At 64.5% G+C, this 49,985-nt stretch carries 37 protein-coding genes and 1 pseudogene; 19 read left to right on the forward strand and 19 right to left on the reverse strand.

Annotated features, from left to right (window positions below; all coding sequences use genetic code 11):
• From solA to QMX82_RS14665, 9 genes are all read right to left on the reverse strand, one after another.
• Window positions 1–1,105, reverse strand: a 1,105-nt coding sequence (solA, locus tag QMX82_RS14625; RefSeq protein ID WP_282284808.1) for an N-methyl-L-tryptophan oxidase, incomplete at its 3' end; no start/stop codon positions are given.
• A gap of 299 nt (window positions 1,106–1,404) precedes the next feature.
• On the reverse strand, window positions 1,405–2,688 hold the full coding sequence (gene dctM / locus QMX82_RS14630) for a C4-dicarboxylate TRAP transporter large permease protein DctM (protein ID WP_282284810.1): 1,284 nt from the start codon (window positions 2,686–2,688) through the stop codon (window positions 1,405–1,407).
• Window positions 2,685–3,326: a TRAP transporter small permease gene (locus tag QMX82_RS14635; RefSeq protein WP_208691134.1), complete on the reverse strand. Its 642-nt coding sequence runs from the start codon at window positions 3,324–3,326 to the stop codon at window positions 2,685–2,687. Before QMX82_RS14635 ends, dctM begins: the two co-directional genes overlap by 4 nt.
• Before the next feature lie 56 nt (window positions 3,327–3,382).
• Window positions 3,383–4,384: a TRAP transporter substrate-binding protein gene (locus QMX82_RS14640; protein WP_282284813.1), complete on the reverse strand. Its 1,002-nt coding sequence runs from the start codon at window positions 4,382–4,384 to the stop codon at window positions 3,383–3,385.
• 72 nt (window positions 4,385–4,456) lie between these two features.
• Window positions 4,457–5,338: an HpcH/HpaI aldolase/citrate lyase family protein gene (locus tag QMX82_RS14645; RefSeq protein WP_282284815.1), complete on the reverse strand. Its 882-nt coding sequence runs from the start codon at window positions 5,336–5,338 to the stop codon at window positions 4,457–4,459.
• The gene (locus QMX82_RS14650) at window positions 5,335–6,534 is read right to left on the reverse strand and encodes a CaiB/BaiF CoA transferase family protein (RefSeq protein ID WP_208691132.1); all 1,200 of its coding nucleotides are present in this window, start codon (window positions 6,532–6,534) and stop codon (window positions 5,335–5,337) included. The genes QMX82_RS14645 and QMX82_RS14650 overlap by 4 nt, the downstream gene beginning before the upstream one ends.
• A 16-nt stretch (window positions 6,535–6,550) precedes the next feature.
• Window positions 6,551–7,900, reverse strand: a complete 1,350-nt coding sequence (locus QMX82_RS14655) for an MmgE/PrpD family protein (RefSeq protein ID WP_282284817.1) — start codon at window positions 7,898–7,900, stop codon at window positions 6,551–6,553.
• 10 nt (window positions 7,901–7,910) lie between these two features.
• Complete coding sequence (locus tag QMX82_RS14660; protein ID WP_410003684.1) at window positions 7,911–9,074, reverse strand: acyl-CoA dehydrogenase family protein; 1,164 nt, start codon at window positions 9,072–9,074, stop codon at window positions 7,911–7,913.
• 36 nt (window positions 9,075–9,110) lie between these two features.
• Complete coding sequence (locus tag QMX82_RS14665) at window positions 9,111–9,938, reverse strand: FAS1-like dehydratase domain-containing protein (protein ID WP_282284819.1); 828 nt, start codon at window positions 9,936–9,938, stop codon at window positions 9,111–9,113.
• Window positions 9,939–10,065: 127 nt separating this feature from the next.
• Between QMX82_RS14665 and QMX82_RS14670 the strand changes: the two genes are divergently transcribed.
• Entirely contained in the window at window positions 10,066–10,980 is a 915-nt protein-coding gene (locus QMX82_RS14670; RefSeq protein ID WP_282284821.1) for a LysR substrate-binding domain-containing protein, read from the forward strand.
• 213 nt (window positions 10,981–11,193) lie between these two features.
• On the opposite strand, the gene QMX82_RS14675 is transcribed toward QMX82_RS14670, so the two are convergent.
• Window positions 11,194–12,189 carry a fatty acid desaturase gene (locus QMX82_RS14675; RefSeq protein WP_282284823.1) on the reverse strand — a complete coding sequence of 332 codons (996 nt, stop codon included), beginning with the start codon at window positions 12,187–12,189 and terminating at the stop codon, window positions 11,194–11,196.
• 676 nt (window positions 12,190–12,865) lie between these two features.
• On the opposite strand from QMX82_RS14675, the gene QMX82_RS14680 reads away from it, so the two are divergent.
• Both QMX82_RS14680 and QMX82_RS14685 read left to right on the forward strand, forming a co-directional pair.
• On the forward strand, window positions 12,866–14,089 hold the full coding sequence (locus tag QMX82_RS14680) for an acyl-CoA dehydrogenase family protein (RefSeq protein ID WP_282284825.1): 1,224 nt from the start codon (window positions 12,866–12,868) through the stop codon (window positions 14,087–14,089).
• Window positions 14,090–14,191: 102 nt separating this feature from the next.
• Window positions 14,192–14,326, forward strand: a complete 135-nt coding sequence (locus QMX82_RS14685) for a hypothetical protein (RefSeq protein ID WP_256664572.1) — start codon at window positions 14,192–14,194, stop codon at window positions 14,324–14,326.
• A gap of 200 nt (window positions 14,327–14,526) precedes the next feature.
• On the opposite strand, the gene QMX82_RS14690 is transcribed toward QMX82_RS14685, so the two are convergent.
• Window positions 14,527–14,898 (reverse strand): response regulator, encoded by a 372-nt coding sequence (locus tag QMX82_RS14690; protein ID WP_108581805.1) that lies wholly within the window; start codon window positions 14,896–14,898, stop codon window positions 14,527–14,529.
• Between the two features lie 334 nt (window positions 14,899–15,232).
• Between QMX82_RS14690 and QMX82_RS14695 the strand changes: the two genes are divergently transcribed.
• The 10 genes from QMX82_RS14695 (at window position 15,233) to QMX82_RS14740 (ending at window position 31,086) form a co-directional block, all read left to right on the forward strand.
• Window positions 15,233–16,354: a mechanosensitive ion channel family protein gene (locus tag QMX82_RS14695; RefSeq protein WP_282284831.1), complete on the forward strand. Its 1,122-nt coding sequence runs from the start codon at window positions 15,233–15,235 to the stop codon at window positions 16,352–16,354.
• 346 nt (window positions 16,355–16,700) lie between these two features.
• Window positions 16,701–18,284 (forward strand): glycogen synthase GlgA, encoded by a 1,584-nt coding sequence (gene glgA / locus QMX82_RS14700; protein WP_261793836.1) that lies wholly within the window; start codon window positions 16,701–16,703, stop codon window positions 18,282–18,284.
• Window positions 18,285–18,443: 159 nt separating this feature from the next.
• Window positions 18,444–20,249, forward strand: coding sequence for a malto-oligosyltrehalose trehalohydrolase (gene treZ / locus QMX82_RS14705; protein ID WP_282284834.1), 1,806 nt, complete (start codon window positions 18,444–18,446; stop codon window positions 20,247–20,249).
• The gene (malQ, locus tag QMX82_RS14710) at window positions 20,246–22,312 is read left to right on the forward strand and encodes a 4-alpha-glucanotransferase (protein ID WP_282284835.1); all 2,067 of its coding nucleotides are present in this window, start codon (window positions 20,246–20,248) and stop codon (window positions 22,310–22,312) included. Before treZ ends, malQ begins: the two co-directional genes overlap by 4 nt.
• Window positions 22,309–25,116, forward strand: coding sequence for a malto-oligosyltrehalose synthase (treY, locus tag QMX82_RS14715; RefSeq protein ID WP_282284836.1), 2,808 nt, complete (start codon window positions 22,309–22,311; stop codon window positions 25,114–25,116). The genes malQ and treY overlap by 4 nt, the downstream gene beginning before the upstream one ends.
• Window positions 25,113–25,601 carry a DUF2934 domain-containing protein gene (locus QMX82_RS14720; protein WP_282284837.1) on the forward strand — a complete coding sequence of 163 codons (489 nt, stop codon included), beginning with the start codon at window positions 25,113–25,115 and terminating at the stop codon, window positions 25,599–25,601. Before treY ends, QMX82_RS14720 begins: the two co-directional genes overlap by 4 nt.
• Before the next feature lie 250 nt (window positions 25,602–25,851).
• Complete coding sequence (glgX, locus tag QMX82_RS14725) at window positions 25,852–28,041, forward strand: glycogen debranching protein GlgX (protein WP_261793835.1); 2,190 nt, start codon at window positions 25,852–25,854, stop codon at window positions 28,039–28,041.
• Window positions 28,038–28,799, forward strand: coding sequence for an endonuclease/exonuclease/phosphatase family protein (locus QMX82_RS14730; RefSeq protein WP_208691122.1), 762 nt, complete (start codon window positions 28,038–28,040; stop codon window positions 28,797–28,799). Before glgX ends, QMX82_RS14730 begins: the two co-directional genes overlap by 4 nt.
• Window positions 28,796–30,043: a cardiolipin synthase ClsB gene (gene clsB / locus QMX82_RS14735; protein ID WP_282284839.1), complete on the forward strand. Its 1,248-nt coding sequence runs from the start codon at window positions 28,796–28,798 to the stop codon at window positions 30,041–30,043. The genes QMX82_RS14730 and clsB overlap by 4 nt, the downstream gene beginning before the upstream one ends.
• Window positions 30,040–31,086 (forward strand): lysylphosphatidylglycerol synthase transmembrane domain-containing protein, encoded by a 1,047-nt coding sequence (locus QMX82_RS14740; RefSeq protein ID WP_282284840.1) that lies wholly within the window; start codon window positions 30,040–30,042, stop codon window positions 31,084–31,086. The genes clsB and QMX82_RS14740 overlap by 4 nt, the downstream gene beginning before the upstream one ends.
• Window positions 31,087–31,093: 7 nt before the next feature.
• Here the strand turns inward: QMX82_RS14740 and QMX82_RS14745 are convergent, their stop codons facing one another.
• The 8 genes and pseudogenes from QMX82_RS14745 to QMX82_RS14780 form a co-directional block, all read right to left on the reverse strand.
• On the reverse strand, window positions 31,094–31,819 hold the full coding sequence (locus QMX82_RS14745; RefSeq protein ID WP_282284841.1) for a polysaccharide lyase family 7 protein: 726 nt from the start codon (window positions 31,817–31,819) through the stop codon (window positions 31,094–31,096).
• 89 nt (window positions 31,820–31,908) lie between these two features.
• Window positions 31,909–34,128 (reverse strand): 1,4-alpha-glucan branching protein GlgB, encoded by a 2,220-nt coding sequence (gene glgB, locus QMX82_RS14750; RefSeq protein WP_282284842.1) that lies wholly within the window; start codon window positions 34,126–34,128, stop codon window positions 31,909–31,911.
• Entirely contained in the window at window positions 34,125–37,454 is a 3,330-nt protein-coding gene (gene treS / locus QMX82_RS14755) for a maltose alpha-D-glucosyltransferase (RefSeq protein ID WP_282284843.1), read from the reverse strand. Before treS ends, glgB begins: the two co-directional genes overlap by 4 nt.
• A 137-nt stretch (window positions 37,455–37,591) precedes the next feature.
• On the reverse strand, window positions 37,592–39,595 hold the full coding sequence (locus QMX82_RS14760) for an alpha-1,4-glucan--maltose-1-phosphate maltosyltransferase (protein ID WP_282284844.1): 2,004 nt from the start codon (window positions 39,593–39,595) through the stop codon (window positions 37,592–37,594).
• A gap of 459 nt (window positions 39,596–40,054) precedes the next feature.
• Window positions 40,055–40,885 carry an ammonia-dependent NAD(+) synthetase gene (gene nadE, locus QMX82_RS14765; RefSeq protein WP_282284845.1) on the reverse strand — a complete coding sequence of 277 codons (831 nt, stop codon included), beginning with the start codon at window positions 40,883–40,885 and terminating at the stop codon, window positions 40,055–40,057.
• Window positions 40,882–41,391 (reverse strand): CinA family protein, encoded by a 510-nt coding sequence (locus QMX82_RS14770; protein WP_282284861.1) that lies wholly within the window; start codon window positions 41,389–41,391, stop codon window positions 40,882–40,884. Before QMX82_RS14770 ends, nadE begins: the two co-directional genes overlap by 4 nt.
• Before the next feature lie 165 nt (window positions 41,392–41,556).
• Window positions 41,557–42,039, reverse strand: a pseudogene (locus QMX82_RS14775) (nucleotidyltransferase family protein); the annotation flags it as partial.
• Between the two features lie 2 nt (window positions 42,040–42,041).
• Window positions 42,042–43,031: an XdhC family protein gene (locus QMX82_RS14780; protein ID WP_282284847.1), complete on the reverse strand. Its 990-nt coding sequence runs from the start codon at window positions 43,029–43,031 to the stop codon at window positions 42,042–42,044.
• Between the two features lie 142 nt (window positions 43,032–43,173).
• On the opposite strand from QMX82_RS14780, the gene ku reads away from it, so the two are divergent.
• The 6 genes from ku to QMX82_RS14810 all read left to right on the forward strand — a co-directional run bounded on the left by ku (window position 43,174) and on the right by QMX82_RS14810 (window position 49,751).
• Window positions 43,174–44,049 carry a non-homologous end joining protein Ku gene (gene ku / locus QMX82_RS14785; protein WP_282284848.1) on the forward strand — a complete coding sequence of 292 codons (876 nt, stop codon included), beginning with the start codon at window positions 43,174–43,176 and terminating at the stop codon, window positions 44,047–44,049.
• A gap of 11 nt (window positions 44,050–44,060) precedes the next feature.
• Entirely contained in the window at window positions 44,061–46,625 is a 2,565-nt protein-coding gene (gene ligD, locus QMX82_RS14790) for a DNA ligase D (protein ID WP_282284850.1), read from the forward strand.
• 117 nt (window positions 46,626–46,742) lie between these two features.
• Entirely contained in the window at window positions 46,743–47,753 is a 1,011-nt protein-coding gene (locus QMX82_RS14795) for an acyl-CoA dehydrogenase (protein ID WP_442969393.1), read from the forward strand.
• Complete coding sequence (locus QMX82_RS14800; protein ID WP_282284855.1) at window positions 47,741–48,502, forward strand: PIG-L deacetylase family protein; 762 nt, start codon at window positions 47,741–47,743, stop codon at window positions 48,500–48,502. Before QMX82_RS14795 ends, QMX82_RS14800 begins: the two co-directional genes overlap by 13 nt.
• An 8-nt stretch (window positions 48,503–48,510) precedes the next feature.
• Window positions 48,511–49,098: a class I SAM-dependent methyltransferase gene (locus tag QMX82_RS14805; protein WP_282284856.1), complete on the forward strand. Its 588-nt coding sequence runs from the start codon at window positions 48,511–48,513 to the stop codon at window positions 49,096–49,098.
• Window positions 49,095–49,751, forward strand: coding sequence for a glycosyltransferase (locus QMX82_RS14810; protein ID WP_282284858.1), 657 nt, complete (start codon window positions 49,095–49,097; stop codon window positions 49,749–49,751). Before QMX82_RS14805 ends, QMX82_RS14810 begins: the two co-directional genes overlap by 4 nt.
• The last annotated feature ends 234 nt before the right edge of the window (window positions 49,752–49,985 follow it).

The following is a 49,985-nucleotide window of genomic DNA, read 5'->3' on the forward strand; positions in this document are numbered from 1 at the left end:
GGGCGAGCGCCTCGCCCAGCGCGGCCGAATGCTTGAAGCCATGTCCCGAACAGGCACTCACCACGGTCACACCCGGCAGCGTCGGATGCTCGTCAACGATAAAGCCGAAGTCCGGTGTCACGGTGTAAGCGCAGACCGCGCTATGCACCGCCCGGCCTGAAAGACCGTCAATCCACCTCCCCACTTGATGACTGAACAGTCTGCTCGATTCTTCAGGGAGAATGGATTTCTCAATTCCTATAGGGGTGGTATTATTCTGGTATTGCTCCGTGGCGACCTTTACCGCATTTTCCCCAGGCAGAGGTGGAAAGCCGTAGAAGAGATCGCTGTCGCCACGGCCATGGGCGAGGATGAAGCTCGGTGAATCCGCCGGAAACAATTCGGGCCTGGCGACTTCGAACCAGTGCAGGCTCTGACGGCAGACGCGCAGCAGCCGGTCGAAAGGTGTGCCCAGCAGTTCAGCGCTCCACATGCCGGCGGCGACGATGACCCGCTTCGCCCGCCAGCGGCCTTGTGCCGAATGCAGCAGTACGCCCTGCTCGTCAGTCTCCAGGCGTTCGATGGCGGTATCGGTATGGATCTGGGCACCCCGCTCGCGTGCCACGTCCAGTTGCGCCTGGATACAGGCTTCCGGATAGAGGTAACCCCCACCTGGTTCGAAATAGCCCAGCGCGTCTTCCGCTACCTGGAATTGCGGAAACCGCTGGCGAATGGCGGCGCCATCCCAGGCCTCATGAGGGATCCCGTACTGGCGCGCCAGCTCCAGGGTGGCCTGGGTGAAATCCGGGCGACCGTGATGAGAGGTTGCCGTCGCGGTGGCAGTCATGATCAGCACGCCGCACTGTTCGAACAGGCTGACACCCTGCTCCGCCTCCAGCTCGCGCCAGAGTTGCTGCGAGCGGATCGCCAAGGGCACGTAGGCTGCGCCCTCGCCCACCGCCTGGCGAGTAATGCGCGTCGCGCCGTGGCTGGAGCCCAGCTCATGGGGCGGTGCATAGCGATCGATGCCTGCGACCTTCACGCCACGCCTGGCCAATTGGTAAAGCGTGGCCGCGCCCATGGCGCCCAGGCCCAGGACAATGACGTCATGAGTTGCGTTGGTCATCTTATCTCCCTGCCTTCTTCGCTTATTGAGCAGCGAACGCTAGCAAGACGAGCGGCCCAGGACCAAGCGCGGAGTCAGAGATGGGCGGTCATCGTCTCCATGACATGTTCGTGCAAGAGGAATCGAAGGGTGGCAGCTCGGTTTTTACAGGGGTGGTATTAAACGGGGTTCAATTCAGGGGCCACATAGCGACAACGACGGTCTTGGCCGATCGCTCCGTACATGGCGCCGCCTCAACCACTGGGTGAAGAGTCCGATCGCAAGTCGTCGGACGCTTCGCCCAGTCACCCTCCTCTGCCTCAGGTCATGCCCAACCAATTCGGCAAGGCCAGGGACAGATAAGGCACGTAGGTCACCAGGATGAGGAAGGCCAGCATCACCAGCAGCCAGGGGGCGACGGCCTTGATGGTGGTGGTCAGCGGCATCCCGGTCACCGCTGAAGTGACGAACAGATTGAGTCCTGTCGGCGGTGTGATCAGTCCGATCTCCATGTTGACCACCATGATGATCCCCAGGTGGATAGGATCGATCCCGAGTTCGACCGCAATGGGGAACAGGATGGGCGCCAGGATCAGGATGATCGCCGAAGGCTCCATGAAGGTGCCCGCGATCAGCAGCACGATGTTCACCACGATCAGGAACTCCACCGGCGAGAAGCCCTGGGCCACGACCCACCCCGTGATCGATTGGGGGATCTGTTCGGTGGTCAGCACATGAGCGAACAGCATGGCGTTGGCGATGATGAACATCAGCACCACGGTCAACTTGCCCGCATCGATCAGCACCCGGTGGCACTCTCTCAGCTTCATGTCCTTGTGCACGAAGACCGCGACGATGGCTGCATAGATCGCCGATACCGCCGCCGCTTCCGTGGGGGTGAACATGCCCGAGTAGATGCCGCCGAGGATGATCACGATGAGCATGAGGCCCCAGATGGCACGACGACCAGTGCGCAACACCTCCTTGAAGGACGCGCGTGGCAGTGCCGGGATATTCTTGATCCGGGCGATGACGTAGATCGTCACCATCAACACCAGCCCCAGCAGCAGCCCCGGCACCACCCCCGCCATGAACAGCTTGCCCACCGAGGATTCGGTGGCCGTGGCATAGACCACCATGACGATGGAGGGCGGAATCAGGATGCCCAGGGTGCCGGCATTGCAGACGATGCCGGCGGCGAATTCGCGCTTGTAGCCCGAACGCACCATGCCGGCGATGACGATGGAGCCCACCGCGGCAACGGTGGCTGGCGACGATCCGCAGAGGGCGGCGAACAGCATGCAGGCGAGGATCGCGGCGATGGCCAGCCCGCCCCTGATGTGGCCGACGCAGGCGTTGGCGAATTCGATCAGGCGATGGGCCACGCCCCCGGTGGTCATGAAGGCTCCGGCCAGCACAAAGAACGGAATGGCCATCAGGGTGTAGTGCTCGCTGGTTTCGAACAGCTTGATGGCCAGCGAGCGGACCGAGTCGTTGCTGAACAGCAGGATGGTGAGCGCGCCGGAAAGCCCCAGGGAAATGGCTACCGGAATGCCGATGAACATCAGGACGAAAAGCGCCAGGAACAGAAAGGTGATAGTCATGGCTGGCGCTCCGTGCCCTGGTGTCCGTCGACGAGTTTGAGAGCGTCCTCGGCTTCGCTGTGTCCGCCGAACCCGCTTTGCTCGTTACGGAGAATGCGCAGGAACACCTCGACGAAGCGGATCAACATGAGCGCGAAGCCGATCGGCACGATCATGACGATGTTCCACTGGCGCACACCGAAGCGGTCGAGATCTTCGGCACCGATGTTGGCGGTCATCAGGGCCGATACCCACTGCTGACTGGAATAGGTCATCAACCCGCAGTAGAGGATGCAGATGCCTACCGCCAGCAAGGCGACCGACCTGCGTAGCGCGGGCGGAAAGGCCTTGACCAGCAGATCGACCCCGAGGTGGGCGCCGATGCGCACGCCCCAGGCCAGTCCGATGAAGATCAGCCAACCGAACACGGCCTTGGCCAGGGCAACGCTCCAGGTCATTTCCTGGGAGACGAAGAGAATGCCATCGCCGATGGCGAAGAGGGGTTTTTCCAGAAAGGGAAGGTGATCGGCGAAATAATAGAAAACGGCGTAAACGTTGTTGACCACCACGTAGAAGAAGGTGATCAGGGTCATGACCGCCAGCAGGAAGGCGACGAGCGCCTCCTCTAACCGGCCCCAAAGACGTGTCACGGCGGACATAAGAACCTCCGACAACAGCTGACAGGGGGCGAAAGAAAGGAGCGCTCGTGGCTTTTTTAGCTAGCCTTGTTGGCGTCAACGGCCGCCTTGATCACCTCGCTGCCAATCTCTCCCTCGAACTGTTTCCACACCGGCTGCATGGCCTTGCGCCAGTCTTCGCGTTGCGCGGGAGTCAGTTCGATGATTTCGCTGGTACCGGCCTTGGCGATGGCGCCACGCGCCTCGTCGTTGAGGGCCTGAGCCTGGCGGTTCACCTCGACAGAGACATCGGCCATTACCTTGCTCAACTCGCTGCGGACATCCTCGGGCAGGCCCTGCCAGAACTTGGTATTGGTGATCACCATGTAGTCGATCAGGCCGTGGTTGGTCTCGGTGAAGTAAGGCTGAACCTCATAGACCTTCTGGCTGTAGTAGTTGGACCAGGTGTTCTCGGTACCGTTGACGACCCCGGTCTGCAAGCCCTGATACACCTCGGCGAAGCTCATCTTGCGCGGCACGGCACGCAGTGCCTTGAATTGCTCATCGAGGACCGCCGAGGCCTGGACGCGGAATTTCAAGCCGCGGGCATCCTTGGGTTCACGCAGCGGCTTGTTCGCCGACAGCACCTTGAGCCCGTTGTGCCAGTAGGCCAGCCCGGTGATGCCCTTGCCTTCCATGCTGGTCAGCAACGCCTTGCCCTGGGGGCCGGCTTGGAAGCGATCGACCGCGGCCATGTTGTCGAACAGGAAGGGCAGATCGAAGACCTGCACGGCCTTGGCGTAGTGCTCGAACTTGGCCAGCGAGGGCGCCAGCATCTGGACATCGCCCAGCAGCAGGGCCTCCATCTCCTTGCCGTCGCCAAACAACGAGGAGTTGGGATAGACCTCGACCTTCACCCGGCCGGGCAGGCGTTCCTCTGCCAGCTTCTTGAATAGCACCGCGCCCTGCCCCTTGGGTGTGTGCTCGGCGACCACATGGGCGAATTTGATGGTAATCGGGGCGTCATCTGCAGCATGCAGCGAACCGGCGAAGGAAAACACGGTGGCACAGAACAGCGTCTTGATAGTCAACGTGGGCATGGCGACACCTCATCTTGTTTTTGTAATCAGGTCGGGTTTATTAAACGCGCCCCCTCCGTGGGGTGGAATTCATCATTGCCCAACACCGCCTTCAGCTCTGCCTAACACCGGAGCACCTGTTTGCAGACGCCTCAGCAGTCGTTGAGCCCGCCCGATGACGGGTGCATCGATCATTTTCCCGTCGACGACGAAGACCCCGACGTCGCCTTGACTCGCCGCGATCACCTGCCGCGCCCAGTCGATTTCCGCTGGCGTCGGCCGCAGGCTGTCATGTACCACGGCGACCTGGCGGGGATGGATGCACAACAGGCCGCCGAAGCCCTGGTCACGCGCACTGGCGGTGGCTGTCGCCAGACCGGCCAGGTCATCGATGGCGGGAAAGACGCTGTCCAGCGGTGCGGGCAGCCCGGCCAGTCGGCCTTCCAGCAAGAGTAGAAAGCGCGCCTGATCCAGCAGCCGTTCGGCTGCCGCCGTACCGCTTTCCAGACCGAGATCCAGGCCCATATCCAGACCACCGAGCACCAGGCGCTCCACTCCGGCAGCCCCGGCGATCTCCTTGAGTCGATCCAGCCCCCGGGCGCTCTCGATGATCGGCCAGACGGGCTTGCTCGTCTCGGCATGGACGCGCTGGACCTGGGCGGCGCTTTCCGCCTTGGGCAGGACGATCCCGAGCACCTGTCCCAGACGTTGGCACAGCGCCAGGTCGTCGCCGTGCGCCGAGTGAGCGGCGGCGTTGATCCGTATCCAGACCCGCAAGGCAGGCGCGGCGAGCAACGCCTGTTCGAGGGCGCCGCGTGCCGACGTCTTGGCGGCTTCAGCGACCGCATCCTCCAGGTCCACGATCACTACATCGGCACCGCTGGCCACGGCCTTGGCGATTCGCTCCGGACGAGTCGCCGGGACGAACAGGGCCGAGCGAGGATCAGCAGCCATGCGGCTGGCGGTAGGGGTCATAGCGCACCTCGCTGGCGCAGCGCGTCCAGCGCGACGGGGTCATAGCCCAGCTCCCGCAACACTGCTTCGGTGTGCTCGCCCAGCGCCGGGACCGGATCCATCCGCGGCTCGAAGGCACTGTTGCTCGCCGGCGGCAACAAGGCGGGCAAGGGACCGGCCGGACTGTCGACTTCACGCCAGCGATCGCGCTCACGCAACTGGGGATGCGCCCAGACGGCGGCCATGTCATTCACCTGGGCATTGGCGATCTGCGCCCGCTCCAGGCGGGCGATGACCTCTTCGGTCTTGAGCCGGGCGAACGCCTCGACGATCAGGTCGCGCAGCACGCCGCGGTTCGCCGAGCGTTTGAAGTTGGCGGAAAATCGCGGATCGGTAACCAGTTCCGGTTGCACCAGCACCTGCTCACAGAAGAGCTGCCACTCCCGCTCATTCTGCAGGCCCAGCATCACCGTGCCGCCATCGCCTGCGGGAAAGGGCCCGTAGGGATAGATGGTGGAGTGGGCGGCGCCGGCACGCGCGGGGGCCGGCATGCCGGCGTAGGCGTAATACAGCGGATAGCCCATCCACTCCACCAGGCTCTCCAGCATGCTGACCTCGACGCGACTGCCCTCCCCCGTCCGCTCACGCAACAGCAGCGCCGACAGGATGCCACTGTAGGCATACATGCCGGCTGCGATATCGGCGATCGAGCAGCCGGCTTTGGCCAGCTGGTCATCGTCTGGCCCCCCTGTCACCGAGAGAAAACCTGCCTCGCTCTGAATCAGCAGGTCGTAGGCTTTCTTGCGTTCATAGCTGCCACCGCCGCCATAGCCGGACACGTCGCAGACGATCAGCCGGGGAAAGCGTTCGTGCAGCGCCTCGAAGCCCAGCCCCAGCCGATTCGCCGCGCCCGGCGCCAGGTTCTGCAACAGGACATCCGCCCCGGCGAGCAGCTTGTCCAGTACGGCCAGGGCGTCATCCTGCTTGAGATCCAGGGCCACGCTCTCCTTGGAACGATTGGTCCAGACGAAGTGGGAGGCGAGTCCGGCGACACGTTCGTCGTAGCCCCGAGCGAAATCGCCACTGCCTGGCCGCTCGATCTTGATCACCCGGGCGCCCAGGTCGGCCAGCTGCCGGGAGCAGAACGGGGCCGCGATCGCGTGTTCGAGACTCACGACCGTGATGCCATCCAGAGGACGGGGTTTTTCGACAGCCATCTTGGTTCACTCCGGGTCAGGTGAAGCAATAGAGATCCACGCACTCGTGCAGCCGCCAGGCCTGGGCGATCAGGGCCTCGGCCTCGGCGGGTGGGCGTTTGCCGGCGAAGGCGACCAGCCGGCGGAACTTGTCTTCCAATTCGGCCCTGTCGAGGGTATTGCCGGGATCACCCTTGGGTTCGTCGATACGTCCTTGCAGAACGGCGCCCTGGCGGGTTGTCACCTCGACTCTTCCCAGCCAACGCTGGGGATAGGCGGCGTCGACCTCGGGGTCCAGCCGCATGCCGACTCGCGCGCGGAAGGCCGCGACCGCGGGATCGTTCAGCGCGGAATTCGCGAATTCGCCCAGTTGCGCCTTGCCATGGACGGCGATCAGGCCCAGCACCGTGCCCATGGAAAATTTCGCCTGATGCACGGTCCGCGGCACGTCCACGCGCCCGAGCACGTCCAGGGCGCCCTGGTGAACTCGTGCTGTCACCCGGGCAATGTCGTCTGGCGCCAGGCGCTCGCGCCGCATCAGATCCAACAGGGCATCGGCAGCAGGATGGGTATGCCGACAGGACGCGTGGAACTTGAAGGAGGTTTCCAGCAAGGCCCAGCGCTGCCCCAGGCAATCGCTCAGGCGGCGGGCGTCGGCGTCACTGGAAAGGCCGGCGGCCATTCCCTGCTCGCCTTCCAGGATGTTGCGCGCACCGGTCAGCCCCTGCGCCGTGAGATAGGCCGCCAGCAGTCCGTCCCCCGCTGCCTTGGCGGTATGCAGCTGCTTGGAATCCGCCGCGTCCCGCAGGAACTCCCAGAGCCCCGCCGCCTGGGTGCCCGCGTTGCCAAGCACCTGGATGAACTGCTCCCGGTCGAAGCCCAGCAACTTGCCCACCGCCACCGCCGCGGCCAGGGTGCCGACGGTGGCCGTGGTGTGGAAGATCCGATAGTGCGAGCGCCCGAGGAATTCACCGATGCGGATGCCCGCCTCATAGCCGGCGACCGCGGCGACGATCAGTTCCTGTCCGCTCTTTCCCAGGTCCTGGGCGGCGGCCAGTGCGGCGGAAAAGACCACCGTCGCCGGATGCAGCACCGAGCTGTTGTGCAGATCATCCTGCTCCACCAGATGAGAGGCGGCGCCGTTGACCAGCGCGGCAAAGTAGGGCGAGGTGCCGTAGGGCGCGACGAGTACCCGGGCACGCCCCTCGCGGGGGCCCATGGCCTGCGCATAGGCATGGAACAGCGGTATGGGATGGCTGCCATCGCTGGCCAGTGCGGAGCCCAGCCAGTCGAGAAACAGCTCTTCGGTCCGAGTGACGACGCTGGCTGGCAGATCCGCATAGGCCAGCTCGCCGAGATAGGCCGCCAGACGTTCGGTATGGGTCATGGAAGTCACCCTAGAACGAGCGCGGCAATTCGAGCAGGTGCTCGGCCACGTAGGAAAGAATGAGGTTGGTGGAGATGGGCGCCACCTGGTACAGGCGCGTCTCGCGAAACTTGCGCTCGACGTCGTACTCGGTGGCGAAGCCAAAGCCACCGTGCGTCTGCAGACAGGCGTTGGCCGCCTCCCAGCTGGCCTTGGCCGCCAGGTACTTGGCCATGTTGGCCGCCGCGCCGGCGTTCTCGCCGCGGTCGTACAGATCGCAGGCGTGCCAGCGCATGAGGTCGGCGGCCTCGATCTCGATATGGGCTTCGGCGATGGGAAACTGCACGCCCTGGTTCTGCCCGATGGGGCGACCGAATACCACCCGGTCGCGGGCATAGTGACTGGCCTTCTCGACAAACCAGCGGCCATCGCCAATGCATTCCGCGGCGATCAGGGTGCGCTCGGCATTGAGCCCATCGAGGATGTAGCGGAAACCCTTGCCTTCCTCCCCGATGAGGTTGCTGGCGGGAATTTCCAGCTCGTCGAAGAACAGCTCGTTGGTCTCGTGATTGACCATGTTGGGGATGGGCCGAACCGTGAGCCCCTTGCCGATGGCCTCACGCAGATCCACCAGAAAGATCGACATACCTTCGGACTTGCGCTGGACGGCCTCCAGGGGTGTGGTCCGCGCCAGCAGGATCATCAGATCGGAATGCTGCACCCGGGAGATCCACACCTTCTGCCCATTGATCACATAGCGATCGCCCTTGCGCACCGCCGTGGTCTTGATCTTGGTGGTGTCGGTGCCGGTGGTGGGCTCGGTGACGCCCATGGACTGGAGTCGCAGTTCGCCGCTGGCCAGCCGTGGCAGATAGCTGTTCTTCTGCTCTTCGCTGCCATTCCGCAGCAGGGTGAACATGTTGTACATCTGCCCGTGGATGGTGCCGGAGTTGCCCCCGCAGCGGTTCACCTCCTCCAGGATGATGGACGCCTCGGCCAGGCCCAGCCCCGAGCCACCATAGGCCTCCGGAATCATCGCGGACAGCCAGCCTGCCGCGGTCATCGCCTGGACGAAGTCCTGGGGAAAACCCTTCTGCTCATCGATTCGGCGCCAGTATTCGGCCGGAAAACCTGCGCAGAGGCCACGGACACCGTCGCGAATGGCGGCGAATTCTTCTAGTCGTTCGTCCAGCATGGGAGTTTCCCTCTTGTCGTTATAGGGGCACCGCTGTCACTCGAAACGCAACTGAGCCACCTGGGCGGCACCGTCGCCATTTCCGGCCCACAGCTCCGCCTCGCCGGGCGCGATGACTTGACCACTGAGCGTGAAGGGAGCGGGCGCGATCAGCGGACGCACGCCGCGATAACTGAATTGCCGTATCCGCGCGGTGGGATGGGCGCGACAAAAGCTGCGCAGCAACAGCGTCGCTATGAGCGGGCCATGGACGACCAGACCGGCATAGCCTTCCTGTTGGGTCGCGTAGGGCCAGTCGTAGTGGATGCGATGACCATTGAAGGTCACCGCCGAATAGCGGAACAGCAACGTGGGCTCGGGCACCACCGACTCCGCCCAGCCGCCGAGTGCGATGGCTTCGCCGCTGCCGGCCTTGGGCGCTCCGGGCTCGCGATAGACCAGGTCCTGCTCTTCGCGCAGTACCAGTTCGTCGCGCTGGAAATAGCGATGCTCGACGGTCACGAACAGCAGGCTGCCGCTGCGGCCCGCCTTCTCCTCGACGCGCAGCAGGGTCGAAAGGCAACGAGCCTGCTCGTCAACGCGCAGTTCGCCGAGAAACTCCAGGCGTCCGCCTGCCCACATGCGATTACGCCCTTCCGCCGGCGGCAGGAAGGTGCCTCGCGCCGCGTGACCATCGGGCCCGAGCTGGGCACCTGCCACGGGATTATCGAAGAAGGCCCAGTGCCAGAGCGGCGGCAGCGCCTCGCCTGCAGCCAACGGCGGTTCGTCGAAGGTATGGGCGATACGCGCAACTTGGCGTTGACCCAGGAACTCCTGGGTTTCGCGCGTTCGACCCACCCAGGCTTCGGCCGGCGTAGTGTTCATGTCGTCTGGCTCCCGTCATTAGGCTCTCAACCAGCTTGAGGGGAGTTGTTTCGTTCTGTGAATTTACATTTGCGTAAGCCGGCATTCGGCTAGGCTGAACGCCAAAAGACGTACCGAGTACAAGAGCATGCATTTCGACCTGCCTGACCTGCGGCTCTTCATCCATATCGCCGAATCGCCCAGCCTGACCCAGGGCGCACGCCGGGCCGCCCTCTCACCGGCAGCTGCCAGCGCCCGGATAAAGGCCCTCGAAAGCCAATTCGGCATCCGCTTGCTATACCGTGACAGCCGCGGCGTGGAGCTCACGCCAGCGGGTCAGCGTCTGCTGCAACATGCCCGCCTGGTTATGCGCCAAGTCGACTTTCTCAAAGGTGAATTCACCGACTACCGCAGCGATGCCAGCGGACATATCCGTATCTTCGCCAACACCACAGCGGTTACCGAGTTTCTCCCGGGGCTGCTGGCCGGCTATCTCGCCGACCGCCCCGGCGTGACGGTGGATCTGCAGGAGCGTCTCAATCGTGACATCGTCAGGGGGGTCATCGACGGGGCAGCGGATCTGGGCATCACCGCCGGGCTGATCGAGGCCAGCAATCTGCAGATCCTGCCCTACAGCATGGACCGCCTGACGCTGGTCGTGCCGACCGATCATGCCTTGGCGAGCCAGCCCCAGGTCACCTTGCGTGAAACCCTGGACTACCAGCACATCTGTCTGCGCGAGGGCACCAGCCTGCTGAATTTCCTGCGGGATCAGGTGGAGCGTCTCGGCGCCACCCTGAATCTGCGTATCCAGCTCTCCAGTTTCGAGGCCGTGTGCCGCATGGTCGAAGCCAAGGTGGGCATCGGCATCCTGCCCGAATCCGCCGCCCAGCATCACGGCAAAAGCATGGCCATCAGGACGGTACGACTCGAAGAGCCCTGGGCCCTGCGCGAGCGAAATATCCTGGTCAGGGATCTGGAGGCGCTGCCGGAAAGCGTCCGCGCCTTGGTCAGGCTGTTGCAGCAATCAGCCAAACGCGAAGTAAACCGGGAACACGCCTGACGAGGCGATTCCGGAAACCATCCTTTTCGACTACACCCCTGTCTAGTGAAGCCGGAGCGCTCCCAAGTTGCGCATCACTTCGTCTGCAGTCCAACGCCGGTATTCGGTTCGATCATGACGACCATGGCGTCTTGATCGTGGCTGGTCCCTTCGCCGTTGAGTGCTGCAGCAGAGGAGTCGAAGAAGGCTGAATGGCTTTCTATAGGGGTGGTATTATTTGGTGATGAGAACTATGGCAAACGGCCGTCTGCCAACCGGCGTACCCGCTGCTTGCGCTTGAGGATGCAGAGGCACATCCACGGGTCGCCAGGCAAAACGGCGGCCCAAGTCGCGATAGCCGGAAAACAGGAAGCCACCACTGCGGACCTGGTAGGCACGGCGCCTGGCTCGATAGACCCGTGGAATGAAATACCAGGGCAAGCCCGGCAGATCGTGGTGAACCAGGTGCAGGGTGTTGTTGAGAAATAGCCAGCGCAGCGCCCCACCGCTTTCGTTGAGTACGCATCTTTGCGCAGGGTCCAGCGCCGGACGATGCTCGTAGAAAGATCGGATCAGCGCCATGGCCAGCGCCGGCCAGGCTACCCCCAGCACATAGACCCCCAGCGGCATGCCAGACAGCCAGTGGATCGCCAGGAGCAAGCCTGCACACAGCGCCAGATGAATCAGCCAGACGCGCAGCACACCCCGCTCCCCGCGCCACCCGCGGCGTACTTCGAGCTCCAGCATGCCGTGCAGCGACAGGATCGGGCCTACCAGGAGCCGACCGATCAGGGTCTTGTCTATCCAGAGCAACGCACGTCCGACCTGCCCTCGCCGCTCCCAGAGTTCGCCATCGACATAACGGCTCTCGGGATCGAGGGTCGGATCGGTGAGGTTCTCGCGCCGATGGTGCGCCAGATGGCTGTCGCGATAGAGCGGAAAGGGAAACCAGAGGCCGAGGGGCGGATAGGCGAGCAAGGCATTCACCCCGGGCCGGCGCGTTGGATGGCCATGAATCAACTCGTGTTGCAGGGACTGATGCAGCACCACCAGGATCGTCAGCGGCGGCAGGATCCAGAAACCTAGTAGCGGCCACGCCCAGACGAGCGTCAGCCAGCCGGCGTAGACACCGACGATCAGCCCCCAGGTTGGCCATTCATTTCGACCGGTGGCGGTTTGCAGGAGCAACTTGATCAGGCGGCGGTGCCGCGCATCGAGATAGACAGTCACCGCAGGGTCCTGATAACGAGAAATCAACGCCGACCCTAGGGAAAAACAAGAGAGAAGCCAAATAACGTTAAGGCATTACCTCATGAAAAAGACGTTATTCCACCACCTCGCTCCTGATAACTTCGCCTGATTGAACGCCTTGTCTAAGCCATCTCCTACGTCTTACCTTACATAGCATAATATCTGAAAAATCATAAGCTTATAAGAAAACATCGATCAGGCAGCTCAACTGTTGCGTGAGCAACACCTGCATCGAAGATCCGTTAAAGACATATCCTTAGCAGCTTTGAAGATTGGCGGCGCTCTTGAGCGCTCATCTAGACTTCCGCCAACTTTCACGTACTGCAAAGTTCGCCATGCCGCCGTTTGATAAAACCCTCCTGCCTGCTCCGTCCGCTCGAACTCCAAAGGTGAAGTTCGATGCCGGGCTGGAAGTGTTCGACGTGCCCAGGCCCCCTCGGCTATCGAGGCTGACGCCCCTGAGTCGAATCGGACCGGCAACGCGCACCCGATACGTTTTTAGCGCACGGGTATCCCTCGTGGGTGCCTTGAGCCGTCGCCTGGTGGCGGCAAGGGTGCTGATCGGCTGCACCCGAGCCGCCCATACCGAGCTGGCTCGTCTTGGGCTCGCGTTTCCCGACTCTCTGCTGACACGACCAGAAGGATCTTCTCTTCCATGAGCATCATTTCCGCAGGCTGGGGCGCCGGCCCTTCCGCGCGTCACGCCGAACTCTCGGCCCGCTTTCAGCCGCTGTTCCAGCGCATTCGCGCGGGCGCCATAGAACGCGAGGTACAGCGGCGACTGCCGGTCGAAGAATTGGCCTGGCTGAAGGCGGCCGGTGTCACCGCCTTGCGGTTGCCGGTCGAGCATGGCGGCGCGGGCGTCACCCTGCCGGAACTGTTTGCCCTGCTCATCGAACTGGGCGAGGCCGATTCCAATCTGGTGCAGGCGCTGCGCGGTCACATGGGCTTTGTCGAAGGCTTGCTCAACAGCGATGACCAGGCACGTCGCAGCCGCTGGTTTGCCCGTATCGCCGCGGGTGAAACCCTGGGTCCGGCCTCCAGCGAGGTCGGCGATGCCCGGCGGGCCGAATTCAGTACCCGCCTGCGTCGGGAAGGTGACACCCTGCTGCTTTCGGGCACCAAGTTCTATACCACGGGTTCGCTCTATGCGGACTGGATCGACGTGGGCGCCACCGATGACGCCGGCAATCGCGTCATGGCGACCATCCGCCGCGACGCTCCCGGCGTGGCAGTGGTGGATGACTGGAATGGCTTCGGCCAGACGCTGACCGCCAGCGGCACGGCCACCTTCACCAATGTCCGGGTAGCGCCTGGGGACGTGGTTACGGTAGGCGAGCGCTTCCGCTATTCGCCGGGCTTCTTCCAGGTCTTCCACCTCGCCAACCTGGCGGGCATGGGGCGGGCCATGAGCAGCGAGGTAGCGGCCGCGGTCGCCGCTCGCACCCGCACCTTCACCATTGGTAATGCCGACCGGGTCAGCCAGGATCCACAGGTATTGGCCGTGGTAGGCCAGGTACGCAGCGCCGCCTACTGCGCCGGGGTGATCGCCCTGAAGAATGCCGAGGCGCTGCAGCGCGTGCATGACCTCAGGCAGGCGGATGACCAGGCGGCCGAGGATCGCGCGGTGGAACTGGCCGAACTGGAGGTCTGCCAGTCGCTCAACGTGGTTACGGACCTGATCATCGACGCCTCCGGACGCCTCTTCGACGCTCTGGGCGCCTCGGCCACGCTGAGACCCCAGGGACTGGATCGCTTCTGGCGCAATGCCCGTACCCTCGCCTCCCATAATCCGCGCATCTACAAGGATCGCATCGTCGGCGACTTCGCGGTCAACGGCACGCCGCCACCACCGCAGTGGAAGATCGGCGTCGCCTAGGGGCCGAAGCGGTTGGAAATGCCGACGAGAGCCGCCCTACCCCGCTGTTCGCCGCCCCCGGCGATGCTTTAAGCTCGCCGGCTTTCCTCCTGGAGCGGTGTCATGGAAAGGTCGCGCAGCAATCGTCAGGCCGTATGGAAGGCTATCAAGGATCCACGCTTCATCCCCGTCGCCGTGGCGGCGGTGTGCATCGTGCTGTTCTTCGTCCTGGGGCTGGTCGACGTCCTGGGCAACTGATCGCCCCGCTGAGACGCTGGCCTGTCCCCGCCGCGGGATGAGCCACCACCGCGGAGGGCGCGGCCCGTGCGGGCTATTACCTGGATGGTTTTTCCGGGACAGAGGCCTTGCGCCAGGTTGGCCAACCAGCAAACCAGGTGAAGGTATGAACTGCAGAAAGCGCGAAAAGCGGCCTGGAGCCAGGCCGCGGAGGACAGCAATCAGCCTTTGCGCTGATTGAGGAAGCGGAAGCAGCCGGCCAGCAGATCATCGAAGCGCCAGGGCTTGGGCAGATAGTAGATATCCGGGGCGCGTTCGGGCTGAAGCTCTTCGAAATAACCCGAGGAGACGATGATGGGCAGACCCGGCAGCTGCTGCTTGACGCGGCGCGCCAGCTCCAGACCGTCGATGACACCCGGCATGCGGACATCGGTGATCAGCAGATCCGGCGTCGGACGCGCACTCGACAGGTATTCCCAGGCTTGGTCCGCGGTACCGAAGGTGTGCACCTGAAAGCCTTCGCCTTCGAGCACCTCTTCCATCAGCCCGAGCAACATGTTCTCGTCTTCGACAACCACTACCACTGGCTTCATAAATCCGTCTCGATCTCCGCAGGTCCGCCATCTGACTGGACGTGTCTCGTTGGGGCGCGAAGTCTACTCCTATCCTGCGTCCGCTGCGCGGTCTCCTCTGAGCTTAGACGCGAGGTGCGACATCCTGCCCCACTGACCGACAGAAAAGTCTGCCAGGAGCCGAATGTGCTTTTTCCATCAGGGGTGGTATTACCAAGCAGAGCGTTTTGCCAGGTTCTCAGGGAACCGTGGCGGTGCCTCTCAGTCGGAAAACAGGTATCTCGAAAGGCTCCCCGCGATTCCGACGCGTCAGCTTTTCAGGATCCCGGGGAGCCGTCTGCCTGAGGAAATGCGCATGACGGCCATCGACTGGACAGGTTGGCTCAACGCCCCCTGGATCACCACGCTGATCGCGGCGGGGGTCGCCCTGCTGATCAGCAGCATCCTCCTGATAGTGGCGTTTGCGGCCATCCGTCGGCTGGCCAATCCCTTTTTGCTGGCGCGCAACCTGGTGAAGTACGTCGAGAAGCCGGCGCGGCTGGCGGTCCCTCTGGTGGTGTTGCAAGGTGTCTGGAATTCCGCACCCGATGCCCTGCCACTGTTGCGTGCGGTACAGCACCTCACCGGCCTGCTGAGCATCGCTGCCTTCACCTGGCTGGGTCTCAGGGCGGTCAAGGCCGTCGGAGCCACCATCGCCCTGCGCAATCCCGTGGATGTGGTGGACAACCTGCGGGCACGGCGTATCCAGACGCAGAATCGGGTGCTGGTACGCAGCCTCAGCTTCATCGTGCTGCTGGTGGGTATCGCCCTGATGCTGATGACCTTCCCCGCTGTTCGCCAGGTCGGTGCCAGCCTGCTCGCCTCCGCCGGTGTCGCCGGTCTGGTCGCGGGTATCGCCGCGCGCCCGGTGCTGGGCAATCTCATCGCCGGACTGCAGATCGCCGTGACACAGCCTATTCGGCTAGACGACGTGGTCATCGTCGAAGGGGAATGGGGCCGGGTGGAAGAGATCACCGGCACCTATGTGGTGGTCCGCATCTGGGACGACCGTCGCCTGGTGGTTCCCCTGCAGTACTTCATCGAGACCCCCTTCCAGAACTGGACGCGCTCATCTTCCAGCCTGATCGGTTCAGTCTTCATATGGGTTGACTATTCCCTGCCCCTGGCGCCGATCCGCACCGAATTGGAACGCGCCTGTGCCGAGGTGCCCCATTTATGGGACGAGCGTGTCTGCGTGCTGCAGGTGACCGATGCATCCCATGATTCGATCCAGATCCGGGTGCTGGTGAGCTCGGGCGATTCCTCGAAGAACTGGGACCTGCGCTGCTTCGTGCGGGAACGGCTGATCACCTACATCAATCGTGAGTTTCCCCTCTGCCTGCCCAAGCTGCGAACCGAACTGGGACGTCGCGATGTGCTTCCCACACCACAATCCGACGAAAGGCACGAACCGGTCGTACGCCAGCCAGAAGTCTGATTTATCGGCTAATTGTCTCGATCAGGCGGCCATTAAGCGGTTCACCTGCAGCAAATTTCTTAGCGCACCAAGAGTGAGCGCCAGCTTTTGGGCATGTATTTGGCAATACGAAGCAGGACCGCAACATTCGCGCAGGAAACTTGTGACGTTGTCCGAGAGTCAGTGCGAGAGCAATCTGGAATTCCGCGAAGCAGTTCTCGCCCAAATCCAGACATCTCAGAAGAGATGACCGGCAAAAAGGCTGTAGCAGCTCGGCTGTAGGCGTTTTTGAACCAGGAGCATCGAGCTTCAGGAAGAAGCAATCAGGTAAACCTCAGTCTCGAACTTGCTGCATTGGGAGCGCACCATGGCAAATGCCGTCGTGGGGAAATTTGGGGCTCTGGAGCCCGTTGAAACTGCCACTCTTTCCACCAGATCCAGCTCTCCTCGCAAGCGCACGGATGAGCCTCAGCTGACGCTGAGCTCCGTTGTCGAAAGCCGCAAACGCATCCTTTTCGTGACCCCGGAAATTTCCGACTTCGTCAAGGCCGGTGGCCTGGGCGAGGTTTCGGGCGCCCTGCCGCGCGCCCTCGCCGCCTCCCATGACGTCCGGGTACTGATCCCCGGCTACCGTCAGGTGATGGCCGCGATCAAGGACCGTGTGCAGATGGTCGGCCGCATCGCCGCCCGTGCCGCCATGCCCGCCTGTGACATCGGTCGCGTCAATCTGGACGACGGGCTGGTCGTCTATGTATTGATCTGTCCCGAGCTGTACGAGCGCTCGGGCAATCCCTACGGCGACCTGAACGGCGCCGACTGGGCCGACAATCACATCCGTTTCGGTCGTCTGGCCAGCGCCGCCGCCGACTTCGCCCTGGGCGACGCCTCGATTCGCTGGGTGCCGGACCTGCTGCACCTCAACGACTGGCAGACCGGCCTCGCTGCCGGCTACCTGCGTTGGAAGGGTGCCAGCACCCCTTGCCTGACCACCATCCACAACCTGGCCTACCAGGGCCTGTTTCCCGCCTCGGTCATGGCCGACCTGGACATCCCCGCCCATGCCTTCCAGATGGAAGGTCTCGAGTTCTGGGGCAAGGTCTCCTTTCTCAAGGCCGGTCTGGTCTATGCCGACCACATCACCACGGTCAGCCACACCTATGCCCACGAGATCACCACCCCGGAATTCGGCTGCGGCCTGGAAGGGCTGCTGCAGGTCAAGGCTCGTCAGGGCAAGCTGACCGGCCTGCTCAATGGCATCGACGATGGCTGGAGCGCCTGCAGCGATCCGCATCTGTGCCAGCAGTTCCACGAATCCGACTGGGATGGCAAGGCGGTCAACGCTGCGCGCATTCGCGAGGAATTCGGCCTTGAGCCGTCCAACGGTCCGCTGTTCGCGGTGGTCTCGCGCCTGGTTCAGCAGAAAGGCATCGACCTGACCATCCAGGCCGCCGATCACATCGTTGCCCGCGGCGGCCAGCTGATGGTCATCGGCTGTGGCGAGCCGCACATCGAGCGTCAGGTGCGGGCCCTGGCCCTGCGCTACCCTGGCCGTGTCAGTGCCCACATCGGCTTCTGCGAAACCGAGGCGCGGCGCATGTATGCCGGTAGCGACTTCCTGCTGATGCCCTCGCGCTTCGAGCCCTGCGGCCTGAGCCAGATGTACGCCCAGCGTTTCGCCTCCCTGCCGATCGCCACGCGCACCGGCGGTCTGGCTGACAGCATAGAGGACGGCACCACCGGCTTCCTGTTCGCCCCGCTGTCGCTGGAAAACTACATCAGCGCCATCGACCGCGCCCTGGGTGTATTCGAACGTCAGGACCTGCTGCTGGCCATGCGTCACCGCGCCATGCAGGGCCCCTTCTTCTGGTCCGAATGCGCCAAGCCCTACGCCTCGCTGTACCTCGACCTGCTCCAGGCCACCGCGCACCAGGAGCGTCACGTCGGCGCCTGATGCCCGACGTGGCTACCAAGCGCTTTTCCTTCGCCAAAAGGCCGACGAAAAGCGCTATCCCCGCCCAACTTTGAGCAACTCTCACCGGTCATAACAGCAACTGCGGCCAACTGGGCCGCAGTGTCTTTTCTGCCGTCCGGCTTCGGGAGTTCTCTATCCATGACTGATATTTCGCGCGACGCAGCCGCGGTGACCGGGGGCTATGCCTGGCAAACCCGTGCCGGTGCCACCCTGGTGGGCAAGGACCGCACCCTCTTCCACTTCTGGGCACCCAGCGCCGATGCCGTTTCGGTGGTCCTGGAAGGTGGCATGACCCTCGCCATGGAAGCCGAGCAAGACGGCTGGTTCGCGGTCGAGGCGCAGTGCGGTGCCGGTACCCGTTATCGCTATCAGATCGGGGACCTGCTGGTCCCGGATCCCGCTTCCCGTGCCCAGGCCGGCGACGTGCACGAGCCGAGCATCGTCATCGATCCCACCACCTACCACTGGCAAAGCGTCGAGTGGCAGGGTCGCCCCTGGCACGAAAGCGTCATCTACGAAGTGCATGTCGGCACCCTGGGTGGCTTTTCCGGTGTCGAGAAGCTGGTCCCCCGCCTGGCCGCGCTGGGCGTCACCGCCATCGAGCTGATGCCGTTGTCGGAATTCCCCGGCGATCGCAACTGGGGCTATGACGGCGTCCTGCCTTATGCGGTGGAAGCCTCCTACGGCACCCCGGACGATCTCAAGTCGCTGATCGACACCGCCCACGGTCATGGCGTCATGGTCTACCTGGACGTGGTCTACAACCACTTCGGGCCGGACGGCAACTACCTGCACGCCTACGCCGAGCGCTTCTTCCGCGAAGACATCCATACGCCCTGGGGTGCCGCCATCGATTTCCGCCAGGACGCCGTGCGCCGCTACTTCATCGACAATGCCTTGATGTGGCTGATGGAGTACCGCTTCGACGGCCTGAGATTCGATGCGGTCCATGCCATCAACGACAAGGGCTTCCTCGAAGAGATGGCCGAGGAGATCCGCGGCACCGTCGAGCCGAGTCGCCACATCCACCTGATGCTGGAAAACGAAGACAACACCGCCACCCTGCTGGGCGGCAAGCACTACGACGCGCAGTGGGCGGACGACTGGCACAACGTCATCCATCCGATGCTGACCGACGAGAACGAAGGCTACTACCAGGACTTCACCGAGGACGCCACGGCCAAGCTGGTGCGCTGCCTGGGCGAAGGCTTCATCTACCAGGGCGAGCAGACCCGCCACGGCAAGGCCCGCGGGGAACCGAGCAATGACCTGCCGGCCTCGGCCTTCGTCATCTTCCTGCAGAACCACGATCAGGTCGGCAACCGCGCCTTCGGTGAGCGCCTGACCCGCCTGGCCCCGGAGCCGGCGCTGAAAGCCGCCACCGCGCTCTTGCTGCTCAGTCCGATGATTCCGCTGCTGTTCATCGGCGAGGAATGGGGCAGTCGCCAGCCCTTCCTGTTCTTCACCAGCCACAACGATGAACTGGCTGAACTGGTCCGCGAGGGTCGTCGTAACGAATTCAAGGACTTCGATTTCTTCACCAGCGAAGAGCATCGCCAGCAGATCCCCGATCCGAACGCGCTCAAGACCTTCGAGGACTCCAGGCCCAATTTCGGTGAAGCCGATCAGCCCGACCACGCCGCCTGGCTGGGGCTGTACCGCGAGCTGCTGGAGATCCGCCACCGCGAACTCTTCCCGCGTCTGGAAGGGGCCCGTCCCGCCGGCGCCGAAGCCCTGGCCGACCGCGCCGTGCGCGCGCGCTGGAGCCTTGCCGACGGCAGCCGCCTGACCATCGAGCTCAACCTCAGTGACAAGGCCGTACCGCTGGATGAGGCGCCTCAGGGCGAGTTGCTGCACAGCAGCGACGCCGCGGCAACGCCTGCCCGTCAGGACGGCACGCTGAGCGCGCATTCGGCACTGGTCTGGCTGGAGAAAAAGGCATGAGTGATGATCGTCTGGAACAACTGGCCGAGGCCGCCGGCATCGCCATCGAATGGACCGCCTACGACGGCCAGCGCCAACGGGTAAGGCCTGAGGCATTGCGCAAGCTGCTCAAGGCCATCGAATTGCCGGCGGACAGCGACGCCGATATCGACGCCAGTCTGCGCAAGCTCGCCGAGGTGGGCGACAAGCATCACTTGCCGCCGCTCATCACCGCGGTGGTCGACCAGCCGGTCGGTGCGCCGGACCAGTTCAAGCGCGGTCTTCGCTACCAGGTACAGCTGGAAGGCGGCGAGCGTCTGGACGGCCAGGTCGACGACCGCGGACAGCTGGCGCCGATCAGCGTCGCCGGTTATCACCAGGCCGAGGTCGATGGCGAAGCCCTGACCCTGGCCGTCGCGCCGGAACGCTGCTTCACCATCGCCGACGCCACCGGCAATGAACAGGCCCGTCTCTGGGGTCTGGCCGTGCAGCTCTACAGCCTCAGACGCGAAGGGGGCAGCGGCGCCGGCGATCTCCAGGGCCTGGTGCACTTCGCCAAGGCCGCCGGCGACAAAGGCGCCGACGCCCTGGCCATCAGCCCCTTGCACGCCATGTTCAGCGCCGATGGCAGCCGCTACAGCCCCTACTCGCCATCGAGTCGGGTGTTCTTCAATGTGCTCTATGCCGCGCCGGAGCTGGTCCTGGGTGCCGAGTCCGTACGCCAGGCCATGCAGCGCGCCGGTCTGCAGGCGGAAGCCGAGCGTCTGGAGCAGCTGGAGCTGATCGATTGGCCGGCGCTGGCCAAGCTGCGCCTGCGCCTGTTGCGCACCCTGCACCTGGATTTCCGCACCGCCGGCGGCGAGCTGCGGGAGCGTTTCGAGGCCTTCCGCCGCGACGGTGGCGAGGCGCTGGAAAACCATTGTCGCTTCGAAGCCCTGCATGCCTCCTTCACCCAGGGCGCTACCTCGCCGAGCTGGCAGCATTGGCCGCAGCAGTATCGCGACCCCAAGAACCCGGCCGTGGCCGAATTCGCCGAACGCCATGCCCAGGACGTGGAGTTCTACGCCTTCACCCAATGGCTGGCCAGCGAAGGACTGTCCGCGGCCCAGGCACAGTGCCGCGACGCGGGCATGAAGATCGGCCTGATCGCCGATATCGCCGTGGGCGCGGATGGTGGTGGCAGCCAGGCCTGGAGTCGGCAGGAAGAGTTGCTGGCCTCGGTTACCGTGGGTTGCCCACCGGACCTGCTCAACCAGAAAGGCCAGGGCTGGGGCATTTCCGCCTTCTCGCCCACCGGCATGGTCAAGCATGGCTTCCGCGCCTTCATCGAGATGCTCAGGGCTAACTTCGCCCATGCCGGCGGTGTGCGCATCGACCACGTAATGGGCCTGCAACGCCTCTGGCTGGTGCCCGAGGGCGCTTCGCCGGCCGACGGTGCCTATCTCTCCTACCCCATCGACGACCTGCTGCGACTGGTCGCCCTGGAATCCTGGCGTCATCGCTGCGTGGTCATGGGTGAAGACCTGGGGACGGTGCCCGAAGGCTTCCGCGAACGCCTGGCCGAGCGCGCCATCATGGGCATGCAGGTGCTGCTGTTCGAGCGAGATGGCAAGGCCTTCAAGCCCGCTGCGCAATGGTCGGACACAGCCATGGGCATGCCCACCACCCATGACCTGCCGACCCTTACCGGTTGGTGGCAGGGCCGCGATGCCGACTGGCAGGAGGAGCTGGGGCTGCTGCCCGATGGCACCTCGCGCCAGGACCGGCTCGACGAGCGGGCCGAGGATCGCCAATACCTGGCCAAGGTGCTGGAACTGGACGACCCCCGGGAAAGCAATGTCGAACAGGCGGTCGATGCCGCCATCGCCTTCATCGGCCGCACCCCGGCACCGCTGATCATCCTGCCGGTGGAAGACGCCCTGGGCCAGCTGGAGCAGGCCAACCTGCCCGGCACCACCAACGAACACCCCAATTGGCTGCGCCGCTGGGACAACCCGGCCGAGCGCCTGCTGAACGCTGCTACCCCTAAACGACGCCTGAGCGTGCTGAGCACTGCGCGTAATAATCCGGAGAACACTCGATGAGTCGCTTGCGCGCTACCGTACGCCTGCAGTTCCACAAGGACTTCACCTTCGACGATGCCCTGCCCCTGGTGGACTATTACGCCAAGCTGGGCATCAGCCACGTCTACGCCTCCCCCATCACCACTGCTCGTGCCGGCTCCGTGCACGGTTACGACGTGGTCGATCCGACCCGCGTCAATCCGGAGCTGGGTGGCGAAGAGGCACTGCGGCGCCTGGTCGCTCGCCTGCGCGAGCACGGCATGGGGCTGATCGCCGACTTCGTGCCCAACCACACCAACGTGGGCGGTTCGGAAAACGCCTGGTGGCTGGACATCCTCGAATGGGGTCGCCAGAGCCGCTATGCCGGCTTCTACGATATCAACTGGTACGGCCCCGACCCGGATCTGCAGGGCCAGGTGCTGCTGCCCTTCCTCGGTGACGCCTATGGCAACGTGCTGCAGGCCGGTGAACTCAAGCTGGTGTTCGATGCCGAGCAGGGCGCCTTCCGCGTGGAGTATTACGCCCACCACTTCCCCATCAATCCCGGTACCTACGGTCAGATCCTGCGCGAAAGCGATCTACCCCAGCTGAGCCTGTTCGCCGATGCCTTCTCGGCGCGTGCCAAGGATCTGCAAGAAGCCCGTGGCGCCCAGCGCCAGCTGGCGGATGCCGCCAAGGAGCCTTCGGTGGCCGCCGCCATCGCCAAAGCGATCGCCGCCTTCGACGGCAGCCAACCGGCCAATCAGGAGCGTCTGCACGCCCTGCTGGAAAGCCAGCACTATCGATTGGCCAGCTGGCGTACCGCATCGGACGACATCAACTGGCGGCGCTTCTTCGACATCACCGAGCTGGGTGGCCTGCGCATGGAACGCCACGAGGTGTTCGAGGAAACCCATTCGCTGATCTTCCGCCTGATTGGCGAAGGCCTGCTCGACGGGCTGCGCCTGGATCATATCGACGGCCTGGCCAATCCACGCGCCTATTGCCGCAAGCTGCGTCGCCGCGTGGATGACCTCTGCGCCAGTCGTGCCGGCGGTGCACCGGAAGATGGCTTCCCCATCTACATCGAGAAGATCCTCGCCGAGGGCGAAACACTCCGCGAAGGCTGGGGCATCGATGGCACCACCGGCTACGAATTCATGAACGAGGTTTCGGCGGTGCAACATGCTGCCAGCGGTGAAGCGCCCCTGCGTCGGTTCTGGGCCGAGCAGACCGGTCGTACCGAGGACTTCCTCGAAGAAGTGCGGGAAGCGCGGCGCCTGGTGCTGACCGGCGCGCTGTCCAGCGAATTCGAATCGGCGGTGCATACCCTGCACCTGCTGGCGCAACAGGACTGGCGCACCCGCGACACCAGCCAGGGCGCCATCCGCCGGGTGCTGCTGGAGCTGATCGTGCAATTCAAGGTCTATCGCACCTATGCCGGCGCGGCAGGATTCGTCGGCAACGATGCCCAGTGGTTCGATACCGCGCTGGAAGCTGCCCGCCCCCACGTCAGTGAGGCGGAGCAACCGCTGCTCGAACAGCTGCGCGCCTGGCTGGGTGGCGATGCCCCGCGGCACAAGCCCGTGGGCAGCGTGGCCCGGCGCGAACAGCGCCGGGCCATCACCAAGTTCCAGCAGCTTACCTCACCCATTGCCGCCAAGGCCGTGGAAGACACCGCCTGCTACCGCTCTGCGCCCTTGCTGTCGCGCAATGACGTGGGTTTCGATCCGCAGCATTTCGCCCAGCCGGTCAGTGCCTTCCACCAGGCCAGCGGTTGGCGCGCCGAGCACTTCCCGCGCAACATGCTCACCACCGCGACCCACGACCACAAGCGTGGCGAGGACACCCGCGCTCGCCTGGCGGTGGTCTCGGAACGTCCGGACGCCTACATCGCCCAGGCCACTCGCTGGATGGCGCAGGCCGCACCGCTGCGTGGCCAGTGGAACGACGCCCCGGCGCCGACGCCGGGCGATGAACTCATGCTCTACCAGACCCTGCTCGCCAGCTGGCCGCTGCATCTGCAGGCCGATGATCAGCAGGGTCTGGAGGCCTATCTGGAGCGGCTGCTGCAGTGGCAGGAAAAGGCCCTGCGCGAAGAGAAGCTGGAGTCCGACTGGTGGGCCCCGAACGGTGACTACGAGGCGGCCTGCAAGGCCTTTCTGGAAGGTCTGCTCACCGACGCCAACTATCGTGCCCTGCGCAGCGAGATCGTCACTGCGGTAGGCGAACTGGCGCCAGCGGGTGCCCTGAACGGCCTGGTGCAGATGCTGCTGCGCAATACTGCGCCCGGCGTGCCCGACCTCTACCAGGGTGGTGAATTCTGGGATTTCAGCCTGGTGGAGCCTGACAACCGTCGCGCCGTGGACTACGCCCCGCGGCAGCAGGCCCTGGCCAAGCAGGCCTCGGTCGATGCCGCCCTGGACGCCTGGCAGAACGGCGAGATCAAGCAACAGGTATTGGCTACCGTACTGCAACTGCGCAAGCAGCAGCCGCAGCTGTTCACCGAAGGTCGCTACCTGCCCCTGACCGTAGTGGGTGCTCATGCCGATCAGGTGCTGGCCTTCGCCCGTACCTGGGAGCAACAGGCGGTGATCGTCATCGTGCCGGTGCATGCCTCCGAACTGCTGGAGAACAGCGGAAAGCTGCGTTTTTCCGCAGCGGCTTGGCAGGACACCCGGATAAAACTCCCCGAAACCTTGTCCATGTACCGTTTTGGGGAAACTTTTGCCCCGACATCTGTCCATGACCAGAAGAAAGAGCTTTCTGTCGGCGAGGTTCTGGCACGTTTTCCGCTTGGATTGCTCAGCACACAAGACATCACTCAAGGAGCCGCACCGCAATGACCCAAAAAGACGAACGCATCCAGCAGCTCGCCTATCAGATCTGGGAGTCCGAAGGACGGCCGGCTCACGAACATGATCGCCACTGGGAGATGGCGACCCGACTGTACGAAGCCGAACAGGAAGGTGTGGCCAAGAAGACCGCGGCCAAGAAGCCCCGCGCGACCAAGGCTGAAGCCAGTGCGGAAAAGCCTGTCGCGAGCAAGGCCCGCACCACCGCCAAGACCAAGAGTGGCAGCGAGAAGGCGGCTACCGAAGGTGCAGCTGCCGGTGAGTCCGTGACCGAGAAGGTCGAGTCGGCCGCCAAGAAGGTCGCGACCAAGGTCAAGCAGGCGGTCAAGCCCAGCGCAGGCAAGGCCCCGGCCAGCAAGGCCAAGGCCGACACCAATGTCGAGGCTACCGGTGTAGGAGTGGCACCGGCCACGCCGAAGAAGCCGCGCGCTTCCCGCGCCAAGGCGACCACGGCCAAGCCCGCTGCGACCGAGTGATGTGATGTTCCGGCCTGGCCGTTCGGCCAGGCCTTCCCCCCGCCGCCTCGCTGCGGTGTTCGCGTGACCGTTTTTCTCCTGATTTTTCCTGAAAAAACAACGCTTTGTCGGTTAGCCATCAGGGCTCGGAACTGCGCTGCGCCGGGCCTTTCATATACAGGTAGCCGGATCTGTATCGATTCAGCCACCGGCAGGTATTGAGAGCCGAGTCAGAGCTACTTCCTTCCTAGCTATCCCCGAGAGCGTCGAAATGACTTCAACCGATTCCAACAAGCCCTTAACCGAAGCGACCGCGTTCATCAGCAAGTCCAAGTCTCGTGTTCGTGAAGGCCTGCCCTACCCCCTGGGCGCTACCTGGGACGGCTCCGGCGTGAACTTCGCCATCTTTTCCGCCAACGCCACCAAGATAGAACTCTGTCTCTTCGACGACGAAGGCAAGGAAGAAATCGAACGCATCGAACTGCCGGAATTCACCAACGAGATCTGGCACGGCTATCTGCCTGACGCCCGCCCCGGCACCCTCTACGGCTACCGCGTGCATGGCCCGTACGAGCCGCAGAATGGCCACCGCTTCAACCACAACAAGCTGCTGATCGATCCCTATGCCAAGCAGATCGTCGGCGAGCTGGAGTGGAACGACGCCCTGTTCGGCTACACCATCGGCCACGCCGACGGCGACCTGTCCTTCGACGAACGCGACAGCGCCCCCTTCATGCCGCGCTGCCGGGTGATCGACCCCGCCTTCACCTGGGGCAACACCACCCATCCGCGTGTCCCGCGTGACCGCACCGTGTTCTATGAGACCCATGTCCGCGGCTACACCATGCAGCACCCGGCAGTGCCCGAGAACGCCCGAGGCACCTTTTCCGGCCTGCAGGAAAGCGAAGTCATCGATTACATCAAGTCCCTCGGCGTGACCTCCGTCGAGCTGATGCCGATCCACTACTTCCTCGACGACAACCATCTGCTGGAAAAGGGCCTGAGAAACTTCTGGGGCTACAACACCCTGGCCTTCTTCGCCCCGCACTCGCGCTACATGGCCAGCCAGTCCATCGGCGAATTCAAGGTGATGGTCGCGCGCATGCACAATGCCGGTCTCGAGGTCATCCTCGACGTGGTCTACAACCACACCGCCGAAGGCAACGAGATGGGCCCGACCCTCTCGCTGAAGGGCATCGACAACGCCAACTACTACCGCCTGATGCCCGATGATGCGCGTTACTACATCAACGACACCGGTACCGGCAACACCCTGAACATGAGCCACCCCTGCGTGCTGCAGATGGTCACCGACTCGTTGCGCTACTGGGCGACCGAGATGGGCGTGGACGGCTTCCGCTTCGACCTGGCCACCATCCTGGGCCGCGAGCCGGACGGCTTCGACGAAGGCGGTGGCTTCCTGCACGCCTGCCGTCAGGATCCGATCCTGGCCGAGACCAAGCTCATCGCCGAACCCTGGGACTGCGGCCCCGGCGGCTATCAGGTGGGCAACTTCCCGCCCGGCTGGATGGAGTGGAACGACACCTTCCGCGACACCGCGCGTGCCTTCTGGAAGGGTGACGAAGACAAGATCGGCGATTTCGCGAAGATCCTGCTGGGCTCCGGCGACAAGTTCAACCGTCGCGGTCGCAAGCCCTACTCGTCCGTGAACTTCGTGACCGCCCACGATGGCTTCACCCTGGCCGATACCGTGTCGTACAACGACAAGCACAACGAGGCCAATGGCGAAGGCAACAACGACGGCCATTCCCACAACCTGTCGTGGAACTGCGGCGTCGAGGGTGAGACCGACGATCCGGAGATCATCGAACTGCGCTATCGGCAGATGCGCAACCTGCTGGCTACCCTCTTCCTCTCCCAGGGCACGCCCATGCTGCTGGCCGGTGACGAGTTCGCGCGCACCCAGGGCGGCAACAACAACGGCTACTGCCAGGACAGCGAGATCGGCTGGATCAACTGGGAGATCAGCGAGAAGAGCGCCGAACTGCAGGAATACGTGCGCAATCTGATCGACCTGCGTCGTCGCTATCCGCTGCTGCGTCGTAGCCGCTTCTTCACCGGCGCCTACAACGAGGAGCTGGGCGTCAAGGATGTCACCTGGCTGCAGCCCGGCGGCACCGAGATGGGCGACGAGCAGTGGCAGGACGGCAGCAACAAGTGCATGGGCATCCTGCTCGATGGCCGTGCCCAGCCGACCGGCATTCGTCGCAAGGGCGCGGATACCTCGCTGCTGATTCTGGTCAATGCTCATTATGACGTGGTGGATTTCAGCCTGCCGGAAGTCCCCATGGGCGAGCATTGGTCCCTGCAGCTGGATACCAATCAGCCTGACCTGGATGCCGGCGACGTCTTCAATTTCGGAGATACCTATCAGGTCACCGGACGCTCGGTATTGCTGTTCGAGCTGACCCAGACCAAGCGGAGGAAGCGCCAGGCATGACGAACGCGCAACAGGGTTTTTCGTTCAAGGTCCTGACCATCAACACGCACAAGGGCTTCACGTCCTTCAACCGCAGGTTCATCCTGCCGGAATTGCGCGAGGCGGTGCGGACGGTGTCAGCGGACATTGTCTTCTTGCAGGAGGTATTGGGTACCCACGAGAAACACCCGTTGCGCTTCGAGAACTGGCCGGCGGCGCCGCAGTACGAGTTCCTGGCCGATTCGATGTGGACCGATTTCGCCTACGGGCGCAATGCGGTCTACCCGGACGGCCATCACGGTAATGCGGTGCTGTCGAAGTTTCCCATCGTCAGTTACGACAACTTCGACATTTCCATCGCCGGTCCGGAAAAGCGCGGGATGCTGCATTGCGTCCTGCGTATCCCGGATCAGGCCGTGGATCTGCACGTCATCTGCGTGCATCTGGGCCTGCGCGAAAAGCATCGCCAGATGCAGATGCAGCTGATCTGCGAACACATCAATTCCCTGCCCAGCGACGCTCCTGTCGTGGTGGCGGGGGACTTCAACGACTGGCGCCAGAAGGCCAATGACATCCTTGGCCAGGGCGCGGGACTCGAAGAGGTGTTCATGAAGACCGCGGGGCGCCTGCCCAAGACCTTCCCGGCCAAGCGGCCCCTGCTCTGTCTGGATCGCATCTACACGCGCAATGTCAGCGTCGGGCGCCCGCAGGTGCTGGGCAATCAGCCATGGTCGCACCTGTCCGACCATGCTCCCCTGGCCGCGGACTTCCACCTATGAATTTCGAATGGCGGGACGGAAACCGCATCGCCTTGCTGGAAAACGGCGAGGACTTCTTTCCGCGGGTGTTCGAGGCTGTCCGCGCGGCCGAGCGCGAGGTCATCATCGAGACCTTCATCCTTTTCTACGACAAGGTCGGCAAGGCCTTGCAGGAAGAGCTGGTCGCGGCGGCCAAGCGCGGCGTCCAGGTCGACATCACGGTGGACGCCTACGGCTCGCCCGATCTGCCACGCGACTTCATCGACGAAATGGTGCATGCCGGCGTGCGGTTCCGCTACTACGATCCGCGTCCCCTGGTCATGGGCATGAGAACCAATCTCTTCCGCCGCCTGCATCGCAAGATCGTGGTTGTGGACGCCCGTCTGGGGTTCATCGGCGGCATCAACTACTCCGCCGAGCACCTGGGCGACTTCGGGCCCGAAGCCAAGCAGGACTACGCCGTCGAGGTCGAAGGACCCATCGTCGATGACATCCACCGCTTCGCGCGCGACGCCATCAACTCCCCGGAGGAGACCCACCGCTGGTGGGGCAAGCGCTCGCAGAAGCCGGCCGACAACCGCAATCCCGGCAATGCCCAGGCGCTGCTGGTGTTCCGCGACAACGACGAGCACCGCGCCGACATCGAAAAGCACTACCTGGAGATGCTGCGCAACGCCAAGCGCGAGGTGGTGATCGCCAACGCCTACTTCTTCCCCGGCTATCGGCTGCTCAGGGAGATGCGCAATGCGGCGCAGCGTGGCGTCCGCGTGGTGCTGATCGTGCAGGGCGAACCGGACATGGCCATCGTCAAGGTCGGCGCCCAGATGCTCTACAACTACCTGGTCAAGGCCGGGGTGGAGATCTACGAATATTGCCTGCGGCCCCTGCACGGCAAGGTGGCGACCATGGACGAGCACTGGTCCACGGTGGGTTCGAGCAATCTCGACCCCTTGAGCCTCTCGCTCAACCTCGAATGCAACCTGATCTTCCATGACCACGCCTTCAACCGTGAATTGCGCGGTCGCCTGGAAACCCTGATCCAGAATCACTGCGAGCACGTCGACAGCAGCAAGGTACCCAAACGTACCTACTGGCACCTGGCCAAGACGATGCTGGTCTTTCACTTTTTGCGCCACTTCCCCGCCTGGGTCGGCTGGCTGCCCGGTCATACCCCCAAGATCGAGTTGGTGAGTCCGCCGGTGCAGCCCGAACTCGAAACCCAGGACCGGGTCGATTCCTCGATTTCAAGGTATCCCCAACGATGAGCAGCCACAGCGACGCCCTGGATCATACCGACGACGAGGACGACCAGCAGGCTGGCGACAAACCGCAGAATGGTCGCTGGGTGCTGGCGAAGAAGATCCTCACCTGGGTCTTTCTGATCGCGGTGGTGGTGCTGCTGGTGATCTATGCACGCAAGGTGGACTGGGGCGAGGTCTGGAAGGTCTTCACCGGCTATAAGTGGACCACGCTGGCCATGGCCGGCGGCCTGGTGGTGCTGTCGTACATCATGTATGGCTGCTACGACCTGATCGGGCGTGCCTATTGCGGGCACAAGCTGGTCAAGCGCCAGGTATTCCTGGTGTCCTTCATCTGCTACGCCTTCACCCTGACCCTGAGCACCTGGGTCGGCGGCATCGGCATGAGATACCGCCTCTATTCCCGCCTGGGACTTTCCAGCGGCACCATCACCCGGATCTTTTCGCTGAGCATCGCCACCAACTGGCTCGGCTACATCCTGTTGGCCGGCGGCATCTTTGTCAGCGGCGTGGTGGACATGCCGCCCAACTGGTTCGTCGGCGATACCACCCTGCGGCTGATCGGCTTCGGCCTGCTGGCCTTCATCGTCTTCTACCTGGGCGTCTGTGCCTTCGCCAAGCAGCGCGAATGGACGGTGCGCAAGCAGCGCCTCGCCCTGCCCTCGCTGCGCATGGCCTGCCTGCAGCTGCTGGTGTCCTCGATCAACTGGATGGCCATGGCGGCCATCGTCTACCTGTTCCTCGGCCGTCAGGTGGACTATCTGCATGTACTGGGCGTGCTGCTGCTCTCCAGCATCGCCATGGTCATCGTGCATATCCCGGCTGGTGTCGGAGTGCTGGAGACGGTGTTCATCGCCCTACTGGCCAATGACGGCCTCTCCAACGGCAAGATCATCGCCGCCCTGCTCGGCTACCGGACGCTGTATTTCATCCTGCCGCTGCTGATCGCGGCGGTGCTCTACTTCGCCCTGGAAAGCCGGGCCAAGAAGCTCAAGGTCAGCAACGACCGGCGCGAAGAGCGCAAGCAGCAGGAAAAGCACGCGACCTGAGGCAGTCTCACCGGTTGTTGGGCTGGTGCATGGAAATCAGCCGGTAGAACAGGACACGCCCGCCTTCAGTGGCGGGGCCTTCGCCATCGCGCAAGCGGGCACCGGCCTTGAAATACAGGTGATGGCTGCTCCAGGCGCTGTCGAGCTGCAGACCCAGGTCACCGTTGCGCGAACCGGCGCCATGGGCGCGGACGGTGAGCACGCCACTGCGGGCCAGCTTGATGTCGTAGCTGAAGCGGCTGTTGAGCGGCAGGCGCTCCAGCAGGATGACCTCCTTGGGACTGTCAGTGGGGCTTTCCCGCAACCGGGCGATTAGCTGGCCCTGAGGGATCTGTTCCTTGCCGGTCGCCGGGCTCTCCACGCGATAGATGAGTTGCAACAGCGCCTGGGGCGCTTCCGGCACGGCGGTCTGGTCCTCGATCTGGCTGATAATGACCTCGGGGCGTGAAGGCACCTGTTGCACCACGGCTTCAGCCTGCAGCAGGGCATCCCCTTCGCGATACTTCCACGCATAGGCACTGCCGTCCGGGCGCGTTTCGCGCAACTCGGTGGCGGGAAAGGTGTTGAAGGGTTGCGGCGTGCCGGTCACCGGAACCCAGAACACCAGCGATCCCCCCTCGCCGCGCGCGAGATAGGGGCTGCGAAAGCCACTGCTGTTGAGTTCGGCGGTCTGTACCTGGGCCACGGGCATGGGTACGGGAACCGTCAGATTCCATTCGGCGAGATCGATCATGGTGTTCTCGGTTGCCAGATGCCTGACAAGCATCGCCCAGAACAGGGATGCCTGTCAGCGGAACGCGCCCCTGATGGGGCGCTCCCGGATCAGCCCTGCGGCTTGAACACCAGCAGACCCAGCGGCGGCACTTGCAGGTTCAGCGAGGCCGGCTGGCCATGGGCGCCGATCTCCTCGGCCGTTACCCCGCCGCCGTTGCCCAGGTTGGAACCACCGTAACGCTCGGCATCGCTGTTGAAGATCTCCTGCCAATGGCCCAGCGACGGGACGCCTACCCGGTAGTCGTGACGCGGTACCGGAGTGAAGTTGGCGACTACCAGCAGCGGTCGCTGCTGGGCGTCCTTGCGCAACCAGGCGAAGACGCTGTTGCCATTGTCGTCGCCGACTACCCAGTCGAAGCCTTCGGGCAGGTGATCGCGCTCGTGCAGTGCCGGTTCGTGACGATAGAGGTGATTGAGATCGGCCAGCAGCTGCTGCACGCCCCGATGGGTGCCGTGCTCCAGCAGGAACCAGTCCAGTTCGCGATCATGACTCCACTCGCGCCATTGGCCGAATTCGCAGCCCATGAACAGCAGCTTCTTGCCCGGATGGGTCCACATGAAGCTCAGGTAGGTGCGCAGATTGGCGAATTTCTGCCAAACGTCGCCCGGCATCTTCTCGATCATCGAGCCCTTGCCGTGCACCACCTCGTCATGGGAGATGGGCAGCATGAAGCGCTCGGACCAGGCATACACCAGGCCGAAGGTCATCTGGTGGTGATGGTACTGGCGATAGACCGGGTCCTCTTCCACATAGTGGAGCGTGTCGTTCATCCAGCCCATGTTCCACTTGAAGTCGAAACCCAGACCGCCCTCGCTGACCGGCGCACTGACGCCCGGCCAGGAGGTGGACTCCTCGGCGATCACCAGGGCACCCGGCGCCTCCTCGTGGACCACCTCGTTGAGGTGACGCAGGAAGGCGATGGTTTCCAGGTTCTCGCGACCACCATGGATGTTGGGGATCCACTCGCCGTGTTTGCGCGAGTAGTCGCGGTAGAGCATGGAGGCCACGGCATCCACGCGCAGACCGTCGATGTGGAAGTGCTTGAGCCAGTGCATCGCCGACGCCAGCATGAAGCCGTGCACCTCATGGCGCCCCAGGTTGTAGATATAGGTATTCCAGTCCTGGTGGAAGCCCTCGTAGGGATGCTCGTACTCGTACAGTGCGGTGCCGTCGAAGCGGGCCAGGCCGTGTTCGTCGGTCGGGAAATGCGCCGGTACCCAGTCGAGGATGACGCCGATGTCGGCCTGGTGACAGGCGTCGATGAAAGCGGCGAAATCCGCCGGCGTGCCGAAGCGCGAGGTGGGCGCGAACTGGCCTAGGGGCTGGTAGCCCCAGGAGCCGCTGAAGGGATGCTCCATGATCGGCAACAGCTCGATATGGGTGAAGCCCATCTCGCGGACGTAGGGAATCAGGCGCTCGGCCAACTCGCGCCAGTTGTACTGGCGCCCCTCGTCACCACCTTCGCGGCGCCAGGACCCGGCGTGCAATTCGTAGACCGAGATGGGTGCTTCCACGCCTTGCAACTCACGACGGCGGGCCATCCAGTCCTGGTCGTGCCAGGTGAAGGGCTTGTTGTCGGCCACCACCGAGGCGGTACGCGGCGGTAATTCCGCGGCCAGGGCGATGGGATCGGCCTTGAGCGGCAACACGCCGTGCTGGCCGAGGATCTCGTACTTGTAGGCCGTGCCGACCGGCAGGCGCGGCACGAAGAGCTCCCAGACGCCGCTGTTGGCGCGCAGGCGCATGGGCAGACGGCGCCCGTCCCAGCTGTTGAAGTCGCCGACCACCGAGACGCGCCGGGCATTGGGCGCCCACACTGCGAAGCGCACGCCCTCCACGCCGTCGACCTGGCAGCGCTGGGCGCCAAAGATCTCGCCGAGATTACGGTGGCGGCCTTCGTTGAACAGGTAAAGATCGGTTTCTCCCAGCAGCAGCCCGAAGGAATAGGGATCCTCGGTTTCCTGCACGCCGCTGGGCCAGCGGATGACCAGCTTGTAGGGCGCGGCGTAGTCCAGCCGCGCGACGAACAGTCCGGGCACCCGCCCGGGCTGCATCTGGGCCAGCGGCCGACCGCTGACGCGATCGACCAACTCCGCGCCCAGGGCACTGGGCAGGAAGGCGCGGACGATCAGGCCCTCGCCATCGGGATGGGGGCCGAGCACGGCGAAGGGATTGCCGTGCTCGCCACGGGCCAGGGACTCGGCCTCGGCAGCCGAGAGCCGGGCGTCGTCCAGCGGAGCGACAGGAGCGGTATTGTGATCGGTCATGCGCGGGCTCCGGACAAGAGGGTCTCGACGATGGCGGCGACGCCACGTAGCGGGATGTTGATCCAGGTGGGTCGATTGGCAGCCTCGTAGCCTATCTCATAGACCGCCTTTTCCAGGCTGTAGAGATCCAGCGCCGCCTGCTCGCCCCGCTCGCTCCACTGGTGGCCGATGCCGGTTGTCGCAGCGCGATAGCCTTCCAGGAAGGCCGCGTAGGAAGCATTGCGGTAGGTCTCGGCCGCCTTGGCACGCAGTTGCAGGTGCTCTTCCGAGGTATCCGCCCCGGCGTTGCTCGACTGGGTGACCATGGCCGCCGCATAGTCGAAGGAGCGCAGCACCCCGGCGACATCCTTGTGCGGACCGTACTTGCCGCGGCGCTCTTCCAGCGACCGTGCCGGCTCGCCTTCGAAGTCGATGAGGATGGCGTCGTCCTGGGCCACCAGCACCTGACCCAGGTGCAGATCGCCGTGGACGCGGATACGCAGACCGCCCTCGACATCGGCGGCCAGGGCCTCGATGCGCTTGGCTAGGGCTGCGCGCTTGCCGACCAGGCCCTGGAGCAGCGACTTGCCGGTGGCATCGAGTTGATCGCCCAGGCCCTGCAGGGTATCCAGGGCGTTGTCCACCTGGAGGCGAACGCGATGCGCCAGAGCCTTGGCCGCCTCGGCGTCAACGGTCTCGGGGGCGAAGGCCGCGTCCTCGGTGGGCTGCGCCAGCACGAGATGCATCTCGCCCAGACGCTTGCCCAGCACGCCGGCGAAGGCCGTCAGATCGCCCATGGCGGTGAATTCGTTCTCCACATCGGAGATGCCGCCGCTGAGCAGGTCACGGGTGACCCGATCCAGCCCGTCGAGGCTCCAGGTCCAGGCATCGCCCTGGTTGTGGATGTGCTGCTGCACCAGCATCAGCACGTGGGGCGTGCCATCGGCCGCGATGCGCTGGGCCACGGCATGGGTCGCGGCGATGTTGGCGAAGCCGGCCTGGGCCAGGTAGCGCCCCATCTCCACTTCCGGGTGGATACCGGGCGCCACCTTGCGGATCAGCTTGAGCATCAGGTGGTCGCCGACGATCAGCGAGCTGTTGGACTGCTCGACGCCCAGGTGCTTGATCTCGATGTCCGGATCCAGCGCGAAGTCCTCGGCCTGGTCGTAGACCTCGAAGCTCAGCTCACCGGCAGGAGACGCCAGTCTGGCACCCTTGCGGAAGGCGTCGAAGACGCCGTGGACGAAGCTGGTCAGGGCGAAGGCGTCGGTCACCAGGCCCACTCGCCGGACGTGGCGGATGCGGGACAGCGCCAGCTGGGTGGCCAGCGGGCTGCAATGCTGGTCCTCCTCGGCGAGGAAGCCCAGGGGCAAGGCATAGCGCTCTTCACCCTTGGCATTGGTCACCACCACTTCGCTGAACATCACCGGCAGCTTGGGCGTGTTGATCTGCACGGCATAGTCCAGCCGCACACCGGTGATGGTCTCGTCCTTGGAACCGAACCAGCGACGCTTGGGCAGATAGACCGGCAGCACCTCTTCGAAGATGCGGCGCGGCTCGCCGTCCAGCAGCTCCTGCAGATTGCGCTTGATGACCACCGTCTGGTAGTCGGGCATCGGTGCCGGCGGCTCGGTGTGCCAGGCGGGCATCTGCTCGTTGCCGGCCAGGTAGAACCAGTAGAAGCCATAGGGCGGCAGGGTCAGCATGTAGGGCAGCTGGCCGATGGGCGGGAAGGCGCTGCCACCGATCATTTCCACCGGTACCTGACCGGCGAAGCTGGACAGGTCCAGTTCCACCGCCTGGGCGGCACGGGAGACGTTGGCCACGCAGAGAATGGTCTCGTGCTCGCCCTGGGCATTGGTGAAGTCGCGCAGGTAGGCCAGGATGCGTCTGTTGGTGGGCGACAGCATCTTCAGGGTGCCGCGACCGAAGGCCTTCTGCTGCTTGCGCACGGCCAGCATGCGCCGTGTCCAGTTGAGCAGCGAATGCGGATCGCGCGACTGGGCCTCGACGTTGATCGCCTGGTAGCCATAGAGCGGATCCATGATCGACGGCAGCACCAGGCTGGCCGGGTCGGCGCGGGAGAAGCCGCCGTTGCGGTCGACCGACCACTGCATCGGGGTCCGCACGCCATCACGGTCGCCCAGGTGGATGTTGTCACCCATGCCGATTTCGTCGCCGTAATACATCGTCGGGGTACCGGGCATCGACAGCAGCAGGCTGTTGAGCAGCTCGATACGCCGGCGATCGCGCTCCAGCAGGGGCGCCAGGCGGCGACGGATGCCGAGGTTGATGCGCGCACGGCGGTCCGAGGCGTAGTAGTTCCAGAGGTAGTCCCGCTCGCGGTCGGTCACCATCTCCAGGGTCAGTTCATCGTGGTTGCGCAGGAAGATCGACCACTGACAGTTGGGCGGGATCTCCGGGGTCTGGCGCAGGATGTCGGTGATGGGGAAGCGGTCTTCCTGGGCGATGGCCATGTACATGCGCGGCATCAGCGGGAAGTGAAAGGCCATGTGGCATTCGTCGCCATCGCCGAAATACAGCTGGGTGTCTTCCGGCCACTGATTGGCCTCGGCCAGCAGCATGCGGTCGGGATAGTTGGCGTCGATCTCGGCGCGAATCTCCTTGAGCACCACGTGGGTCTCGGGAAGGTTCTCGTTGTTGGTACCGTCGCGCTCCACCAGATAGGGAATGGCGTCCAGGCGCAGGCCGTCGACACCCAGGTCCAGCCAGTACCTCATGATCGAGATGACGGCCTTCATGACCTGGGGATTGTCGAAGTTGAGGTCCGGCTGGTGGGAATAGAAGCGGTGCCAGAAGTACTGGCCGGCGACCGGGTCCCAGGTCCAGTTGGACTTCTCGGTATCGAGGAAGATGATGCGGGTGCCATCGTACTTCTGGTCGTCGTCCGACCAGACGTAGAAATTGCGCGCCGCCGAGCCCTTCTTGGCGCGCCGGGCGCGCTGGAACCAGGGGTGCTGGTCGGAGGTGTGGTTGATGACCAGCTCGGTGATCACCCGCAGGCCACGGGCATGGGCCTCGGCGATGAAACGCTTGGCATCGGCCATGGTGCCGTAGTCGGGATGGATGCCGCGGTATTCCGCGATGTCGTAGCCGTCGTCGCGCCGCGGCGAAGGATAGAACGGCAGCAGCCAGATGGTGTTGACGCCCAGGCTGGCGATGTAGTCCAGCTTGTCGATCAGGCCGGGGAAGTCGCCGATGCCATCGTTGTTGGAGTCGAAGAACGACTTCACGTGCACCTGGTAGATGATCGCATCCTTGTACCAGAGCGGGTCGTCGATGAAGGCGGCGGGTTTGCGGGAGCGAGCTTTATTGGGTTTAGCCATGTCGTCAGGTCCTTAACAGGGCGTCTGAAGCGTATGCGTGCACCGGTCGTCCAGGCCGTCCGGCGATGATGACGGCAGAAACCAGGCACTCGGGGATCTGTCCCCGAGCAGCCTGGTGAGCGCCGCCTGAGGTATCGCTAGTGACCCGCCTGGATGCGCCAGATGCCGAAGGGCATCGACGGCTCCAGCCGTGTCCATTGGGTCTTGCCGTGCCAGGCCCAACGGTGCCCGGTCATCAGGTCTTCGCCATAGGTGGTCGCGTGGTCATCGAGGCCCAGTTCCCACAGCGGCAATTCGAAGTGGCCCTCCTGGGCATTGAAGGGGTCCAGGTTGATCGCCACCAGGATGAAGTTGCCCAGGTCGTCGGTGCGCTTGCCGAAATAGAGGATCTGGTCGTTCCAGCAGGTGTAGACCTTCAGTCCCAGATGGGTTTGCAGCGCGGGGTTCTGCCGGCGGATACGGTTGAGCTGGGCGATCTCGCCCATGATGTTGCCCGGCGCATAGAAGTCGCGCGGCCGCAGCTCGTATTTCTCCGAATCCAGGTACTCCTCCTTGCCCGGCGTGAGCGGCGCGCCCTCGCAGAGTTCGAAGCCGGCGTACATGCCCCAGAGGCCGGAGCCCATGGTGGCCAGTGCCGCGCGGATCAGGAAGCCGGGGCGGCCGCTGGTCTGCAGGAAGGCCGGGTTGATGTCCGGCGTGTTGACGAAGAAATTCGGCCGGTAGCAGTCGCGCAACGGCGCTTCGTTGAGTTCGGTCAAATACTCGGTCAGTTCGGCCTTGGTGTTACGCCAGGTGAAGTAGGTGTAGCTCTGGCTGTAACCCACCTTGCCCAGGCGCGCCATCATGGCCGGCTTGGTGAAGGCTTCGGCGAGGAACATGACATCGGCATCGCGTCCACGAATGTCCGCGATCAGCCATTCCCAGAAGGGCAGCGGCTTGGTGTGGGGGTTGTCGACGCGGAAGATCTTCACGCCCTGCTCCACCCAGTGCCAGACCACATCGCGCAGCGCCAGCCACAGGTCCGGCACGGCATCCTGGGCGTAGAAGTCGACATTGACGATGTCCTGGTACTTCTTCGGCGGATTCTCCGCATAGCGCATCGAGCCGTCCGGTCGCCAGGAGAACCAGCCCGGATGCTCCTTGAGCCACGGGTGGTCGGGCGAGCACTGGATGGCGAAGTCCAGCGCAATCTCCAGGCCGTGGTCGGCGGCCGCCGCCACCAGGGCGCGGAAGTCCTCCAGGGTACCCAGCTCGGGATGCACGGCATCGTGGCCGCCATCCGGGCTGCCGATGGCATAGGGGCTGCCCGGCTGATCGGCGCCGGCACCCAGGGTGTTGTTCTTGCCCTTGCGATGGGCCAGGCCGATCGGATGGATCGGCGGGAAATACAGCACATCGAAGCCCATGTCGCGCACACGCGGCAATTCGCCGATCACATTGCGAAAGGTGCCATGGCGATGGGGATCATCGGTGATGGAACGGGGAAAGAGTTCGTACCAGCTGGCGAATTCTGCGCGCAGGCGCTCGATGTCCAGCGGATATTCGATGCTGTGGGTCAGGTGGGCATAGGCGTCCACCGGGGTCATGGCCTGGCTCGCCTCGCCCGCCAGGAGCACGGCGACCTTGTCACCTTCGCTACCGGCCTGGTCCAGGCGCTGCAGCAGCGCCTCCAGCGGACCGCGCTGCTCGCCTTCGGCACGGGACAGCGCCTGCTCGACATGGAGGCGGCCCTCCTGCAGTTCCAGGTTCAGCCCGACACCCGCGGCGTATTTCTTTTCGATCTCGTAGCGGTAGGTGCCCCAGACATCCCACCAGGCCTGGACCACGAATTCATAGCGGCCTACCACCGGTGGCGTGAACTGCCCACGCCAGAGATCATTGGTTTCGAGGGTCAGCGGGGCCTGTTGCCAATCCTCTTCGCCTTCCTGACGCCAGAGCACGCTGGCGGCCAGCTTGTCGTGGCCATCGGCAAAGATCTTGGCGGTCACTTCGACCACCCGCCCGGCGATGCCCTTGGCGGGGAACTGGCCATTGTCCACGGCCGGCGTGATCGCCTCTATGGCGATGCGCGGGGTCTGGGCAGCGGTAGCGGGATCAAGGGAAAGGGTGGAAAAAGAACCGGGGAGATCGGTGTTCGACATCGAGCCTGACTCCATCTTGGGACGCGTGAAAGACCGCAACGCGTCGGCGCTGCGACCTTGGTCATGAACCCGCTACTGCTTGGCTTACCGCCAAAGAGACCCGGTTGGCTGACGCCCTATCAAAAGGGGCCGCTGACCCGCAACGGTGCCAGGCAAGGCCCCGTTCCAGACAGCCGCAGCCTTACTGCTACCGAAAGCGCTCGCGCGGGTGTGTCTGAAAGAGTCTGAGCACTGCCAGCGCGCAAAAGTTCAGCCAAACGGCAATGACCGACCACTTCAAAAAATCAATCAAAATCCAATTAAATCATCTATTTACCTATCAAAGATGATCCTATTTATAGGTTTCGAACAGCACTTTGCTGATTTTTTGCGCAACTCTGAGGGGCGCCCTGAGATCACGGTAAGATTCGCCGCTATACCTAATACTAAACCTTATAAAATTTTCATAACCCATTGATTTCACTCAAAAGGCGTATATGGGAGCTCACGCTTGTGGGCACTGCGTCTGTAGGTATTGAGGATGATTTCAAGCGTCGCCGGGCTGACAGGCTTGCCTTCGAGGAAATCGTCGATTTCCGCATAGGTAATTCCGAAAGCGTCCTCGTCGGCCTTGCCGGGCGACAGGGATTCCAGATCCGCCGTGGGTACCTTGTGCACCAACTCGTTCGGTGCGCCTAGCCACTCGGCCACCCCCCTTACCCGCCGCTTGTTCAGTCCATGCAGGGGAGTCAGGTCACAGGCGCCATCGCCGAACTTGGTATAGAAACCCATCAGCGCTTCCGCCGCATGGTCGGTGCCTATTACCAGTCCCCGGCGGGCGCCGGCTACGGCGTACTGGGCGATCATGCGCTGGCGCGCCTTGATGTTGCCCAGGGTGAAGTCCTCATGGAGTTCGTCATCGAAGGCCACCCGGGCTTCGCGAACCGAGGCGAGCATGGCGTCGCTGGCTGGCTTGATATTGACGGTATGGGTCTCATCGGGCTGGATGAATTGCAGGGCGCGCTGGGCATCCGCCTCATCGCGTTGCACACCATAGGGCAGCCGCATGGCGATGAATCTCAGGCGGGCATTACCACTTTCCTCGCGCGCTCGCTCCACCGCCAGTTGGGCCAGTCGACCCGCGGTGGAGGAATCCACACCCCCACTGATGCCCAGCACATAGCTTTCCTGCCGGCTGCCGAGCAGATAGTCCTTGAGGAACCGGATACGACGCTCCGCCTCCGCGGCCGGATCGAAATGTTCGGGGACCTGCAGGGCCTGGATGATGTCGCGCTGAAGGGCTTCGGTCATCGGGCGTTCTCCTTTGATTCGCGTTCGAGACGTTGATGATAGGGGACCACGGCGCCGAGGCTGTGACGGGCCGCCGCCAGTTGCACGGCCTCGCGATCGCCGGGGAAGTGCCGGGTTTCGGAATAGAGCACGATGTCATCGCCAACCCGGTAGCCCCAGGCGAAGCAGACGGTTCCCTGGGGAATGCCGTCCGCTCCGCCGGGCCCGGCCAGCCCGGTATTGGCGATGGCCACCTGAGCCGGACTGTCACGCAGGGCACCGGCGGCCATCTCCCGCGCCACTTCCTCGCTGGTGAGGTTATGCCGCTCGATGGTCTCCGGCCTGACGCCCAGGAGACGCTGCTTGGCTTCGGGGGAATAGACGACGTAACCCGATTCGATGCAGCCGCCGCTGCCGGGTATCTCGGACAGCAGCCCGACCACTTTGCCGGCTGTGCAGGATTCGGCCGTGGTGAGTTGCAGTTCGCGGGTCTTGAGATAGTCCAGCATGGACTCAATGGTGTTCATGAGTGCGTGTCCCCAAAAGCGGTGCTCCTCCGTTGGAAGAGCGGCGAATTGGGGAAGTTCTAGGGCGAGGGCAAGCGCTTTTTCCAGATCGGCGGGGGTATCGATGTCGTGGTGGATACCGGCGTCCGCGACCTCCCGCTCTAGCACCGTACCTTCGCGCAGGAGCCGTTTCGCTCCCTCGTCCCCCTCGAGTTCGCCCAGCGCAGCGGCAAAATTCCGACCAAAGAGCACGGGATGGCCACGCCTGCCCTGGCAGGTCGGGATGACGATACGCTGGGGATGATGCAGGTCCAGCAACTGCCGGGCCGTCGCGGGCTGCACGAAGGGCATGTCGCCCAGGGTTACCAGCCAACCGGACGCATTGGACGTCGCTCGCACGGCAGCGGCCAGGCTGTCGCCCATGCCGGTGGTGGGCAGACTCAGCACGGCCAGGCCTTCCTGTTGCGCCAGTTCGGCGCGCCAGGGAGCGCTGTCCGAAACCACGGCCAGGCAGGGCAGACCCACGCCTCGCCACAGTCGAAAGGTCGCCTGCAATACCGTCAGCTCGGCCGGTCCGGGCAAGGTGGCCTGCAACTTGTCGCCGCCGCCTGCGGCGCGAAAGCGACTCCCGGCACCCGCCGCGAGGATCAGCACCTGAACCGGGGCCATCCCTAGGCGACCTGCTCCACCGCTACCAAGGCGCGCTTCTTCTGGGTCAGGGCGATGCCGTTCTTCACGGCGACCACCTCCGCCAGCAGCGACAGGGCGATTTCCGGCGGGGTGTGACTGCCGATATGCAGACCGATGGGACCATGCAGGCGATTGATCGCCGCGACCGGCAGGTCCAGCTGCAGCAGCCGCTCACGCCGCCGATCATTGTTGCGCAGTGAGCCCAGGGCGCCAACGTAGAAGGCGTCGGACTGCAACGCCGTCAGCAGCGCCAGGTCATCCAGCCGCGGATCGTGGGTCAGGGCCACCACCGCGGTGCGTTCGTCCGGGCGGATCGCCAGCACGGCATCGTCCGGCATGCCGGAGATGAAACGCGCCTGGCGCGTCTCCCAGCCCTGGCGGAATTCCTCGCGGGGATCGCAGACCAGCACCTCGAAATCGAGCATGGCCGCCATGTCGGCGACATAGAGCGACAGCTGACCGGCGCCGATCAGCAGCAGGCGCCAGCGCGGTCCATGGACCAGGCGCAGCCGCTGCTCGTCCAGGCTGACCGGCGCATCGCGGTTGGTGCTGGCAATCCGCACCTCGCCGGTCGCCAGGTCCAGCTCGCGCAAGGCCAGTTCGTGGCCGTCGCAGCAGTGCAGCAACTGCTCGACCCAGCGCCAGTCACCGACCTGCTCCTGGACCAGACGCAGGGTGCCGCCACAGGGCAGCCCGAAACGCGCGGCTTCGTCGCCGGAGACACCGTAGGTGATGACCTCCGGGCGCTTCCCGGCGAACTGCCCGGCATGCAGTCGGGCGATCAGGTCGTCCTCGATACAGCCACCGGACACGGAGCCGCAGACCTGGCCGTCGTCGCGCAGGGCCAGCATGGCGCCCGGCGGCCGTGGCGAACTGCCCCAGGTCTGGACCACGGTGAAGAGGCTGACGCCATGTCCCTCCCGTCGCCAGGCCAGGGTTCTGCGCAAAACTTCTTGATCGACACTGTCCACGCCCTGCTCCTCTCTACCCTGCACCTGCGACGGCAAAAGCGTCGTTCCGGGGGTAGAACCCAACAGCGGAGCGGGGTTCCCCAGGGCGGAACCCGCTGGATCGCCGGCCTATCCATAGGGGACACCCCAAAGGAGAACGCCCATGCCCCGCTCGATCTGGAAAGGCGCCGTCAGCTTCGGCCTGGTGCACATCCCCGTTTCGGTCGTCTCGGCGACCCGGCAATCGGGTATCGACTTCGACTGGCTGGACGAGCGCAGCCTCGATCCGGTGGGTTACAGGCGGATCAACAAGACCACCGGCAAGGAGGTGCCCAGCGAGCACATCGTCAAGGGCGTCGAACACGGCAAGGGCAAGTACGTGGTGCTCAGCGAAGACGAGATCCACAACGCGCTGCCCGAGGCCACCCGCACCATCGATATCCTCGCCTTCGTCGAAGCGCGGGAGATCTCCATCCTGCACTTCGAGAAGCCCTACTACCTGGCGCCGGACAAGAACGGCGAAAAGGTCTATGCGCTGCTTCGCGACACCCTGAGCGCCGCCGGCAAGGTGGGCGTGGCCAACCTGGTCATGCACTCCAAGCAGCACCTGGCAGTAATCATGCCGCTGGGCGATGCCCTGGTGCTCAACACCCTGCGCTGGGCCGACGAGGTCCGCTCCGCGGAAGATGTCGGACTCGAAGGGCTGGACGCCAAGGTCACCAAGAAGGAAGTGGACATGGCCCAGCGCCTGGTGGACGAGATGACCGAGCAATGGGATCCGCAGCAGTACCACGACACCTTCAAGGACAACGTCATGGCGCTGGTGGAACGCAAGCTCAAGGACGGCAAGCTGGAAGCCGTCACCGAGGAGCCGGAAACCGAAGACAGCGGCGCCGACGTCATCGACCTCACCGAATTGCTGCGTCGCAGCCTGGGCGGCAAACAGGACAAGGCCAAGAAAGCGCCCAAGTCCAAGGGCGCCGCTCGTTCGACCAGCCGCCGTAGTCCTGCCGCCAGCCGTACCCGCAAGGCCAAGTGAGGACCGCCGCCATGGCCAGCCCGTCCAGCGAATACAACCGCAAGCGCAACTTCGACATCACCGCCGAGCCGCGTGACGAGGACAGTCCGCGCCGGCGCAAGGCCAGGGGCGCCCTGAGTTTCGTCGTCCAGAAGCACGATGCCCGTCGCCTGCACTATGACTTCCGTCTGGAGCTGGACGGCGCCCTGAAGAGCTGGGCGGTGCCCAAGGGTCCCAGCCTGGATCCCGGTGAAAAACGCCTGGCGGTGCAGGTGGAAGATCATCCGCTCGCCTACGGCAGCTTCGAAGGCAGCATTCCCGAAGGCCAGTACGGCGCAGGCGATGTCATCGTCTGGGATCGCGGCGAGTGGCTGGCGGAGGGCGATGCGGCCGAAGCCTATGCCGCAGGCAAGCTCAAGTTCGAACTCCGCGGTGAAAAGCTCCGCGGCCACTGGACCCTGGTGCGCACCCGCCTGCATGGCCATGGCGACAAGCCGCAGTGGTTGCTGATCAAGGAACGCGACGACGAGGCCCGCGACAGCGCCGACTATGAAGTGACCGCCGCCGAGCCCGACAGCGTACTGAGCGACAAGACCCTGCCGCGGCTCGCGCAGCCCAAGGCCACGTCCAAGGGCAAAACCGCCAGCCAATCGAAGGCAGCCAGGACGCCGGCACGCCAGGCCAGGGCGCGCAAGGCCAAGCTGCCCGACACCTTGGAGGCGCAACTGGCGACCCTGGTCGACAGCCCGCCGGCCGGCGACTGGCTGTACGAGGTGAAATACGACGGCTATCGGCTGCTCGCTCATATCGAGGGCGGTGAGGTACGCCTCTTCACCCGCAGCGGCAACGACTGGACCGAACGTCTGCCAGAACAGGCCAGCGCCCTGGCGGCCCTCGGCCTGGAAAACGCCTGGCTGGACGGCGAGATCGTGGTCAACGATGCCCAGGGCGTCTCCAGCTTCCAGGCGCTGCAGAATGCCTTCGAGACCGGCAAGGCGACCCGCATCGCCTATTACCTGTTCGACCTGCCCTATCTCAATGGCGCGGATCTGCGCGAGGTACCGGTCGAGCAGCGCCGCGAGCTGCTCGGCAAGCTGCTGGAGCAAGGCAACGACAGCGACCTGCTGCGCTTTTCCGCCGCCTTCGAGGTACCGGCCGATCGCATCCTGGCCAGCGCCTGCGAACTGGGCCTCGAAGGGGTGATCGGCAAGCGCCTGGGCAGTGCCTATCGCTCTCGGCGCAACAAGGACTGGATCAAGCTCAAGTGTGCCCATCGCCAGGAATTCATCATCGTCGGCTACACCCAGCCCAAGGGCGGTCGTCAGCACCTGGGCGCGCTGCTGGTGGCGCTGCACGATGACCAGGGCCGGCTGCACTATGCCGGCAAAGTCGGCACCGGCTTTACCGCCGCCCTGCTCAAGCAGTTGCACGCCCGATTCCAGCCGCTGATCGTCGATCAGCCGCCGGTGGTGGATCCGCCGAGGGGCGCTGCCTACCGCGAGGTGACCTGGTTGCGGCCCGAGCAGCTGTGCGAGATCGCCTACGCCGAGCTGACCCAGGATCGCATCGTCCGTCAGGGCGTCTTCCATGGCCTGCGTGACGACAAGCCCGCCGAGGGCATCGGCCTTGAACAGGCCGCGCCGGCAAGGGAAGCCAAAGGTCCCGACCCCACGTCCCGGCGCAAGCCCGGTGCCGGACGGCAGGAGGCTAGCGTCGCCGGGGTGCGCATCAGCCACCCCGAGCGCGTCATCGACGCGGCCAGCGGCGCGCGCAAACTCGATGTGGCCGGCTATTACGCCGCCGTCGCCGACTGGATCCTGCCGCACCTGGCCGATCGGCCCGTGGCCCTGGTCCGTACGCCCGAAGGTATCGCCGGCGAGCAGATCTTTCAGAAGCACAAGCAGACCCTGGCGATCCCCCATATCCGCGAACTCGCGCCTGAGCTGGATCCGGGTCACGCGCCGCTGATGGTCATCGACAGCCGCGAGGCGCTCATCGGCGCGGCCCAGATGGGTACGCTGGAGCTCCATACCTGGAATGCCACCGCCGCGCGCATCGATCGCCCCGACCGCTTCATCCTCGATCTCGACCCCGATCCCGCCCTGCCCTGGTCGCGCATGGTGGAAGCGACGGAGCTGGTGCTGACCCTGCTCGACGAGCTGGACCTCCACGCCTTCGTCAAGACCAGCGGCGGCCGCGGTCTGCACCTGGTGGTGCCCCTGGATCGGCGCCAGGATTGGGACACCGTCAAGGCCTTCGCCCAGGCGGCCGCCCAGCACCTGGCCAACACCCTGCCCAAGCTCTTCGCTGCCAAGATGGGCGCCCAGAACCGCCAGGGGAAGATCTTCGTCGACTACCTGCGCAATCGCCACGGCGCCACCACGGTGAGTGCCTTTTCCCTGCGCGCCCGTCCCCACCTAGGCGTTTCGGTGCCCGTGGCGCGCGACGAGCTGAGCGACCTGCAGGGCAGCGACCAATGGCGCTTCGATTCACTCCTGCAACGCCTCGAAGGGCTCAAGGACGATCCCTGGGCCGGGTATGCCGGGGTGCGCCAGAGCCTCACGGCCGCGCGGCGCAAACGACTGGGCGTGGCCTAGCGACACGCCTGCCGTCGGCCAGCATAGGGCCCAAGCGAAACCCCTTATCGCTCCCCGTGGTCTGCACTAACGAGCGCTGTCGTGGACAGCGCCGTCGCCAGCCACGGGATGGAGCCGATGTCGATCGATCTGGATAGCCTTCAGGACACCCTGGACGAGTGGACCTATGACGAGGTCACTCCCGCACTGCTGCAACACCGACTCCAGATTCTCAACCAGCGCGGTCTCGATCGCCTGCCGTTGCCCGGCCAGGGTCAGACCCTGAACCGCTGGCGCGCCCTGGCCCAGGTAGCCCATCACGATCTGGGCCTGGTCAAGCTGTACGAAGGCCACACCGATGCCCTGGCCGTCCTGCGCGAACTGGATGGCTTCGAGCCGCCCGAAAGTATCTGGGGCGTCTGGGCCGCCGAGCCGCCGGACGCCCGCCTGCTGGTGCGCTACAGCGCCGACGGCATGGTCACCCTGCACGGCCGCAAGTCCTGGTGCTCCGGCGCCGCCCTGGTCAGCCATGCGCTGGTCACCGCCTGGATGGACGACCATCCGATGCTGGTGGCGGTGGAAATGAAGCAACCCGGCGTCGAGGTCACCCAGGATGGCTGGCGCGCCATCGGCATGCAGCACACGGGCAGCGTCGATGTGCTCTTCGACGGCGCCGCCGGTGTGCTGGTCGGTCCCCCCGGCCGCTACCTGCACCGCCCCGGCTTCTGGCATGGCGGCGGCGGCATCGCCGCCTGCTGGTATGGCTCCGCCACCGCCCTGGCCGACACCCTGCGCGCCCATTGCAAGCGTCATCGCGAACCCCATGCCCTCGCGCACCTGGGCCACGTGGACGCCGCCTTGCTCGGCGCCGCCACGGCCTTGCGCCAGGCTGCCCACTGGATCGACCACAATCCCGCGGCGGATGCCCGCTATCCGGTCTGCCAGCTGCGTGCCTTGGTCGAGCAGTGCGCCGAAATCGTCATCCGGCATACCGGCCGCGCCTTCGGCGCCGCGCCGCTGTGCCGTGATGCCTATTGCGCCCGCCACATGGCGGACCTTCCCGTCTACCTGCGCCAGAGTCACGCCGAACGTGATCTGGCGGTACTGGGTGACCTCAATCTACTGGAGGGTGCCCCTTGGCAACTGTAGGTGATCGTCAGATTCAAGGCGTGGGCACGACGCCCGAGGCGTGGCTGCAGTGGTCAGGCTTTGGCGAGATGCCGGCCATCGAAGCCGCGCAGCTGGTTCCGCCCGGACATCGCGCCGTAGTCGTCGCGCCGCACCCGGACGACGAGATCCTCGGCTGCGGCGGCCTGCTTTGCCTGCTGGGCGAACTGGGTCGTCGGCTGGCGCTGGTGGCCGTCACCGACGGCGATGGCAGTCATCCGCAGTCCACCCTCTGGCCCGCCAGCCGCCTGCGCAATACCCGTCCGCTGGAAACTCGCGAAGCCCTGCGCCGGCTGCGCCTGGAGCGCGCCACCGTGACCCGCCTGGCGATTCCGGATGGTCAGGTCAGCGAGCGGGAAGGCGCCCTGCAGCAGCGACTGCTGGAGTTCCTCACCCCCGAGGACGTGGTCTTCGCCACCTGGCGGCTGGATGGTCATCCCGATCACGAGGCGACCGGCCGTGCGGCGGTGGAAGCCTGCCGGCTGCGCGGGGCCCGCTGCATTGAGGTGCCGGTCTGGACCTGGCACTGGGCCGCCCCCGGTGATCCGCGGGTGCCCTGGGAAAGGGCGCGGCGCCTGGATCTGGAAGAGGACGTCCTGGCGCTGAAGAAGCGTGCCGTTAGCGCCTTTGGCAGTCAGCTGACCGAGGACGCCAGCACGGGACAAGGGCCAATCCTGCCCGCTGCGGTGGTCGCCCGTCTCACCCGTGCCTGGGAGGTCTATCTGACGTGACCGTCTCCATGAGCTATTTCGACTCGCTCTACGCCAATAGCGAAGACCCCTGGGACTACCGCCATCGCTGGTATGAAGCGCGCAAGCGCGATCTGACCCTGGCCATGCTGCCGCACCGCCGTTACACGCACGGCTATGAGCCAGGCTGCTCCACCGGTGAACTGTCCCGGCGCCTGGCCGAACGCTGCGAACGCTTGCTGGTCAGCGATGGCAATGCCTCGGCGGTCGCCACCGCCAGCGAGCGGCTGGCCGATCAGCCCCACGTCGAGGTACGCCACCTGCTGCTGCCGGACGCCTGGCCCCCGGGCGCCTTCGATCTCATCGTCGTCAGCGAGATCGGCTACTACCTCGGCGAACGCGGCCTGGATGCCTTCCTGGATAGCGCCCGCAGCGCCCTGTTGCCCGGCGGAGTGCTGCTCGGCTGTCACTGGCGCCACCCCATCGACGGCTGCGCCCTGACCGGCGACCAGGTCCACGAACGCATGGCCGCCCTGCCCGGCCTGCATCGCCTGAGCCAGCTCGAAGAAGCCGATTTCGTCCTCACCCTCTGGTCTTCCGATCCCACCTCCGTCGCCCGCCGGGAGCAGCTTCTATGATAGGTGCCGTGATACCCGCTCATAACGAAGAGCAACACGTCGAACGCTGTCTGCAATCGGTGCTGCGTGCCGCGCGGCATCCGGCCTTGCTGGGTGAGACCGTCGAGATCGTCATCGTGCTGGACAGCTGCACCGACGGCACCGCCGACATCGTTCGCCGCCTGCCGGTGACCGCACTGGAAGTCTGGGCCTGCAATGTCGGCCTGACCCGCGCGACCGGCGCGGCCCACCTGATCCAGCGCGGCGCGCGCTGGCTGGCCTGCACCGATGCCGACTCCGAGGTGGCGCCGGACTGGTTTGCCGCCCAGCTCGCCTACGGTGCCGATGCCGTCTGCGGCGTGGTCGAGGTGGACGACTGGACCCCGCACTCTCCCAGTCTCAGAGCGCGCTATGAAGCGGCCTATCACGATCGTGAAGGCCATCAGCACATCCACGGCGCCAACTTTGGCATCTCGGCGACCGCCTACCTGCGCGCCGGCGGCTTTCCCTCCATGACCGTGGACGAGGACGTCACCCTGGTCACCGCGCTCAAGACCCAGGGTGCGCACATCGCCTGGAGCAACAGCGTGCGGGTGCGCACCAGCTCGCGCCTGGATTGCCGGGCCCGTGGCGGCTTCGGTGACTACCTGGGCCTGCTCGGCGCTACCGCCTGACGGCTAGTGCGGCGTTGCGGAAGTTATCTGCACAATTTCGGCGACGATTTTTGCTTCCAGGCGACGTTGCCACTCCTCGCCCTAGCCCTGCTATGAATCATCGCGGCGCCTGGCCTGGCCAGGCCAGGAAGCAAAAATCACTCGCCAGCTCCTGTGCGAACTGCTGAAACACCAGACTAGACGCCCCCGGGGGAGGGCCCCGGCGTCGCGCCGCACTGGCGGCGGAAGGCCGCG

It is taken from the genome of Pseudomonas sp. PS02302 (assembly GCF_029959585.1).
GTDB lineage: Bacteria > Pseudomonadota > Gammaproteobacteria > Pseudomonadales > Pseudomonadaceae > Chryseomonas > Chryseomonas aestiva.

Excerpts from the sequence above, each read along its gene's own strand:
- dctM (WP_282284810.1), bottom strand. The coding sequence starts at position 2,688 with ATGACTATCACCTTTCTGTTCCTGGCGCTTTTCGTCCTGATGTTCATC.
- QMX82_RS14635 (WP_208691134.1), bottom strand. The coding sequence starts at position 3,326 with ATGTCCGCCGTGACACGTCTTTGGGGCCGGTTAGAGGAGGCGCTCGTC.
- QMX82_RS14640 (WP_282284813.1), bottom strand. The coding sequence starts at position 4,384 with ATGCCCACGTTGACTATCAAGACGCTGTTCTGTGCCACCGTGTTTTCC.
- QMX82_RS14645 (WP_282284815.1), bottom strand. The coding sequence starts at position 5,338 with ATGACCCCTACCGCCAGCCGCATGGCTGCTGATCCTCGCTCGGCCCTG.
- QMX82_RS14650 (WP_208691132.1), bottom strand. The coding sequence starts at position 6,534 with ATGGCTGTCGAAAAACCCCGTCCTCTGGATGGCATCACGGTCGTGAGT.
- QMX82_RS14655 (WP_282284817.1), bottom strand. The coding sequence starts at position 7,900 with ATGACCCATACCGAACGTCTGGCGGCCTATCTCGGCGAGCTGGCCTAT.
- QMX82_RS14660 (WP_410003684.1), bottom strand. The coding sequence starts at position 9,074 with ATGCTGGACGAACGACTAGAAGAATTCGCCGCCATTCGCGACGGTGTC.
- QMX82_RS14665 (WP_282284819.1), bottom strand. The coding sequence starts at position 9,938 with ATGAACACTACGCCGGCCGAAGCCTGGGTGGGTCGAACGCGCGAAACC.
- QMX82_RS14670 (WP_282284821.1), top strand. The coding sequence starts at position 10,066 with ATGCATTTCGACCTGCCTGACCTGCGGCTCTTCATCCATATCGCCGAA.
- QMX82_RS14680 (WP_282284825.1), top strand. The coding sequence starts at position 12,866 with ATGAGCATCATTTCCGCAGGCTGGGGCGCCGGCCCTTCCGCGCGTCAC.
- QMX82_RS14685 (WP_256664572.1), top strand. The coding sequence starts at position 14,192 with ATGGAAAGGTCGCGCAGCAATCGTCAGGCCGTATGGAAGGCTATCAAG.
- QMX82_RS14690 (WP_108581805.1), bottom strand. The coding sequence starts at position 14,898 with ATGAAGCCAGTGGTAGTGGTTGTCGAAGACGAGAACATGTTGCTCGGG.
- QMX82_RS14695 (WP_282284831.1), top strand. The coding sequence starts at position 15,233 with ATGACGGCCATCGACTGGACAGGTTGGCTCAACGCCCCCTGGATCACC.
- glgA (WP_261793836.1), top strand. The coding sequence starts at position 16,701 with ATGGCAAATGCCGTCGTGGGGAAATTTGGGGCTCTGGAGCCCGTTGAA.
- treZ (WP_282284834.1), top strand. The coding sequence starts at position 18,444 with ATGACTGATATTTCGCGCGACGCAGCCGCGGTGACCGGGGGCTATGCC.
- malQ (WP_282284835.1), top strand. The coding sequence starts at position 20,246 with ATGAGTGATGATCGTCTGGAACAACTGGCCGAGGCCGCCGGCATCGCC.
- treY (WP_282284836.1), top strand. The coding sequence starts at position 22,309 with ATGAGTCGCTTGCGCGCTACCGTACGCCTGCAGTTCCACAAGGACTTC.
- QMX82_RS14720 (WP_282284837.1), top strand. The coding sequence starts at position 25,113 with ATGACCCAAAAAGACGAACGCATCCAGCAGCTCGCCTATCAGATCTGG.
- glgX (WP_261793835.1), top strand. The coding sequence starts at position 25,852 with ATGACTTCAACCGATTCCAACAAGCCCTTAACCGAAGCGACCGCGTTC.
- QMX82_RS14730 (WP_208691122.1), top strand. The coding sequence starts at position 28,038 with ATGACGAACGCGCAACAGGGTTTTTCGTTCAAGGTCCTGACCATCAAC.
- clsB (WP_282284839.1), top strand. The coding sequence starts at position 28,796 with ATGAATTTCGAATGGCGGGACGGAAACCGCATCGCCTTGCTGGAAAAC.
- QMX82_RS14740 (WP_282284840.1), top strand. The coding sequence starts at position 30,040 with ATGAGCAGCCACAGCGACGCCCTGGATCATACCGACGACGAGGACGAC.
- QMX82_RS14745 (WP_282284841.1), bottom strand. The coding sequence starts at position 31,819 with ATGATCGATCTCGCCGAATGGAATCTGACGGTTCCCGTACCCATGCCC.
- glgB (WP_282284842.1), bottom strand. The coding sequence starts at position 34,128 with ATGACCGATCACAATACCGCTCCTGTCGCTCCGCTGGACGACGCCCGG.
- treS (WP_282284843.1), bottom strand. The coding sequence starts at position 37,454 with ATGGCTAAACCCAATAAAGCTCGCTCCCGCAAACCCGCCGCCTTCATC.
- QMX82_RS14760 (WP_282284844.1), bottom strand. The coding sequence starts at position 39,595 with ATGTCGAACACCGATCTCCCCGGTTCTTTTTCCACCCTTTCCCTTGAT.
- nadE (WP_282284845.1), bottom strand. The coding sequence starts at position 40,885 with ATGACCGAAGCCCTTCAGCGCGACATCATCCAGGCCCTGCAGGTCCCC.
- QMX82_RS14770 (WP_282284861.1), bottom strand. The coding sequence starts at position 41,391 with ATGAACACCATTGAGTCCATGCTGGACTATCTCAAGACCCGCGAACTG.
- ku (WP_282284848.1), top strand. The coding sequence starts at position 43,174 with ATGCCCCGCTCGATCTGGAAAGGCGCCGTCAGCTTCGGCCTGGTGCAC.
- ligD (WP_282284850.1), top strand. The coding sequence starts at position 44,061 with ATGGCCAGCCCGTCCAGCGAATACAACCGCAAGCGCAACTTCGACATC.
- QMX82_RS14795 (WP_442969393.1), top strand. The coding sequence starts at position 46,743 with ATGTCGATCGATCTGGATAGCCTTCAGGACACCCTGGACGAGTGGACC.
- QMX82_RS14805 (WP_282284856.1), top strand. The coding sequence starts at position 48,511 with ATGAGCTATTTCGACTCGCTCTACGCCAATAGCGAAGACCCCTGGGAC.
- QMX82_RS14810 (WP_282284858.1), top strand. The coding sequence starts at position 49,095 with ATGATAGGTGCCGTGATACCCGCTCATAACGAAGAGCAACACGTCGAA.